Source organism: Hyalangium gracile (genome assembly GCF_020103725.1).
GTDB classification, from domain to species: Bacteria; Myxococcota; Myxococcia; order Myxococcales; family Myxococcaceae; genus Hyalangium; species Hyalangium gracile.
Map to the genome: position 1 here is coordinate 288,358 of NZ_JAHXBG010000012.1, position 51,306 is coordinate 339,663.

At 66.8% G+C, this 51,306-nt stretch carries 42 protein-coding genes and 2 pseudogenes (1 of these 44 only partly in view); 22 read left to right on the top strand and 22 right to left on the bottom strand.

Translation table 11 applies throughout. The features are described from left to right. The 3 genes from KY572_RS25220 to KY572_RS25230 form a co-directional block, all read left to right on the top strand. Positions 1-1,579, top strand: partial view of an AAA family ATPase gene (locus KY572_RS25220; RefSeq protein ID WP_224245512.1) — the 3' portion only. 236 nt of this gene lie to the left of the window's left edge; only the last 1,579 of its 1,815 coding nucleotides appear in the window; its start codon lies beyond the left edge, outside the window; its stop codon occupies positions 1,577-1,579. A gap of 183 nt (positions 1,580-1,762) precedes the next feature. Further along, the gene (locus tag KY572_RS25225) at positions 1,763-3,754 is read left to right on the top strand and encodes a glycoside hydrolase family 55 protein (protein ID WP_224245513.1); all 1,992 of its coding nucleotides are present in this window, start codon (positions 1,763-1,765) and stop codon (positions 3,752-3,754) included. Positions 3,755-3,927: 173 nt separating this feature from the next. Further along, positions 3,928-4,458 carry a macro domain-containing protein gene (locus KY572_RS25230; RefSeq protein WP_224245514.1) on the top strand — a complete coding sequence of 177 codons (531 nt, stop codon included), beginning with the start codon at positions 3,928-3,930 and terminating at the stop codon, positions 4,456-4,458. Positions 4,459-4,590: 132 nt separating this feature from the next. On the opposite strand, the gene lnt is transcribed toward KY572_RS25230, so the two are convergent. The 3 genes from lnt to KY572_RS25245 are packed head-to-tail and all read right to left on the bottom strand — an operon-like array spanning position 4,591 to position 8,234. After that, positions 4,591-6,054, bottom strand: a complete 1,464-nt coding sequence (lnt, locus tag KY572_RS25235; RefSeq protein ID WP_224245515.1) for an apolipoprotein N-acyltransferase — start codon at positions 6,052-6,054, stop codon at positions 4,591-4,593. Further along, positions 6,048-7,220, bottom strand: a complete 1,173-nt coding sequence (locus KY572_RS25240) for an exonuclease/endonuclease/phosphatase family protein (RefSeq protein WP_224245516.1) — start codon at positions 7,218-7,220, stop codon at positions 6,048-6,050. The genes lnt and KY572_RS25240 overlap by 7 nt, the downstream gene beginning before the upstream one ends. 15 nt (positions 7,221-7,235) lie before the next feature. After that, the gene (locus KY572_RS25245; RefSeq protein WP_224245517.1) at positions 7,236-8,234 is read right to left on the bottom strand and encodes a hypothetical protein; all 999 of its coding nucleotides are present in this window, start codon (positions 8,232-8,234) and stop codon (positions 7,236-7,238) included. 255 nt (positions 8,235-8,489) lie between these two features. Between KY572_RS25245 and pnuC the strand changes: the two genes are divergently transcribed. The 5 genes from pnuC (at position 8,490) to KY572_RS25270 (ending at position 14,398) form a co-directional block, all read left to right on the top strand. Continuing rightward, a complete protein-coding gene (pnuC, locus tag KY572_RS25250) occupies positions 8,490-9,143 on the top strand; it encodes a nicotinamide riboside transporter PnuC (RefSeq protein ID WP_224245518.1) in 654 nt (217 codons plus the stop codon). Beyond that, the gene (locus tag KY572_RS25255; protein ID WP_224245519.1) at positions 9,140-10,126 is read left to right on the top strand and encodes an AAA family ATPase; all 987 of its coding nucleotides are present in this window, start codon (positions 9,140-9,142) and stop codon (positions 10,124-10,126) included. The genes pnuC and KY572_RS25255 overlap by 4 nt, the downstream gene beginning before the upstream one ends. 54 nt (positions 10,127-10,180) lie before the next feature. Beyond that, the gene (locus tag KY572_RS25260; RefSeq protein WP_224245520.1) at positions 10,181-11,962 is read left to right on the top strand and encodes a hypothetical protein; all 1,782 of its coding nucleotides are present in this window, start codon (positions 10,181-10,183) and stop codon (positions 11,960-11,962) included. Positions 11,963-12,079: 117 nt separating this feature from the next. Beyond that, entirely contained in the window at positions 12,080-13,960 is a 1,881-nt protein-coding gene (locus tag KY572_RS25265) for a serine/threonine protein kinase (protein ID WP_224245553.1), read from the top strand. Between the two features lie 171 nt (positions 13,961-14,131). Continuing rightward, a complete protein-coding gene (locus KY572_RS25270; protein WP_224245521.1) occupies positions 14,132-14,398 on the top strand; it encodes a hypothetical protein in 267 nt (88 codons plus the stop codon). An 8-nt stretch (positions 14,399-14,406) separates the two neighbouring features. Here the strand turns inward: KY572_RS25270 and KY572_RS25275 are convergent, their stop codons facing one another. From KY572_RS25275 to KY572_RS25285, 3 genes are all read right to left on the bottom strand, one after another. Then, on the bottom strand, positions 14,407-16,149 hold the full coding sequence (locus KY572_RS25275) for a serine/threonine protein kinase (RefSeq protein WP_224245522.1): 1,743 nt from the start codon (positions 16,147-16,149) through the stop codon (positions 14,407-14,409). Between the two features lie 425 nt (positions 16,150-16,574). Further along, the gene (locus KY572_RS25280) at positions 16,575-16,961 is read right to left on the bottom strand and encodes a hypothetical protein (RefSeq protein ID WP_224245523.1); all 387 of its coding nucleotides are present in this window, start codon (positions 16,959-16,961) and stop codon (positions 16,575-16,577) included. A gap of 11 nt (positions 16,962-16,972) precedes the next feature. Beyond that, positions 16,973-17,152, bottom strand: coding sequence for a hypothetical protein (locus tag KY572_RS25285; protein WP_224245558.1), 180 nt, complete (start codon positions 17,150-17,152; stop codon positions 16,973-16,975). A 729-nt stretch (positions 17,153-17,881) separates the two neighbouring features. On the opposite strand from KY572_RS25285, the gene KY572_RS25290 reads away from it, so the two are divergent. The 3 genes and pseudogenes from KY572_RS25290 to tnpA all read left to right on the top strand — a co-directional run. Then, positions 17,882-18,295 carry a hypothetical protein gene (locus KY572_RS25290; protein ID WP_224245524.1) on the top strand — a complete coding sequence of 138 codons (414 nt, stop codon included), beginning with the start codon at positions 17,882-17,884 and terminating at the stop codon, positions 18,293-18,295. Then, positions 18,238-19,155 carry an AbiJ-related protein gene (locus KY572_RS25295; protein WP_263451967.1) on the top strand — a complete coding sequence of 306 codons (918 nt, stop codon included), beginning with the start codon at positions 18,238-18,240 and terminating at the stop codon, positions 19,153-19,155. Before KY572_RS25290 ends, KY572_RS25295 begins: the two co-directional genes overlap by 58 nt. Before the next feature lie 360 nt (positions 19,156-19,515). Continuing rightward, positions 19,516-19,761: pseudogene (tnpA, locus tag KY572_RS48185) on the top strand (IS66 family insertion sequence element accessory protein TnpA); the annotation flags it as partial. Between the two features lie 66 nt (positions 19,762-19,827). On the opposite strand, the gene KY572_RS25300 reads toward tnpA, so the two are convergent. Together KY572_RS25300 and KY572_RS25305 are read right to left on the bottom strand one after the other, a co-directional pair. After that, on the bottom strand, positions 19,828-20,268 hold the full coding sequence (locus KY572_RS25300) for a hypothetical protein (protein WP_224245525.1): 441 nt from the start codon (positions 20,266-20,268) through the stop codon (positions 19,828-19,830). 42 nt (positions 20,269-20,310) lie between these two features. Continuing rightward, entirely contained in the window at positions 20,311-21,396 is a 1,086-nt protein-coding gene (locus tag KY572_RS25305) for a PAAR domain-containing protein (protein WP_224245526.1), read from the bottom strand. Between the two features lie 946 nt (positions 21,397-22,342). Between KY572_RS25305 and KY572_RS25310 the strand changes: the two are divergent. The 4 genes and pseudogenes from KY572_RS25310 to KY572_RS25325 form a co-directional block, all read left to right on the top strand. Further along, a pseudogene (locus KY572_RS25310) lies at positions 22,343-23,230 on the top strand (tyrosine-type recombinase/integrase); the annotation flags it as partial. Positions 23,231-23,300: 70 nt separating this feature from the next. After that, positions 23,301-25,793 carry an NUDIX domain-containing protein gene (locus KY572_RS25315; protein WP_224245527.1) on the top strand — a complete coding sequence of 831 codons (2,493 nt, stop codon included), beginning with the start codon at positions 23,301-23,303 and terminating at the stop codon, positions 25,791-25,793. Between the two features lie 140 nt (positions 25,794-25,933). Then, positions 25,934-26,299 carry an Ig-like domain-containing protein gene (locus tag KY572_RS25320; RefSeq protein ID WP_224245528.1) on the top strand — a complete coding sequence of 122 codons (366 nt, stop codon included), beginning with the start codon at positions 25,934-25,936 and terminating at the stop codon, positions 26,297-26,299. Positions 26,300-26,415: 116 nt separating this feature from the next. After that, positions 26,416-26,748 carry a DHCW motif cupin fold protein gene (locus tag KY572_RS25325; RefSeq protein WP_224245529.1) on the top strand — a complete coding sequence of 111 codons (333 nt, stop codon included), beginning with the start codon at positions 26,416-26,418 and terminating at the stop codon, positions 26,746-26,748. 186 nt (positions 26,749-26,934) lie between these two features. On the opposite strand, the gene KY572_RS47860 is transcribed toward KY572_RS25325, so the two are convergent. Continuing rightward, entirely contained in the window at positions 26,935-27,822 is an 888-nt protein-coding gene (locus KY572_RS47860) for a hypothetical protein (RefSeq protein WP_224245530.1), read from the bottom strand. Between the two features lie 92 nt (positions 27,823-27,914). Here KY572_RS47860 and KY572_RS25335 point away from each other — a divergent pair, with 92 nt between their 5' ends. Both KY572_RS25335 and KY572_RS25340 read left to right on the top strand, forming a co-directional pair. Continuing rightward, entirely contained in the window at positions 27,915-28,274 is a 360-nt protein-coding gene (locus KY572_RS25335; protein ID WP_224245531.1) for a hypothetical protein, read from the top strand. A 186-nt stretch (positions 28,275-28,460) separates the two neighbouring features. After that, positions 28,461-29,564, top strand: a complete 1,104-nt coding sequence (locus tag KY572_RS25340) for a beta propeller repeat protein (RefSeq protein ID WP_224245532.1) — start codon at positions 28,461-28,463, stop codon at positions 29,562-29,564. A gap of 36 nt (positions 29,565-29,600) precedes the next feature. Here the strand turns inward: KY572_RS25340 and KY572_RS25345 are convergent, their stop codons facing one another. The 3 genes from KY572_RS25345 to KY572_RS25355 form a co-directional block, all read right to left on the bottom strand. Next, positions 29,601-31,343 (bottom strand): vWA domain-containing protein, encoded by a 1,743-nt coding sequence (locus tag KY572_RS25345; RefSeq protein ID WP_224245533.1) that lies wholly within the window; start codon positions 31,341-31,343, stop codon positions 29,601-29,603. 516 nt (positions 31,344-31,859) lie between these two features. Further along, a complete protein-coding gene (locus KY572_RS25350) occupies positions 31,860-32,231 on the bottom strand; it encodes a hypothetical protein (RefSeq protein WP_224245534.1) in 372 nt (123 codons plus the stop codon). Between the two features lie 387 nt (positions 32,232-32,618). Next, positions 32,619-33,857 (bottom strand): hypothetical protein, encoded by a 1,239-nt coding sequence (locus tag KY572_RS25355; protein ID WP_224245535.1) that lies wholly within the window; start codon positions 33,855-33,857, stop codon positions 32,619-32,621. Positions 33,858-34,053: 196 nt separating this feature from the next. On the opposite strand from KY572_RS25355, the gene KY572_RS25360 reads away from it, so the two are divergent. The 3 genes from KY572_RS25360 to KY572_RS25370 are packed head-to-tail and all read left to right on the top strand — an operon-like array spanning position 34,054 to position 38,819. Continuing rightward, positions 34,054-34,773 (top strand): hypothetical protein, encoded by a 720-nt coding sequence (locus KY572_RS25360; RefSeq protein ID WP_224245536.1) that lies wholly within the window; start codon positions 34,054-34,056, stop codon positions 34,771-34,773. Beyond that, positions 34,770-38,330, top strand: a complete 3,561-nt coding sequence (locus KY572_RS25365; protein ID WP_224245537.1) for an AAA family ATPase — start codon at positions 34,770-34,772, stop codon at positions 38,328-38,330. The genes KY572_RS25360 and KY572_RS25365 overlap by 4 nt, the downstream gene beginning before the upstream one ends. Positions 38,331-38,339: 9 nt before the next feature. Further along, the gene (locus KY572_RS25370; RefSeq protein WP_224245538.1) at positions 38,340-38,819 is read left to right on the top strand and encodes a hypothetical protein; all 480 of its coding nucleotides are present in this window, start codon (positions 38,340-38,342) and stop codon (positions 38,817-38,819) included. 14 nt (positions 38,820-38,833) lie between these two features. Here KY572_RS25370 and KY572_RS25375 read toward each other — a convergent pair whose 3' ends face one another. Beyond that, complete coding sequence (locus tag KY572_RS25375) at positions 38,834-38,926, bottom strand: hypothetical protein (protein WP_317987894.1); 93 nt, start codon at positions 38,924-38,926, stop codon at positions 38,834-38,836. Positions 38,927-40,274: 1,348 nt separating this feature from the next. On the opposite strand from KY572_RS25375, the gene KY572_RS25380 reads away from it, so the two are divergent. Next, the gene (locus KY572_RS25380; RefSeq protein ID WP_224245539.1) at positions 40,275-41,204 is read left to right on the top strand and encodes an alpha/beta hydrolase family protein; all 930 of its coding nucleotides are present in this window, start codon (positions 40,275-40,277) and stop codon (positions 41,202-41,204) included. On the opposite strand, the gene KY572_RS25385 is transcribed toward KY572_RS25380, so the two are convergent. Next, positions 41,198-41,626, bottom strand: a complete 429-nt coding sequence (locus KY572_RS25385) for a protein kinase domain-containing protein (RefSeq protein WP_224245540.1) — start codon at positions 41,624-41,626, stop codon at positions 41,198-41,200. The genes KY572_RS25380 and KY572_RS25385 overlap by 7 nt on opposite strands. Before the next feature lie 207 nt (positions 41,627-41,833). Beyond that, positions 41,834-42,829, bottom strand: coding sequence for an aldo/keto reductase (locus KY572_RS25390; protein WP_224245541.1), 996 nt, complete (start codon positions 42,827-42,829; stop codon positions 41,834-41,836). A gap of 107 nt (positions 42,830-42,936) precedes the next feature. Between KY572_RS25390 and KY572_RS25395 the strand changes: the two genes are divergently transcribed. Then, positions 42,937-43,728, top strand: coding sequence for a helix-turn-helix domain-containing protein (locus tag KY572_RS25395; protein WP_224245542.1), 792 nt, complete (start codon positions 42,937-42,939; stop codon positions 43,726-43,728). A 69-nt stretch (positions 43,729-43,797) separates the two neighbouring features. Here the strand turns inward: KY572_RS25395 and KY572_RS25400 are convergent, their stop codons facing one another. The 7 genes from KY572_RS25400 to KY572_RS25430 all read right to left on the bottom strand — a co-directional run bounded on the left by KY572_RS25400 (position 43,798) and on the right by KY572_RS25430 (position 51,303). Beyond that, a complete protein-coding gene (locus KY572_RS25400) occupies positions 43,798-43,962 on the bottom strand; it encodes a helix-turn-helix domain-containing protein (RefSeq protein ID WP_224245543.1) in 165 nt (54 codons plus the stop codon). 70 nt (positions 43,963-44,032) lie between these two features. After that, the gene (locus tag KY572_RS25405) at positions 44,033-44,791 is read right to left on the bottom strand and encodes a DUF5953 family protein (protein WP_224245544.1); all 759 of its coding nucleotides are present in this window, start codon (positions 44,789-44,791) and stop codon (positions 44,033-44,035) included. Next, positions 44,788-45,174 carry a DUF6310 domain-containing protein gene (locus KY572_RS25410; RefSeq protein WP_224245545.1) on the bottom strand — a complete coding sequence of 129 codons (387 nt, stop codon included), beginning with the start codon at positions 45,172-45,174 and terminating at the stop codon, positions 44,788-44,790. The genes KY572_RS25405 and KY572_RS25410 overlap by 4 nt, the downstream gene beginning before the upstream one ends. Positions 45,175-45,929: 755 nt before the next feature. Beyond that, on the bottom strand, positions 45,930-47,837 hold the full coding sequence (locus KY572_RS25415) for an ATP-binding protein (RefSeq protein WP_224245546.1): 1,908 nt from the start codon (positions 47,835-47,837) through the stop codon (positions 45,930-45,932). 322 nt (positions 47,838-48,159) lie between these two features. Beyond that, positions 48,160-48,732: a DNA starvation/stationary phase protection protein Dps gene (gene dps, locus KY572_RS25420; protein ID WP_317987895.1), complete on the bottom strand. Its 573-nt coding sequence runs from the start codon at positions 48,730-48,732 to the stop codon at positions 48,160-48,162. Continuing rightward, complete coding sequence (locus tag KY572_RS25425; RefSeq protein WP_224245547.1) at positions 48,732-50,675, bottom strand: ATP-binding protein; 1,944 nt, start codon at positions 50,673-50,675, stop codon at positions 48,732-48,734. The genes dps and KY572_RS25425 overlap by 1 nt, the downstream gene beginning before the upstream one ends. Positions 50,676-51,153: 478 nt before the next feature. After that, positions 51,154-51,303, bottom strand: a complete 150-nt coding sequence (locus KY572_RS25430) for a helix-turn-helix domain-containing protein (protein ID WP_317987896.1) — start codon at positions 51,301-51,303, stop codon at positions 51,154-51,156. Positions 51,304-51,306 lie beyond the last annotated feature (3 nt).

The following is a 51,306-nucleotide window of genomic DNA, read 5'->3' on the forward strand; positions in this document are numbered from 1 at the left end:
CGAGGGCCGCGACACCTTGCGGCTGTCCGACACCCTGCTCGTGGACCTGCGCTCGCTCCTGCGCGGAGAGCCGGCGTGGATGAAGAGCAAGGTCGGCCCGCTGCTCGCGGGGCTGAGCTACGACGGCTGCGAGGCGCTGGAGGACTGGCTGGCCACGGCTCGCTCGCGCGTGCTGGTCCTGCAGCAGCGCGCGCTGGGAGCGCGGGTGCTGAGGGAGGAGCGCGAAGGCCAGCTGTCCACGGCGCTGGAGCTGGCCCAGCAGCTGCTCCAGCTGGAGCCCACCTCCGAGGAGGCGTTCCGGCACCTCATGCGCCTGCACCACCGGCTGGGAGACCGGAGCACCGCGCTGCAGGTCTGGCGGCAGTGCGAGGAGGTGCTGCGGCGCGAGCTGGGGCTCAGCCCCTCGGAGGAGACGCGCCAGCTCGCCCGGGAACTCGAGAAGGCGCTCCCCCCGCCGCTCAGCCATCCCCCGTCACGACGGGCCCTGCCACTCTCGGTGGTGCACCCCCCCATCCTGGCGGGCCGCGAGCGGGAGTGGGCGCGGATGGAGCGGGCCTGGGAGGTGCGCCAGCCCATGTTCGTGATGGGACCGCCGGGCGTGGGCAAGTCCCGGCTGATGGCGGAGTTCGCCCGCTCCCGAGGCCGCTGGTTGCTGCTGACGGCCCGTCCGGGAGACTTCGACGTTCCCTACGCCACCCACGCCCGGAGCGCGCGCACGCTGCTGCGGCAGAAGCCGGGGCTGGTGCTGGAGGGCTGGGTGCGGCGCGAGCTGTCGCGGCTGCTGCCGGAGCTGGGAGAGGAGCCGCTGCCCCTGCCGCCCCCTCCGGAAGAGAAGACGCGCTTCTTCGCGGCCGTCATCCACCTGCTGCGCCAGACGGTGAGCGACATGGACGTCATCGCCTATGACGACGCCCAGTACAGCGACCCGGGGAGCAGCGAGCTCAGCTTCTACATCATGGCGGAGCTCCGGGAGGAGGTCGTCGCCCGGCGCTTCCCCCTGTTCGTCGGCAGCGAGCGCATCGACGAGACCCTCTGGAAGGGCGAGCGCATGCGGCAGGTCGCCGATGCCGGGCAGGCGGAGTGGATCCAGCTCGATCCGCTCGGTCCCGAGGCGGTGCAGCGGCTGCTGCGCGGCATGAACGTCCCCGCGCTGGAGGACATCTCCGAAGACATCACCCGCTACACCGGCGGCAACCCGCTGTTCATCGTGGAGACGGCCAAGCACCTCATCGAGTCCGGAGGCCTCGACGGAGGCGTGCCCGCGGTGCTCTCGGCCCCGGGAAGGGTCAAGGCCCTCATCCAGAAGCGCCTGGCGCGGCTGTCTCCCGAGGCGCTCCGGCTGGCGCAGGTGCTCGCCGTCGCCCAGGCCGACGTCAGTGTGGAGCAGGCCGCCGCGGCGATGGAGACGCCGCCGGAGCGGCTGATGGCCGTCTGGCAGGAGCTGGAAGAGGCCGCGCTCGTGCGAGGGGGCTGGTTCAGCCACGATCTCGTGGGCGAGAGCGTCCTGGCCGAGCTTCCCTCGGCGATCCGTGAGCTGCTGGCATCCAGGCTCGCCCGGTGCCGGGGAGTCCTGAATTAGCATGTATTGCGGCGAGACCTGCCTTCACAGTCATTCCCCAGTCATGCTCCCCTGCTACGAGGCAGTCCTCCGCGCAGGAATGGCCTGCCGGGAATGCAAGGACCCCCTCTCGTGAACTCTCGCCCTCTCCCGCCTCCCTTCCGCCAAGCTTCACGGTTCTTCCGCCAGGTGACCCTCGGCTCGATGCTCTCGCTGAGTTTCCTGGGGGCGTTCGCGGCGCCCGCGCCCGCGGCCGCCGTCACGGAAGTGAAGTTCCCGGACGACGCGCCCGTGTTCAACGTGCAGCGCTACGGCGCCAAGGGCGATGGCGTGACGGATGACACCCAGGCCTTCAAGAACGCGATCAACGCCGCCCTGAGCGCCAGCGGCCGGTACGGTGCCCAGAACATCATCTACGTGCCCAACGGCATCTATAAGATCACCGATACCCTCAAGAGCGCCGTCACCAACACGACGACGTGGCACGGCTTCCGCTCGGGGCTCTTCCTGCAGGGCGAGAGCCAGGCGGGGACCATCCTGCGCCTTCCCAGCGCGACGCCGGGCTACACGACCGCCGCGACTCCGAAGGCGGTGCTCCTGACGGGCTCGGAGCACGGGGGCTTCCCCGCCGACTTCCCCGCGGGCGAAGGCAACGAGGCCTTCCGCCACTACATCCGCAACCTCACCGTCGAGGTGGGCGCCGACAACCCGGGTGCCGTGGGGATCGACTTCCTGGTGAACAACCGGGGCGGCATCTTCAACGTCACCGTGAAGTCGCTGGACGCCAACCGAGTCGGGCATACGGGCATCAAGATGGATCGCCAGTGGCCCGGCCCTGGCCTCATCAAGAACGTGACCGTGGTGGGCTTCGAGCGGGGCATCTCCATGGACAACCACGCCCAGTTCGGCATGACGTTCGAGAAGATCACGCTCCAGAACCAGCGCGGCTACGGGCTCTACGTGGGCACCAACACGGCGGTCATCCGGGGGCTGACGAGCACCAACTCCGTGCCCGTGCTGCACCTGAACTCCAGCCGGGCGCACGCGGTGCTGCTCGACGGCGTCTTCACGGGCGGGGCCTCGAGCGTCAGCGCGATCACCAGCTCGGGCAAGCTCTACGCCCGCAACGTGAAGAGCACCGGCTACGGCATGGTCATCCAGGACAACGGCGCCAACAACCGGGATGTCGCCGGTGGTAGCGCGACGGTGACGGTGGCCGAGTACAAGTCGTTCGGTGAGCACAAGGAGTTCGCGGACTCCATCCCGGGCGCCATCCACCTGCAGGTGAGGGACACGCCGGAGTTCAACACCACGGACCTCACCCAGTGGATCAACGTGAAGAGCAAGGGCTCCACGGAGGAGGACGCTCTGGGCGCCATCCAGAGGGCCATCGACGAGAACCTGCCCATCGTCTACCTGCCACAGGGCAGCTACTACGTGTCCAACACCATCGTGCTGCGAGGGTCGATCCGGAAGCTCATCGGCCTGGGCGCCTACATCGGCAAGACGAGCGACTTCCCTGACGGTGCGCCCCTGTTCCGCTTCGACGGCGGAGGGCCGGACTTCACGGTCCTCCAGAACCTGCGGGTGAACGGGGATGTGCAGCACAACAGCATCAAGACGCTCGTCATCGCCAACAGCGACATCGAGGGGACCTACACCAACACCTCCAAGGGAACGGGCAATCTCTATCTCGAGGACGTCATCGGCCCCTCGCCGCTCAACATCACGACGCCCCAGAGGGTCTGGGCCCGCCAGCTGAACATCGAGTTCCACGGGGATGAGACGACCAACCACATCACCAACAACAAGGGCCAGCTATGGATCCTCGGCTACAAGACGGAGGGCGAGCATGGCTCCCTGCTGGTGAACAACGGAGGCTGGGTCGAGCTGCTCGGCGGCTTCTTCTATCCGAACAGTGGACAGGGGACCGCGCCCATGATCATCAACAACGATGGCTCCCTGAGCCTCACCTACAAGAAGGATGATCTGACCAGCAACAACTATCCCATCCACGTCCGCGACATTCGCGGGACGGTGACCAGTGACTTCACGGCCGCGGAGGCTCCCAGCGGCAACAACTGCGCGCTCTACAGCAGCGCGAAGACGAAGTACTCCGCCGCCGCCGCGTTCATCAGCACCGTGCTCTCCGCCGAGGACGAGCAGCCGCTCTCGAGCAGCGTCCAGGAGCAGTAGGCCCGGCTGCGCGCGGCAGGGCCCTTCTGGGGGGAGGGCCCTGCTGAGGCTCCTTGTGCTTCAGGGGGCAGGGGAGGACTGGGGGGGAGGTTCGTGCCGGGACAGTTACCCGGGCGATGGGCTGGCACGGGGTCTGCAATCCCAAGCCTCGTCATCTCACGACGGAGGCACATGTGATTCACGAGGTTACGGGCGACATCCTGCTGTCCAAGGCTCAGGCCATCGCACACGGCATCGCGCCGGGAGACCCCTTCGACCAGGGGCTGGCGCTGGCGCTGAGGGATCGCTGGCCGGCCATGCTGAAGGACTTCCGGCACTACTCGCACTCGCACCATCCCCAGCCCGGGCAGGCCTGGGTGTGGGGGGCCAGCACGGGCCAGCGCATCATCAACCTCATGACGCAGGACGCGGCGCCGGGAGAGAAGGGCCGGCCGGGCCGGGCGCGCCTGGAGTCCGTCAACCACGCCCTGCGCGAGCTGCGGCGCATCGCCCAGGAGGAGAAGCTCACCAGCATCGCCTTGCCGCGCCTGGCCACCGGCGTCGGCGGCCTGGACTGGAAGGACGTCCTCCCCCTCATCCACACCCACCTGGGGACGGCCGGCATCCCGGTCATCGTCTACAGCACCTACCGGGCGAATCAGCAGGCCGTGGAGCCCCTCTCCCCTCAGGGCTTCGCGCAAACCATGCGCCCCGAGGCGCGCTGACGAACACCTTGCGCGTCCGGGAGGCCACGGCGGGCTTCCCGGACGGCGGTCGACCAACCCAGGCGGGCCAGTGAGAACCGGGCAGGAGCCCCGGCCTCTCGCTGGCCCGTCGTCGTTCATGGCGGTGCCGGCTCAGGGAGGTGGGGACCACAGGCGGCGCCAGCGGCTGTACGGCGTGGTTGCGGGCCGAGGCGTCATCCGGGCGCGGTGCAGCATGGCCGGGCCCGCCGCCGTCGTCGTCTCGCTCCAGGCGGCCGTGTCCGGATCGAACGTGCCGCTGTGGCCCTCCGTCACCGCACGCACCAGCGGCAGGCCATACTCCCGCGATCGCGCCACCCCCATGGCCAGCGTCATCCGGTGGAGGAGCGCCCGGCGGAACCAGTGCTCGTTGCCGGCGTTGAGCAGCACCTGAGGGCGCTCGTCCGGGGTTACCAGCTCGGTGAAGGCGACCTCGTAGCAGAGCAGCGGGCGTACGGAGGCGCCGCTCGCCTCGAAGGCGCGCTGGGGGGGCCGCCACGCGCTCACGTTCGTCTTCAGCGTGTTGAGCTCGAGCGCGGCGAACAGGGAGCGCAGCAGCGAGCTGGGAACGTACTCGGAGAACGGGACGAGCTTCTGCTTGTAGTAGACGGGCTGGCCGCCGCGCAGCTCGACGAGGGCGTTGTAGCGACCCGCCGCTGGCGCCGGCAGCAACGCTCCCGCGAAGACAGGGCCGCCCTGGGGCCCGAGCACCTCGGCGAGAGGCTGGAGGTTCGCCCCACCGTCGCGGATGACGGACTCAGGCCAGACGACCCAGTCCGCTCGAGCCTCGCGAGTGGCCGCCACGTACTGGGAGAGCAGCGAGAGATCATCCCGCACGCTGTCTCCTGGCCCAGCGGAGGGAAGGGTGACGGTGGCGATCGTGACGGCGTGGACGTCGGCGGGAGTCGTCCATCGCGTGGGCAGCAAGAGGCCGAGGCCGAGCAGTGCCGCCGCCATCCCGGCGATGGGGACCGCCCTCGGTGTCTGGCTCCAGAGCCCGAGGCCCGCCGCCACCCACAGCGGGAGCAGCCCCGCCCCCTGGGCGCCGAGGACCGCCAGCCAGTGTCCGAGCGGCCCGAGCGCCATCCAGTAGCCGTAGTGCAGCCAGGGGAAGCCGAGCCACGCGTCGTGGATGAGCGCCTGGGTGAGCACCAGCCCTGGCGCGTGGAGCACGGGCAGCCAGGGTGCCAGGGCACTTCGGGACAGCCTGCTCGAGGCCCACCCCCACAGCCCGTACGGCAGCGCGATCAGCAGCAGGAAGCCGCCCACCACGCCGCCGCCGACGATGCGCTCGGTGGGAGTCAGCACATAGAGGACGTCGGTGATCCAGTACAGGGTGCTCGCCGCCAGCGTCACGCCGAACACCGCGCCTGCTCGAAGGCCCACGCGCGGCGCGGGGCACCTCGCCAGCGCGCGGAAGTAGCACGCGAAGCCGGCGACGAGCCCGAGCACGTTGGCGGGGAACACCCACAGCAGGTGCGCGGAGGCCCCCACCAGCAGGCCTCCCACGCCAGCGAGCACGTACGGCTTCCACGGCTCGGGCAGTGAGCTCCAGCGAGCGCTCAGCGCGGTCAGCAACCGGGCTTCACCTTGATCCAGCGGCCGTAGTGGTCCGAGTGCGTGTAGTAGGGCCAGAGCCGCTGGGCGCCATCCAGCGTCTTCCACGCGGGCGCCCACCCGCTGTACCCGAGCACCGTCGCCTGGCAGGTGCCGAACGCGGCGGGCTTGCCCAGCAGCACCGTGTCGAAGTCCGCCTTCAGGCCCGTGGCCATGCCATTGGGGCCGCTGTCCACCGAGGCGCCCACCCAGTTGGACTGGAAGGTCGCCGTCTCATAGGTGCCCATCACGGCCCCCGCCTGCCGGTAGGCATGGGGCTCCGAGAAGGAGCCGTCCGCCACCGCCTGCACCAGGAGCTGGTGGCCCTTGGTGCTCGCCAGGGCGCTGGTGAAGTCCGCGTTGAAGTCTCCGCCGAAGAGCACCGAGGCGGGCGGGTAGCTGGCCCGGTTCGCGCTCACCTGCGCGCGGATGTAGGCCAGCGACTGCTTCATGTTGGAGATGCGCGAGGTGTCCGACGCCGAGTCCCCATCCATGTGGCTGTTGCTGCCGTAGGTGAAGTGCGTGGTGAACACGTAGTAGTAGCGCCCTGCCTTGGCGAAGATGGCGCCCCAGACGCCCTTCTCCTTGTGCACGTCCACGCCGTTCACGTCCGTGAAGGCCTGGAAGGGCAGCTCCCTCACCAGCGTCGTCCCGCTCTTGTGGAAGAGCACCAGCCCGCTGCAGTCGTTCTCGATGGCGCCCTCCAGCGAGTCGTCGCAGTAGTAGCCGCTCGGCGTGAGCATGCTGTAGCCGCGCGCCGCCAGGTCCGCCTTGGGCCCGTCCTGGATGAGATCGTCATAGTCCCAGGCCTCCTGGAACATCAGCACGTCGGCGCACTTGCTCACCTTGCCGAGGCTCTGCTCCATCTCGTCCCCGAAGTCGACCACGAAGGGGACGTTGTGGAAGATGTTGTAGGTGGCCACCGAGAACGCGCCCGTGTCGTCGCACGTCTCGTTGACCTGCCAGGAGCGCGTGAGCGACGGGTTGAAGTAGTCCGACTCGCTCACGGCGTCGTACCAGGCCTTGGGGTGGCTCGCGTAGTTGGCATCGAACGCGGGGGGCGAGTCCGCCCGGGCGGCACTGGCCAGGGCCAGCACCAGCACGGTTGGAAGAGGGGAACAGCGCGGTACGAGCCGGCGGAGCTTCATCGCGGCCTCCTGTGATTACTGCAGGTGGTACTTCTCGAAGAGACTTCGATCGATCTCGGGCATGCGCTCGAGGAGCTGCTCCGGGGTGAGCCCCTCGCCGCGCAGCTTCGCCAGGAGCTGCTCCCGCTCCGCGTTGAAGGCGCTCAGGCGCTCGGCGCGCTCCCGTTGCTCGTGGCGGAACGCGAGCTCCCTCGAGGCCGCTTCCGCTCCAGCCTGACGCTCCAGCACGGCGCGACGTGCCGCCTCATCCAGCGGGCCGGAGGACTCGCGCAGCCGCAGCTCCTGCCGGGCCAGCTCCACCGGCTCCATCACCTCCGAGAGCCGCACGCCATGCTCGCGCTCGATGCGCCGCAGCTCGGCCTGCCAGGTGGCCACGTTCTGTTCGACGGAGGCTCCCGGGCTGCCCAGGAGCGTGTCCACCCTCGAGGGCAGCAGGAGCACGTCATCCGAGAGCCCGAAGAGGCGCGCGTCCAGCTCCGGGCCCAGGAGGCGCCGACGCTCCTCGCGGAAGCGCTCGAGGGCGGCGAAGTAGCCTCGCTCGCTCGATGAGGAGGCCTCCTGCACGACGAGCCGCTCGTACGCCGCATCCACCTGCTCCAGCCGGCTCCAGAGGAACTCGGGAGTGACGTCGTCCGGCAGGGCAAGGCGCTCTCGAAGCGAGGCAAACAGCAGGCCGCGGCACAGCTCGGCTCCACGAGTGCCCTCGAGCCCGAGCTGCTGGCTCCAGGCGCGTAGCTCCTCGGCGTGCCGCTCCACGAGTCCGCAGCGCCGGTCGAGCAGGCTCTGGAGGATGCGGCCTGGAGCCAGGGAGAAGTCCCCCTGGGCCGAGACGCGGCGCCAGGACCGCTCCAGGGAGTTTCGGACCCGTGCCGCCAGGAGCCGCGCCTGGATCTCTCTCGCCTCCGGCAGCGCCGCGGCGGTGGCGGGGCGGGGGCTCGAGGGCGCGGCCTCCGTCACCGGCTGGAGCGTCCGCGCCGTGGGTTCACCCTCGGTCACGCGGGCCGAGGCAGCCACGGATGCAGCTTCCACGGCAGGAGAGCGCGCGCGGTACGCCCAGAGCGCGCCGCCCGAGAGCACCGCACAGGCCACGAGCCCCCAGGCTCGACGTGGGACACGCCGCTTTTCCATGAAAAGCAAACCTAGAGGCTTTCACCAGGAGTGACAATGGTAGGGCCCCGCCCATCATCTGGATGTCCACGTTGGCCAGGAGGCGCTGTCGTAACCTCTCGCCCCATGGGGCTGCGCAGGGACTCATGGATTCTCCTGGGGTTGACGGTAGCCGCCACCGCACTGGCGCTCTTCATGCAGTCGCGGGGCAAGGCGTCGTGGCTCGAGGTTGGCGCCTTCATCACCGGAGCGCTGTGCGTCTGGCTGACGGTCAAGGAGAGCGTCTGGAGCTTCCCCATCAGCATGATCAACGTGGCGGTGTTCCTGTTCGTCTTCATCAACGCCCGGCTCTACGCGGACGCGGGGCTGCAGGTGGTGTACTTCGTCCTGAGCGCGATCGGCTGGTGGATGTGGCTCTTCGGCGGAGCGAACCGAACGGAGCTGCGGATCTCTCGCGTCCGAGCTCCCGAAGCGCTGCTCGTGGCGAGCCTGGGCCTGCTGTTCACGGTCGGCATGACGCTGTACCTGCGGCGCATCCCGGGCACGGTGCCGCTCGCTGACGCCGGGACGACGGCCCTCTCCCTGGCGGCGCAGTGGCTGCTCAACCGCAAGCGCCTGGAGACCTGGTGGTGCTGGATCGTCGTCGACGTGCTCTACATCCCGCTGTACGCGTACAAGGAGCTGTACCTCACGGCGATCCTCTACGTCGTGTTCCTCGGGATGGCGACGATGGGCTGGCTGGAGTGGCGGGCGCGGTTCGCGATGGGGCCTGTGGGAGCGGTGCAGGCGCCGCCTCTGCCAGGAGCACGGGCATGACCCTGGGCTTCGTCGTCGGCAAGTTCTATCCGCCGCACCGAGGGCACAAGCACCTCATCGACACCGCTCGGAGGCAGGTGGATCGGCTGGTCGTGCTGCTGCCGCACCATGTGACGCAGAAGATCCCGGGCGAGGTGCGCAAGCGATGGCTCGAGGAGATCCACCCGGACTGCGAGATCCACCTCGTGCCGGATGAGCTGGAGAACGACTCCGAGCAGTGGGCGAAGTTCACGCGCGAGTACCTCGGGCGGTCCCCGGACGTGGTGTTCACCAGCGAGGACTACGGCCCCGGGTTCGCCGAGCACCTGGGGTGCCGGCACGTGATGGTGGATCGCCTCCGGCAGACGGTTCCCGTGTCGGGCACCCTGGTCCGGCGGGAGCCGCTGAGCCACCTGGACTTCCTCGAGCCGTGCGTGAGGGCCTGGTTCGTGCGGCGGGTGGTGCTGAGCGGGGCCGAGTCGACCGGCAAGACGACGCTCGCGGCGTTGCTCGCGCGGGAGTTCGAGACCGCCTGGGTGCCGGAGTACGGCCGCGAGTACTGGGAGGCGAAGGTGGCGGGGCTCTCGATGGACGGCCCGCTGCCGGGATGGAGCAGCGAGGAGTTCGTGACGATCGCCTCGCGGCAGCAGCAGCGGGAGGAGCTCGCGGCGCGGAGCGCGAACAAGGTGCTCATCTGCGACACCAACGCGTTCGCGACGGGCCTGTGGCACGAGCGGTACCTGGGACATCGAGACGAGCGCGTGGACGCCATCGGCCGCGCGGACTCGGTCGCGCTGTACCTGCTGTGCGAGCCGGACTTTCCCTTCGTGCAGGATGGCTGGCGCGACGGGGAGCGCATCCGGGACTGGATGCACGGGCGCTTCGTGGAGGAGCTGGCGAAGACGGGGGTGGAGACGGTCCGCCTGAGAGGGCCGCTCGAGGCGCGCGTGCGAGAGGCGAAGCGGGCAATCGAGGCGGTTCTTCGCAAGCCCTTCGATCTATGAGTCCGTTCGGGTTAGCATCCGCGCATTCTTGCTTCGATTGCACTCACGGCGCTCGTGGCATACGGGCCCGGCCTGATCGGTGAGACTCCCGCGGCGGAGCTCCACAAGACCGGCAAGGCGGCCCAGGTGGCCCCGGTCTCGGGCTCCATCCCCGCGGGCCTGCCCGCGCGCCTGCTGGTGGGGCTCTTCGAGGACACCGGGCAGACGTGGATGAAGAGCAGCGGGGTGCCGTGGGACGTGCGCTACCGCTACTTCGTCAAGGGCTGGATCGACAACTGGGGCTATGGCCCCGGCAACGGCCAGTGGGGGCTGCAGTTCCTCCAGGAGTGCCAGTCCCAGGGTTTCCTGCCCGCCATCCAGTACTACCAGATCAACGGAGAGCCCGGCGGCGGCGAGGACCAGTTCCTCGCCAAGGTCCGAAACGTCTCCACCATGCGGAGCTACTTCTCCGACTTCAAGGCGCTCATGCAGCGGGCCCGCGAGTTCGGGAAGCCGGTGCTGGTGCTCGTGGAGGCGGATGGCTTCGGGCTGCTCCAGAAGCAGACGCAGGGCAACCCGGCCGCGGCCGCAGCGGTGGCCAGCACCGGACTGCCGGAGCTGAGCAAGCTGCCGAACACCGTGGCGGGCTGGGGGCTCGCGTTCCTCCAGCTGCGCAAGGCGGTGGGGGCCAGCAACGTCATCCTGGGCATCCACGTCTCCGCCTGGGCAGGAGAGGGGGATCTGGCGCACTTCTCCGTCACCCAGCCACTGCAGCCCGAGGTGACGAAGGTCCACACCTTCCTCAAGCCGCTCGGGCTGGCGCCCAACGTCACGGGCGCCACGTGGGACGTGCTGGTGGGAGATCCGCTGGACCGTGACGCGGAGTTCTACAAGCGCACCGCCAACCAGGACCGCTGGTGGGACGCGAGCGACTCGGCTCCGGTTGCGTCCAAGAGCTTCAACCGGTACGCGGAGTGGCTGCGCCTGTGGAACGTGACGTCGGGCAAGCGCTGGGTGCTGTGGCAGATCCCGCTGGGGAACTCGAACCACCTGGACGTGGACAACAAGCGCAACGCTCCGCGCGAGGGCTATCGCGACAACCGGACCGAGTACTTCTTCGGCCCCAACGGCGCCGCGCACCGGCAGAAGTTCGCCAACAGCGGAGTCATCGCCCTGCTCTTCGGCAAGGGCGAGGGGCGGCAGAGCTCGTACACGAATGACGTGTACAAGGACGGGCAGCTCTTCATGAAGAGCCGCGCGGGCGCCTTCCTGAAGGCGGGTGGACTGTCCATCCCCGCATCGGGTTCTGGTGCGACAGGCGGGACGGGACCTGCTCCTTCGCCGCCGCCTCCCTCCGCGCCAGCGCCTGCTCCTACGCCGGTGCCTGCTCCTGCTCCCACCCCGTCTCCTGGCGTGGCCGCGTACCAGTTCGAGAGAGGCAACCAGGGATGGACGCGCTGGGGGCCTCTCATCCAAGGCGTCGCCAGCTCCACTACCCGAGCCTTCCAGGGGAGCCGCTCCCTGGAGGTGAAGGTGGCCGGCGCGCCGAAGGGGATGTCCAAGGTCTACGTGTCGGGAGCCTCGGTGCCTGCGGGACGGACGGTGTCCTTCCGCGTCTGGTTCCCCAGCGGCAGCCGCATCAGCGCGCTCCAACCCTACGTGTTGCAGGGAGCCGCTGGTGGGTGGAAGTGGAGTGGGTCGTGGATCGCGACCACGTCCTTGAAGGCCGGCACCTGGAACACCGTCACCCTGCCCATTCCGGCGGGCGCGGTGTCTCCGTTCCACGAGCTGGGCCTGGAGATCTTCACCGATGCCGCGTGGACGGGGCCGCTCTACGTGGACTCGGTGAGCTGGTAGTGGCGCTCGGCGCGCGCGCCATACGCCTCCAGGAGCAGTGACCCCAGGGCGCATTGATCGTGGAGTGATCCCGCCCGCGGAGCTGAGTTCTCCGCGGAGGGAGGCCGTTTGGAGCAGATGGGCAAGTACCAGCTCGTGCGCAGGCTGGCGACCGGTGGGATGGCCGAGGTGTTCCTGGCCAAGGCCGCTGGACCCATGGGCTTCGAGAAGGAGCTGGTGGTCAAGCGCATCCTGCCCCACCTGGCCGAGGACCCTCAGTTCGTGGAGATGTTCCTGTCCGAGGCCAAGCTGGCGGCGCGCCTCAACCACGGCAACGTCGTCCAGATCTTCGACTTCGGAGAGCAGGAGGACTCGTACTTCATCGCCATGGAGTACGTGGAAGGGCTCGACCTGAGGACGCTCTCGAAGAGGGCGCTCCAGCGCGGCACTCCCATCTCCTATCCGCTCATCACCCGCATCGTCTCCCTGGCCTGCGAGGGGCTGGCCTACGCCCACGAATTGGTGGAGCCCCAGAGCGGACAGTCCATCGGCTTCATCCACCGCGACATCAGCACCGACAACATCCTCGTGTCGAAGACGGGGGGCGTGAAGGTGGTCGACTTTGGCATCGCCAAGGCGGCCAACGTGGGGCAGCAGACCCGCACCGGCGTGCTCAAGGGGAAGCTGGCGTACATGCCTCCGGAGTATCTGCTGGGGACGCCGATCGACCTGCGGGCGGACATCTATGCCCTCGGGGTGGTGCTCTATGAGCTGATCGCGGGCCGCAAGCCCTTCGTGGCCGAGTCAGAGGCCGTGCTCGCGCAGCTCATCGTCCAGGAGCCTCCGCCGGACATCCGGACGTTGCGCTCGGGCGTGCCTGCGCCCCTGGTGCATGTCCTGGGACGGGCGCTCCACAAGGATCGAGAGGCGCGCTACAGCAGCTGCCGCCAGATGCAGGTGGATCTCGAGCGCTTCCTCTTTCAGTGCAGCGAGCCCGTCGGAGCGCTCCAGATTGCCGAGCTGGTCAAGGCCCTGTTCGCGGTGGAGGCCTCACCCAAGCGCCGTCCGTCGAAGGATATCTCCGGGGTGGCGTTGAGCACGGGACGGCCGGTCTCCCATGGGCTCACCCGGCCTCAGAGGGCTGGTCCTCCCATCGCGGCGCTGCTTCCTTTAAGGGCCGAGCCGGAGGCGCTTCCCGCTCCGGAGACGGAAGGCCCGACGGAGCCGCTGGAGCGCTCTCGCATCACCCCCGCGTCTCGCGAGGACGCGGAGGTCGAGGAGGTGCTGCGGCTCGTCTCCCGGTCGCGCTGGCATTGGCCCGTGGCGCTGGCCGTGGGCCTGCTCGTGATCCTGGCAGGTGTGTCGTTCGCTTCTTTCTCGACGCCGGAGCGCTCCAGCGAGGACTCCGCTTCCGTGGCGGCGCGGGAGCCTCTTCCAGAGCCACCGGTCGCCCCGGCTGTTGAGCCCTCGCTGCCTGAGCCTCGAGCCCTTCCTGTGGCGCCGCCAGCCGAGCCTTCTGATGGCGCCGAAGGACGCTCGGAGACGCCGGTGACACAGCCGGCGCCCCCGGCCGATGTGTCCACCTCCGGGACTGCGAAGCTGGTTCTGCTGAGAGTGGATGCCAGTCTTCCCGCTCAGGTCTGGATCGACGGTACCCGGAAGGGCCCTACGCCCTGGGAAGGGAGCCTGAAGCCGGGGTTCCACAGGATTGAGATTGATGGAGAGGAAGAGGGGAAGCAGTTCAATCAGGTGAAGAGCGTACGCCTCGTGGCTGGTAGGTATCCCACGATCTTCTTCCCCATCCAGCGTGCGAAGGTCCTGGTTCGAGGCAAACCCAATGACATGAAGGTCCTGCTGCTGGATGGGCAACCGCTCGAGGGGAGCGGGGAGGTGGACGTCTATGAGGGGTGGCACCTCCTCAAGCTCCAGCACACCCCCACGGGCAAGATCTACTTCACGGAATGCGAGGCCAAGGCAGAGGAGCGGCTGTGCAAGTTCGACGTGAAGCTGAAGCGATAGCGCAGGGCGGTCCGATGTATCGAAGCCATTCCAGGCTGGCGCTCCTGGTGGCGCTGATGCTCGGGCTAAGCTGGGGCGAGGCCTGGGCTCAAGAGGTCAACGTTCCGGTTGCCGCCGGCTGCTCCCTCCATGCCAGAAGAGCCCACGAGCACTCTGGAGGACACGCGCTCGTTGCGTCCCATCTCCCGCGAGGTGATCGAGAAGCGGGTGCTCGACATGAAGGAGTGGCTGCTCGCGAACGTGCGGGACCCGAGAGAGCGCCAGGGCCCGCTCGAGCAGCTCGGCCAAGCGCTTCAGCTTCTCGAGCGCTCGGTGAACGCTCATGAGCGCATGTCGATTGCCATCGACCTGGACGGCATCGAGGAGCAGCTGGCGCGGCGCTTTGGCCGGAAGATCCAGGCGTCGGCCTTGCCGGCTCCTGTTCCCGCGGACCGGTAGCGCTCTCGCTACGGGCCCCCCGCCGGCACCCGCGTGTAGACCTTCACCGTCATGCCTCGGGTTTTCGGCTCCTCCTTCTTGTTGGGCTCGAAGCGCAAGGGGTTGTAGTGAAGCGGTTCGCCCGCGGACGCTTCGGACCACTGGCTGAACAGCCCTTGTGACGCCTGGATGTTCCTCTGGGGGGGGACAGTCGAACACTTCACGGGGTTGCGCGATCCGATCCGCACGAGCTCCCAGGGCCGGAACCTGCCATCTGGATCCCGGCTGGATTCAAACTCCACCACGAAGACATAGCAGCCCGCGGCCAGTGCCTCCTCGGAAGGCGCGGAAGCCGTGTCTCCGGTGCTCGATGGAGCCTCCCCGCCCGCTTCCGGCTCCTGTTCCTTCGCCGCGGCTTCGCTCTCGGGTTGCGCCTCGGAAGGGGAGGGCTCCACCGTGTCCGGAGCGGAGGAGCGAGGAGTCGGCTCGGGCGGTGGTGCGATGGGCGCCTCTGTGAGGCGGAGTGGCTGGGGATTGGAAGGATCCGACACCGCCCTGGGCTTCGCGCGATTCATCCAGAAGAAGCCCCCTGCCAACGCGCCCACGAGGAGCACGCCTCCAAGCACAAGCGCCACGCCAGCCCCGCCACCCTTGCGACGAGGCGCGCCAGGCCGCACCTGGGTCGCTCCGGCAGGAGGCATCGCGGGCTCGGGCTCGGGAGAGGCCTGTGCCTTGTCGCGCCTTGGGGCCATCATCACCGTGGGGGTCTGGCCACGCCACTGGGCGAGTTGTTCCTGGAAGGCGCCCGGCACCTGCACCTGCCGCCCCGTGCTGGCGATCTCCTCACGGAACAGCTCCTCGACGAAGTGCGAGAGCGACATCGCCGAGAAGCGAGGCGCGGTGGCCGCCAGGAACTCCGCCAGCGCGTCCCCGAAGGCGTGACAGGACGCGTAGCGGTCCTCTCGCTCCACCGCGAGCGCCTCCATCACGATGGCGTCCAGCTGCTCGGGGATGCTCGGGTTGAGCTCCCGAGGCCGCGGAAACTTCCCCTCCATGAGCCGAGGCATCGCCACTTCCGGTACGTCCTCGACGGGGAGCTTCCCGCACAACAGCTCGTAGAGGACGATGCCCGTGGCCCACACGTCGGTGCGCGCATCCACCTCCTCGCCCGCCGCCTGCTCCGGCGAGAAGAAGAGGTACTTGCCCTTGACGATGCCCGGCTCGGTGCTGAACCCGCGCAGCTCTCGCGCCTTGGCGATCCCGAAGTCGACGATCTTGACCTGGCCTCCGTAGCTGACGAGCACGTTCTCCGGAGAGATGTCGCGATGGACGATGCCCAGCGGCTGGCCCTTGTCATCCGTGCGCGTGTGCGCGTAGTGCAGTCCGCGGCATATCTCCAAGGCGATGAAAGCCGCGACGGGGGATGGAATGGTGGGCATCCCCGCCTTCTGCGCGCGCTTGAGGAGGCGGTGGAGCGGCTGCCCGTCCACGTACTCCATGGCCAGGAAGTAGTCCCCGCCGACCCGGCCAAAGTCGTAGACCTGAGCGATGTTGCCATGAGAGAGCGTGGCCGAGATGCGCGCCTCGCTGATGAACATGGCGATGAACGCCTCATCGTTGGCGTGCTCGGCGAGCACTTTCTTGATGAGCACCGGCTTGGTGACGCCCGCCTCGCCCAACAGCCGGGCGCGATAGGTCTCTGCCATGCCACCACGCCCCAGCCAGGACACCAACTCATACCGGCCGAACTGCTCTCCAGGTTCCAGAGACATTGGGTCCATCCTAAACGACCCGTCGTGCCTCGTGCACGGACCCAACAGTCCGGTGGAGTCAGGCTCCTCACGCGCCAGTTCCGCGCGGCAGATCGCCCTCGGCCAGAGGGCGGCGCCTTGAGAGCGGCGGGTGGCTCGGCTTGGGAGCGGCGGGAATCGAACCCACGGCGAGGCGAGAGCGAAACCCCAAGCAGGTCGCGCTGTTACCGGCTAACGCCTTGATCTCACTTCGGGTCGCTCCCCCTCTCCGTCCCGTCTCGTCCCGCCTCGTCCCGTTCAATTCCCCGCTGGAGGGTCACACTGGGGGCACATGCGGCCCAACTCGGTCCAGCACGCTTGTGACAGGTGGTGATGACGAGCCCTCAACCCATGCCTCCTCCGATCCACGCGAGCCTCCACTCAACTCCACTCAACTGCTCTCGGCGCTACTCGGGGTCAGGCGAATCTACTTCCTGCGGCGTGAAGGAGGGCACGAGTTTCAGCTTCATCTCCACCCGCTTCCCGACAGCGAACGTCTTCCCAGCCACTTTTACGAGAGTTCCCCAGGAAGACAGCGGTTGCTTCCGCAGCCACTCCTCAGCACGCGCCATGTCTGGGAAGACATGTGCAGGATCGACTGAGGAGGGGGCGACCCTGTCAGTGTCGTGGAGGTACTCACGGAACGCCGTGAACTGGTCGGTCACATAAAGATAGTGGAGTGCGTTCGCTGCGGCACTGATCGCATCGCGCGCAGCTTCCGGGACATGCTCCACCGCGCTCTCAAGAGCCTGGCACAGGGCTTCAAATTCGAAGTCTTCGGGTCGTGTCGTCAAGAGACCGCACCTCAGAGAGCCGCGAGAGGAACCAGCACCAGCACGCCCGCCCCTGCCGTGCCAATGACAAAGGCGGCCCCAGCCACCAGGACGATGCTACCCACCAACACCTCCGTCTTGTTCCGCTTGAGCCAGTCTTGGGCGGTCTTCATATCCGGGAACATCAGGGGCTGCGCCTCCATCTCCTTCACACATTGCATGTACTCTTCCCGGCACTTCTCCGTGCAGTAGTTGTGGTGTTGCGCGCCACCACGCTTGCGTGGCCAGGGAGGCTTTGAGTTCCAGCACCGTCTGAAGCAAGCGATCTGCTCTGCCGCACAGTCGCGCGAGCCAGTGCCCGTGAACACGAGTTCGAAGGCACGCGACTCGCGAGGGTCCTGCCTCGATTCATGCGGCGGCACCCCTCGCCCCTCAAGCCGTACCGCCTCAGAGCCGCCGCGCAACGTGGGCTGGGCGTTTTGGCATGCCACGAGCATGAGAAGCAGCGCGGCTGCGGAGCACCTGAATGCTGCGCACATGGGAAACCGATGCATAAGAGCTCCTCGAGCGCCTCCATACTGCCAGAGAGGGCTGAGGCCCGGTACTTGGTGCGACGGAGACCGAGCTTCCTCAAACGGGGCCAGAACCGAAGCTGGAGGAAGCGAGCCTGCCGCCTGGGGTAGCGACCAGCTGGAGCCGAAGAGGAAGCGACCGCCGCAATTGGATTGGGCCGGGCTGCTGCTCTCAGGCCGAGGCCTCTTGCCTCGCCCCTCAGAAGAGGGCTTGGGCAGGAGCGAGCGGACGGATCCTCGCGTTTCGCCGACTCCTGGTGTGCAGTACGCTCTGCAGCAGCGTGGAACAGGGGAAACGAGCACGACCTCCACACCGACGACGAAGGCGGCGAGGTGGGCGCGACGTCTTTTCCGAAGGGGAATCGAACGATGCCGAACCGCCGCGAACTGGTCGAAGCGATCGCGGAAGCTCTCCATCCGGTGAGCGCCAACCAGCTTCCTGCAGTTTGTACCCGCCTGGGGCTGCGCGAGGGCACGGTCGACGAGGCGATGTCGAGCAAGCGGACGTATGTGCGCACCCGGCTCGAGGGGCTCCCGGATGCTGACGTGGTAGCCTTCGGAGCTCGTGTGATGGTGGAGCGTCCCACCCTGACGCTGAAGAAGACGCTCGACCTCCTTACCTCCGACGCCCAGCATTCGATCACAGCGCTCACGCGAGACGCTTTGCTGGACGAATTGTTCTTGATGGGCGGTTCGGCAACGCATCGGGCGACATCTGGCAGCACATGGTCAACAACGATGACTGGGAATGGTCGTACCTTTACCGTGATTACCTCGGCGTGATGGGCTCGCCGGACGGCGAGTTTCTCCACTTCCTGGAACAAGTCGTGCATCCCATCGTGCGTAAGGGTGACGCCCAGGGGCGCTACGTCGACGTCATCAACCGGCACCTCGCGGCGGATGGGTACCGTCTCACCATCGCCAAGCACGTTTCGGGGTACCCTGAGTTTCGCGCGTCCAGGCTGCGTGGAGGCGTCGAGAAACCAGTAGAGAACATTATCTTTGCTGCAAACGGGCCGAAGCCGGAGATTGTCCTCGACGATGCGGTGAGCAACGACATTCGCATCGTCAAGAACGAGGAGTTCTGCCTCGTGTACGACCGTCCGATATCCCCCACAGGGCTCTACTGGGAGGACCTCGTGGCGTGGTGGGCCGAACGCACCGGGTGCTCCGACGAGGGGTCGACGCCGCGCGCCCTGTACGAGCGCCTCCGCGACTCTGTACCCGCCGGGCCCGAGCGAATGGTATTCTCGACCTACTATCTGGAGTTCAAGGAGCTGGGTGACGAACTTCCCGCGCTAATACCTCAGGTCTACCTCCACTACGACCCGTACACGTTGCGCGAACTCGGCGGGAACAAGCGGCTTCCGAGGCAGCGGATGGATTTCCTGCTCCTGATGCGCAATCTCCGCCGCGTGGTCCTCGAGATCGACGGCGTCCAGCACTACGCCGAAGGCGAGCGAGCCAGCCCTGCGCGGTACGCGGAGATGGTTGCGGAAGACCGCCGGTTGAAACTCGCGGGCTACGAGGTCTACCGGTTCGGCGGGGCCGAGTTCGCCCAACCGCCCGACGCAGTCAAGCGGATGATCCGAAGCTTCTTCGTCGCGCTGCTCGGTGCGACGCCTGCAAGCCGGATCAGCTGACCGCCACGACGACAGACCGCCTTGGAGAGCCGATAAGAAAAACCCAGCAACTCATTGAGATTGCTGGGCTTCTCGGGATGGAGGCGGCGGGAATCGAACCCGCGCCGGGCGGTGCGAAACCCCTAGCAGAATCGCGCCCTTACCTCGTAACCGCCCGGAATGCTTCGGAGTCGATATCCCGCCGCGTCCCGTTTCGTCCCGTCCTGTTCCATCCGGTTCCGCAGGCTTCTGCGACATACGTGCAACATGGCGAAGCCCTTGCCCCCTTCGCTTCGGGCCGTAGAGGAAGCCGTATCCGTCCGCTCAGCGATGTGCAGCAGGACCTTGTGGAGAGGAGCGAGATGGGACACCCCTGAGCCCATGTCTAAGCTAGCCGACAAGCCGCAGTGGGTCCTCATCGCCGAGCAATTCGAGCAGAGCGGGCTGACGCAGGGAGCATTCGCCCAGCAGCATGAACTGCGGCTGAGCACCTTGCAGTCGTGGATCTACCGCCGCTGGCGCCAGGGTGCTGCGCAGCCTGCACCGTCCGTGCGCCTGCTGCCTGTAGAGGTGGCGACGCCACGAGAGCCCCAGGTGGCAAGCGTGGAGGTGCTCACGCAAGGTGCGGTGCGAGTGCGTTTCGAGGTGGGCACCGACGTTTCCTACGGGGCACGGTCTACGCTGACGGATTCCCTACTTGTCAGCGTCGAGGACCACCGAGACGAGGCAGGCCTTGTCGTTGCGCGCGAAGCCCAGGCGGAGGCTGCCCCAGGGCTGGGAGTAGTTCAGATAGATCGGAGAGTCCGGGGGCTGGCGAGGCGTGGGAACGGAGAGCGCAGGGGAAGACCCAAAGTGGTGCTGTGCCTCCTCTTGGGTCACGCACGTGGATGGGTCAATTTCGAACAGAAGCAAGCCATCCTTGCGGCTGGACTGGGGGGTCGGCACGCGCAACTCGACGTTCTGGAGGGGAGCTTTCGCCGTGTCCCTCGCGCGGTAGACCGTGAAGTATTCATTGGAGACAGAGACCTCGGGCTTGAGAGAGGTCTCCATGAGCCGGTTCACCTCTTCGGGCTTGAAGGGGCGGCTTGCAGCCAGAGTGGAGATCAGCGCTAGGATCTTCGATGAGGTCATCATGACTAGGACAAGGTCTCCAGTGTACCACTGCCGTCCATGGAATCAGGGGCCTTTCTTGACCGCATGCTTGTCGTAGTGCTCCTGGTAGGGCTTGGCGTAGTAGTCATAATAGGTGCTGGTGGGGTCTGTGGAGGGAGACTCTCCCTTGGCGAACAGCTGTCCGATCTCTGCTCTCGCTTTGTCCCGATCCGCAGCGGCTGGGTACTTCGCCGCGACCTCCTCGTATTTCGCCGACTGGCTCCCGGCAATGCCAATATCCGGTCCGCCGTTCTTCAGGATTTCCTGTCGCACCTGCACGTTGATGAGCGTCGCCTCTCCTTCATCCTTGAGTGCACTCTGAACGTTCCGGTTGACATAGTCCTCACGCGACAGTCCCTCGTGGGATACGTAGGGCTCTGGCGTGTACAGCGCATGGCCTGACTCGTGGGCCAGGGTCTGGACTACCACCTGGGGGTTCTCCTTCTCATTGCTGTCGATGACGATCTTCTTCTGATCCCGATTCGCATAGCTGCCCTTACCGGCCTCACCATACTCGACAGTCCACCCTTGGTTCTTCATCTCCTTCAGGTTCGCCTGCAGCGTGGGAGATTGGGCCGCCAGCTGATCCACTTCGTCGCCCAGCCCTGTCTTCTCCCCTATGCTCGGGGCCGGAGAGGCCCTACTGGATGGGGTTGATGGAGTGGGCGCTGGAGAGCTCGGTGCCGGAGCTGCGGCTGACGCAGGCGCCGGGGCCGCCGAGGCGGCGGCCTCAGCGGCCTGTTTCTTCTTCTCGCACTCCTCGCAGAATGGAGTGCCGTTATGGGCGGCGAGCTGGATGGTGAACGCCTGGGTGGTAGAGCCGATGATCACGGTGGGACAGCCCGCCACGAGCACGCCGCCGTGGGAGGTGGGATCTCCCAGCCGCGCTGCGGGTTTTCCGCCGATGATCACAGTGGGCTCGCCTTGAGAGATGGAGTCCGAGACACCAGGGCCCACGCACAGCAAGGAATCTCCCACCCTAGCCGCTTTCTGGTAGCCGATGATGACCGTGGCTTCGCCTGAGGTTGTCGGCCCGCCCACGTGAGGAACGGGTCCCGGCTCCACCTTCGGGCAGACGTGCATGTCGGTGATGCGCGCAGCAGGAGGCATGGCTTACCTGCACTCTTGAGGCTTGAGCGATCCGTTGACGCTCAGTCTTGGACGTAACTCCACACGGAGCCGCAGGGTGCGGGAGCGCGAGGCAGAAGGCTATACCACTTCCGGGGTAGAGCTTCCGTCAATCACTCGCGGTGCACAGGACCGCCAGCGACTCGGCCCGGTCCGGAAAGCGGGAGGCCAGTTCGCGCTTCACCTGATTGCTGGGCTTCTCAGGGCTTCTCGGGATGGAGGCGGCAGCGATCAAACCAGCGCCGGGTGGTGCGAAACCTCTAGCAGAATCGCGCCCTTACCTCGTAACTGCCCGAAATGAGTCGGAGTTGTTATCCCACCGCATCCCGTGTCGTCCCGTCCTGTTCCATCCGGTTCCGCAGGCTCCTGCGACATTCGTGCAACATGGCGGGGCCGAACATGAGCCGGGGCAACTCAGTGTGCACCACGGCGGTCTACCGTCAAGCGGTCTACCGTCAAGCAGTGGCCGGACCGGCCCGAGGAGAGCGCCCTGTCGGCTCTGAGCGACAGCTACGGTACCTCCCGTCACGCTTCGGCAGTTCCGGCCCGAAGGAGAGGGGGGGGGCTCAACACCACGGTCGAGCACCTGAAAGTACGCCTGCACCCGTGTAGCGAAGCGCATCGCGCTACAGGTTCCGCGGCGTGCAAGGTCTGCAGAGACACAAGACCAGGAGCAACAAGGTCCAGCCAGCGGGGACAGTGGTGCAACCCCAGCCGTAATGGCGGCTCCTCTGGATAGAGAACCGGCGTTGGGCTGGAGCGCTAAAATTACCCGCAGCATCCATCGCGACAGTGGAGACGGTGTAGTTCCCGAAATTGACCTCGCGAAGAACGCTGGGGCTCGCGGTGAGCGTCCAGGCCGACACGGCGGACGAATCGGACGTAGGCCTCGCGGTAAGCGTTGAGGCCTCGTGGCGGGGGAGTACAAACCGCCCTTGATGCCATCGGTCCAGCGGAGATCGAAGACTTCAAGGCCGCCATGCGTAACAAGACCTCGGCGGCGCGCGCCCGGAAGGAGGCCCCCACTCAAGCCGCCATCCTCAAGCGTAAGGACGTGGCGCCCAAGCCCCTGAGCCTGAAGACGATCAACAACGTCCTGTCAGCGCTCAGCAAACTGCTGAACCTCGCGGAGGAACAGGAGGTCATCAAGCAGGCTCCGCGCGTGAAGCTCTTCGGCAAACTCCCAAAGCCCACCTTCGATTTCCTCAGCTTCGAGGAGGCCGAGCGGCTGATCGACGCTGCCGAGCCGGAATGGCGGGCGCTGCTGCTGGTGGCGCTGAAGACGGGGCTTCGCCAGGGAGAACTGATCGGGCTCCAGTGGAGCGATCTGGACTTGGCACAAGGACGGCTCAACGTGCGGCGCACCATCTGGCGCGGCGTGACGGACTTGCCCAAGGGTGGACGCGAGCGGACGGTGGACCTTCCTGCGTCGGCGGTGGATGCGCTCAAGGCGCACCGTCACCTGCGGGGCCGTTACGTGTTCTGCCAGGAGGACGGCCAGCCGCTTACTGAGGGCAAGATGAAGCAACCGCTTCGCCGCGTGCTCAACCGTGCGGGCATCAGCCGTGAGGAGGGGCGGATCGGCTGGCACGACCTCCGCCACACCTACGCGAGCCACCTCGCCATGCGGGGCGTTCCGCTCAAGGTGATCCAGGAGTTGATGGGACACGTCACGATCGAGATGACCGAGCGCTACGCCCACCTCAGCCCCGACACGCGGCGAGAGGCGGTCGGTGTTCTTGACCGGCCCCTGCCGCTTGCGCCCGCATGCGACATACGTGCAACACGGATGGAGGAAGCCGCTAACCATCCGTAAAGACGTACTAAAAAAGTGGAGGCGGCGGCAATCGAACCCGCCACCTCGGAGCGGAGGTAGTCTTCGGGGCATGGCGAAGAACCCGGGCGTGACGCTGGTTCCTGGCCACCGGGTGCGGTGGGAGGAGGGCCGTCTTCGCGTCGAGGCCGATGACGATCGCAGCCGTCTCCGCGCCGCGCTGGAGCGCCACCTCGTGATGGGGGAGGGCGGAGACACGCTCGTCTTCGGTGGCCAGGTTCGCGCCCGCTTCAGCGCTCCCTCGGAAGTGGAGGCGCTCACCGCATTCGAGGCGCGCTTTCTGGCCGACAACAATGTGCCGATGACGCTCCCTACCGGGGCGCCTCCGTTCTCTCCCCGTACGGATCTCCACACGCACTTCGCTGGGGCCCTTCCAGGGCGGATCCTGGTGGAGCTGGCGGCCGCGGAGGAGGGCGTCACCGTGCCGCGGAGCTTGCTGGTGGAGGCCGGTATCGACGCCCGCGAGGATGTCCCCGCGGCTTTGCTCGATGAACCCGCGCGCGTGCGGCTTGCTCGCAGCCTCGATGTTCAGCTCGATCGGCAGATCACGTTCCGGGACATGGAGCGCCTCTACGCGCGCCGAAGCCCGCTGGCCAAGCATCCTCGGCTCTTTTTGCCACAGCTGCGCGCCATCTGCCGGGAGCTTGCCGCCGCGGGCGTGGTCTATGCCGAACTCTCGCTCTCCTCGGCGGTGGAGCCCGAGGTGCTCTCCGCGCTACACGCCTCGCTCGATGCGCTGGAGGCGTCCAGTGGGGTCCGCCTCCGCTTCCTCGTAGCCCTGTCGCGGCATGACGATCTCGAGTGGGATCTCGATGTGCTCGATCGCGTGGAGCAGTGCCTGCCGAGCCGTGCCATCGCGGGTGTGGACATCATGGGCCACGAGACCTGCTCCACACGGGCCTTCCTCCCCGTGCTGGAGCGGGCCGCGGCGCTCGGCGGGGCGCGGCCCGGCTTCGTCGTCCGCGTGCATGCGGGCGAGAACCCTGCGTTCCCCGAGAACGTCCGCGAGACCGTGCGCGCCCTGTTGCCGTTCCCAGGTGTCGAGATCCGCATTGGCCACGGCCTCTATGGCGTCGATGACGACACGCTGAAGACCATGGCCCGCAACGCGGACCGGTTGGTGGTGGAGTTCAACCTCACCTCCAACCTCGCGTTGAACAACATCCAGACCACGCTCCAGGTCCCCCTGCGCCGCTACGTGGATGCGGGTGTGGCGGTCGTCCTCGGCAGTGATGGGGCGGGGCTCTATGGCACCTGCGCTCCAGACGAGGTGCGCGCCGCGATCGCCTGCGGGCTCGACGAGGAGCGGCTCGCGCGGCTCCGAGGAGCGGAAGAAGCGTTGCTGGCGGCGAAGCAGGAGCGCGAGCGCGCCCTGCCTCCGCTGCGAGACTGGAGCCCCCCACCGCCTGAACCGAGGCGGCACTTCACGCCTGTCCGAGCAGCGGAGATCGCGGCACGGCGCGGCGCGGTGCGCGCAGCCCAGGACCAGCGTCTGCGGGAGCTGGGGGCCACCGTGACGGATGCGGCGCCGGACCTGGCGGGCCGTCCGTTGCTGTGGCTCGCGGGGGCCTGGCGCCACGCGTTCTCCTCGTGGACCGTCGAAGAGATGGGTCGCGCCAGCGCCGTCCTCACCGAGGTCCTCCGAGGCCTCGAGAAGCGTGGAGGCGTGCTGCTGACCGGGGGAACGTGCCACGGCATGGAGGGCTTGAGCCACGGTCTCGCCGCGCAGGAGGGAGTCGAGGTGCTCGGCGCCATCGTGGAAGAGACGCTCGCGGAGGACCTCGACTGGCGCGTCCGCAGGTTCTGGCGCTGCGCGCGATCCTTGTACGAGAAGGCCGCGCCCGTGGTGCGCCTGGTGCGCGACGCCCAGGGGCTGGGGCTCTTCCTGGGAGGCGGCCTTATTGTCGCGGACGAGCAGCAGGCCGCCTACAACATCCGCGCCCGGCACGTGTACCTGTCCGGGCTGCGAGGCGCCGCCGTGGACGCCGCGCGTGCCAGCAAGCACGTCCGCTTCGTCGATGACGCAGCCGAGGTGCTGGCGGCGCTCGATGACAGGCGTCCCTGGGGCCAGCTGCGCCACCCAGGGCCCAACGACGCCGCCGACATCATCGTGTTCCGGCGCGGCGCTCAGGGCGATGACGAATTGCTGCTCATCCGGCGTCACGACGACAGTGGGGCCGCAGCGGGGCGCATGTCCCTGCCTGGGGGCTTCGTCCGCCCCGGTGAGGCACCGAAGGACGCCGCCGTCAGAGAGCTGCTCGAAGAGACGGGCCTGAGGGTGCCTGCCTCCGCGCTCGTGCCTGTCTGCATCGTGGAGGGTGGGGGACGAGACCCTCGCGACACCGAGGAGCGCTGGGTGCGCAGCCATGTCTTCGCCACCCGCATCGCTGGGGTGGCACCGGACGACACCACCGGAAGTCTCGTGCTCGGGGGCTCGGACGCGGCGGCCGCGCTCTTCGTCTCTGTCGAGCGGCGGCCTCCACTGGCCTTCGACCACGACATGCTCGTCGCCCGGGCTCTGGCCTGGCGCGATCAGTCATCGTGACATGCGAGGCGTGACGGAAAACTGAAGCCGAAGGGCGGGGCTGTCCGCGCTCAGGCGTCAGAAGCGCCTGGAATCAGGCGATTATCTCCCGGCATGGGCTCTGCAAAGAGGAGTGGTGGGTCTCGAGAAAGGACATTCCCATGCGCTTCATCCTCTCCGCCGTTCTCCTCTGTGCCGCCTCGCTCTTCACGGGCTGCAGTGAGCCGCTGGCCTGCACCGAAATCTTCATCCCCGCTGTCTCCGTGACCGTGAAGGATGCCCAGGGGAACGTCCTGAAGGACGCCCGCGTCACCTACTCTCTCGATGGGGCCGCCATGAAGGACGCCAGCTGCATCAACTCCGAGATGGGTGGTGGCTGCGCGCAGTGGAGCACCCCGGATCAGCCTGGTGACTACCTCGTGCGTGCCACCAGCTCCGATGGCTCCCGCACCGCCGAGCAGCGCCTCCAGGTGGACGGTGACGAATGCCACGCCATCGGGCAGAGCATGACTCTGACCCTTCGGTAGGGCACCCAGGCAAGGCTCCAGAGGCCGGCAGCTTTGCCCATCCCATCGCTCCCTGGGCTGGCCGTGGGTACACGGGGCGCGTAGTACTGAGGCAACCCCTCGCGTGGAGTTCGCCCATGCAGATGTCAGACATTCCCTTCGGCACCATCGACTGGTCGTCGGTCGAGCCCACCCAGCACCCGGGGGAGACCGGCAGCGCCACCTGGCGCACGCGCCATTTCGGAAGCATCCGCGTGCGCCGCGTTGATTACTCGCCGCATTACCTGGCCGATCACTGGTGCGTGAAGGGGCACATCCTGTTCGTGCTGGAGGGCGAGCTGGTCACCGAGCTGCAAGACGGCCGCGTCTTCACGCTGAAAGCTGGCCACTCCTACCAGGTGGCCGACAATGCCGAGCCGCATCGCTCGCGCACCGGGGCTATCGGCGCGAAGCTCTTCATCGTCGACTGATCCTTCCTGTTCGCCAAGAACGAGAGCCCTGTGCTCTTGCGGCTTGCGGCCAGACCTATGGTCCCCAGCCCACCCCGGGCCGCCGGTCGGTCCAGGCCAACTGGTATGACAAGTGGACCATTTCGGCCATTGCGCCCGCCGGTCGGCCCTCGTGCAACTCGCGTATGCCTCCTGTAGGCTGGTGGACTATCGCCGCGCCCAGGGCAGGCCATCCGTGTCCCGTAGCGCCTGCACCAACACGGGTGTGAGGACGGAAGCCAACCCACTGCGCAGCTCTGCTGTCTCGAAGAGCACCTGCTGAGGGTACCACTTGCCGAAGCGGCCAGCCGGCGCGTCCATGGCCACAACCAGGGTGAGGCCGGGTAGCAGCCGCTCTCCAGGCCAGGGCTTCTTGTGGCGCTTCACCTGGGCCACCGCCGCACCCAGGGCATTCAGCACACCTTGCACATGCCACCCTCCCTTGCGCGCACGCACGGTATTCACGAAGGACCACACCTGACAGTCCGGCTCCTCGGTCCACCGCAAGGCGCAGCGCACGCGAACACCCTCCCACCGCGCTTCAACCACGAGCGGAGTCTCCATCGAAGAGGGTGCGGTCAGGGGTGAGCTTGATCGGGTGCCTCGTGGCCCAGAAAGTCGAGCTCCCTGGAGTGGCTCAGGCGTGGGGTGCTCATGGATGACGCCCGCCTGGCCGCTGAGATGCCATCGCCGGGCCTCCTCCCAGGCCTCCAGCTCGTACTGCTCGGAGAGGGCAAAGGCACAGAAGGCCTCGAACCTCATGGAGCCGTAGGGCTGCACGGCCGTGTCGAGCTTGCCGCCCGGCAGCACCGTCAGGATGTCCGAGAGAGACTCGGGGGGAAGAGGCTGTCCATCCGCGAGAAGCTGCAGGCTGCCATCCTGGCCCAGGGAGAGGTGCAGCTGCTGGAGAGAGCCATCGCGCTCCTCCGCAATGGCGGCATGCAACAGGAAGTCGGCGAGACGGGAGCGCCCGCGTGCCCCCGTGTCGCCGAGATACATGCCGGGGCGCTTGCGTACCGCCGCCAGAGCATCCAGTACGACCACACGCACTGTCACGGGCAGGCGCCGCGGTGCTACTCTCCGCCCCGGCGCCGCCAGCGATGGAACGGTGCGCGGCGCCATCATTCCGCTCACGGAGAGAGCATCAGATGAAGAAGAGCCTGCGCCTGTTCGCGTGCCTTGTTGGCGGTGCCATGCTGTTTGGGACGGGGTGCGGAGGCGCTCCCGAGGAGACCTCCGCGGAGCCGCTGCAGGAGCCCACGGCCGCGCCCGAGGGCGGAGTTCATCAGCAGGCCATCTACACGGTCTGCTGGGGCACGCTCGGCGTCTACAGCGCGCCGTCCACGTCCTCCACCCAGGGGCTGTCCATGTCCTACGGCCACCGCTTCAACACGGACAGCTCGGTGTTCTGGTCGAATGGTGAGTACTGGGTTCGTGGCTACCAGTATTGCGAGGCTCCCTACTACTGCAACAACTACGGCTACGTTCGCTGGGCCGGGCTCTGCTAGCAGGCGTCTGTCCAACATGACGGGCATCGCCAGCGCGGCGATCGCCGTCGTCATCGGCCATGTCTCCGCGGGCACCTCCACCATTCGCGTGGGCTGGGGACCTTGCGTCCACAGAAGCTCCGTGGGTATGACGCGTGTTCACGGAAAGTCCGTGCATTGATACAGCGCCATATCGCCTGGGGACCCATGATGAAACGACTGCTGCTCACTGTCTTGATTTCACTGGCTGCGACGAGCCAGGCGAAGGAGCCCGCCAAGGCGAAGGCACCCGCCAAGGCGAAGGCGGCTGCCGAGCCCAAGCTGATCATCGTGGGCGTCGGCTATCCCGGGATCACCAACCTGAGAGGCGCCATCGGCCTCTCGCGAGACGGCGGCAAGACGTTCAAGGAGGTCTGGTACAAGGACAAGGAAGGCGCCAGCGTCGAGAACGTCATCTACGTGCCCGAGACGAAGCTGTTCGTGGGCGTCGGCCGGGCTGGCATCCTCACGTCGCCGGACGGCGAGAACTGGAAGCAGGTGGAGCTCCCCAAGGCCGCCCGGCTCCATGAGCTCCACTCCGTCGCGTACGGCAACGGCTGGTACGTCGCCGTGGGCGACAAGACCGACATCATCGTCTCCAAGGACGCGCAAACCTGGATCGCCTCCTGGGCCAATGACAAGGGCGAGCCCGACATCGCCAAGATGGACGAGATGAGCAAGTGGTTCGCGGAGCACTCCAAGGGGCCCGCCCCCGGGCGCATGAACTACACCGAGGTGGCCTTCGTGGGCGGGAAGTTCCTGGCCGTGGGGTACTGCCACCGCGTCCTGGAGATCATCCCGACCGAGCAGGGTGCCACGTTCGGCAAGGTCGAGGATCTCGACCCGGAGGACTGCACCAAGTCCGCCAAGCGCATCCGGCAGCACGGTGACGCCATCGTCATCACGGGGAACCGGGGCTTCCTGTCGAAGGATGGCGGGGAGACCTGGAAGGAGCTGCGCACGCTCAAGGCGGCCGGCGACAAGTGGGCGCTGGGCGTGGGGCCGCAGGGCTTCATGACCGCGTCGACCTACGGCAACTTCCTCTCCTCCCCGGACGGGGAGAAGTGGACCCCGCTGCCGAAGTACACCCGCGCCACCCCGCAGGACATTGCCTGGATTGGTGGCCAGTGGTGGATGGTGGGGCAGGGGTCCAATACGTACTGGACCTCGCCGGATGGACAGGAGTGGAAGGAGCTCAACTACACGGTCGAGTCCGAGGAAGCGAAGATGACCCAGAGCTACACGGGCATCGTCGGGGTCGAGCTGAAGTAGGGCGCGGTGCGCTCGTTCAGCACTGGAGCCCTGGCTCTACCTCCGCTTGTGTGAGGCCGTGGCGCTCATGAGAGTCTGGGCCTGCGTCACGAGCCTCACGAACTCGGCGCGCTCGGCCTGGCCCTCGGTGGTGCGCTCGGCCAGCTTGAGCGCGGTGGCCAGGCTCCAGTCCTGGGCAGAGGGGCCGTGGCGCAGGATGTCCGCGGTGGCGGCCACCGCCAGCGCGAAGCGGAAGTCCGGCGAGGCGCTCTCCAGGGAAGCTTGCACCCGCGAGCGCTCGAAGGGGAAGGACTGCTCGGCGGCCTCGGCCCCGTTGGGGGCCTTGGCGCGGATGCGCACCGTGGCCAGGGTCTGCTGCTCGCCCGTCAGCTCCACCTCATAGAGGGCGGTGACATTGTGGCCCGCGCCAATCTCCCCGGCGTCCACCTTGTCGTCGCGGAAGTCCCGGTCGGCCACGTCCCGGTTCTCGTAGCCCACCAGCCGGTAGCGCCGCACGGCCGCCGGGTCGAACTCCACCTGGAGCTTCACGTCCTTGGCGATCACCTCGAGCGTCCCGGTGAGCTGCGTCTCGAAGACCTTGCGTGCCTCCTGGTAGCTGCCCACGTAGAAGCAGTTGCCGTTGCCCTTGTCCGCCAGCTTCTCCATCAGGTCGTCACGGTAGTTGCCCATGCCGAAGCCCACCGTCGTCAGGGTGACGCCCTCGGACACGGAGCCGCGCACGCTCTCCAGCATGGACTCGGGCGAGAGGTGGGGCCCGATGTTGGTATCCCCATCCGTGAGGACGATGACGCGGGAGACGACGTTGCCGGAGGCCTTCTTCAACGCGTGACGGTAGGCCAGCTGCATGCCCGAGCCCATGGCCGTGCCACCTCCGGAGCTCAGCGAGTCGATGGCCGCGTAGATGCGCTCCTGCTCGGTGGCTGGGGTGGGCGGCAGCACGTCCTGCGTGGAGCCCGCGTAGGTGACGATGGCCACCGTGTCGTTCTCGTTGAGGTTCTTCACGGCAAGCTTCATGGCCTCCTTGGCCAGCGGCAGCTTGTCCGCGGACTGCATGGAGCCACTGGTGTCCACCAGGAAGACCAGGTGGGCGCGCTTGCGCTGCGAGCGGGAGACCTGCTTGCCCTGGATGCCCACGCGCAGGAAGTGGCGGCCCTTGCCGAAGGGAGACGGCGCACCCTCGAGGTTCACGCTGAAGGATTCCTTCTGGGGCGCGGAGTAGCGGTACTTGAAGTAGTTGACGAACTCCTCGACGCGCACGGACTCGGGCGGGGGCAGGCGGCCCTGCTGCAGGTAGCGCCGCGCCAGCGAGTAGGAGGCGGTGTCCACATCCACGGCGAAGGTGGACAGGGGATCGGCCCGGGTGTCGGTGAAGGCGTTGGGGGTATGGGCCTCGAAGGTGTTGCCCGAGGTGGCTTGGGGCTCGTGCTCAGGCCGGGAGGGGGGCGCGGCGCGAAAGGCCAGCGTCTCCTCTTCGCTGCTTCCGCCTACCGCACCGCCGAGCACTCCGCCGAGCACTCCGCCGACGACCCCGCCAACGACTCCACCCTCGACTCCACCCTCGACTTCCCCGGGCTCCTCCGCGGCGGGCAGGTCCTCGGCTACCTCTGCAAACTGGAACGCCTCGGGGGGCGGGCTCACCACGGCGGGCGGCGCGGCGGGGACCTTCAGCACAATCTCGGGCTCTGGCGGAGGAGTCCGGCTCGTGCATCCAGCGGCGATGCCCAGGGTCAGGACGGTGCGGGCACAGAGAGAGAGGCGGAGTGGCAGGGAAGGGGACATGGGGGCTCCGGGTTCGGGAGGAGAGCCTCGACGGACTGCTCTTCCTCACGCACTCAAGCTAGAGACTCCCGGAGGAGCGATGGCCGTCGCGCGTCCATGATTCCGTCATGGTTTCGTCAGGCCCCCTCCGCGGCGGGCTCGATTGCCGCCGCTTCCAGCAGAGCGCGCGCCAAGGCTGCGGTGCGGCTCACCCTGGCAACGCGCGTCGGACACTCCGGGTGACTGACCAGGCAGCCCGGCTCCGCTCGAACAGCACCATCTCATGCTGTCTCAAGAAGCACCCAGGCGAGTATGAGCGCTGCGGCGCCACACCTCCCGTCCAGCGGCCGAACCCTTACCTGCCCCCGGCCCGCACCTGAGGCGTATGAAGCGGCTCGGGCTTCCGGATGTCCGCACCCACGTCCTGGTCGCCTGCCTTTATATCCAGGCTCTCGCCCTGTTTCCGGAGCGTGCGCGGGACGCCTTCGCACTCCTACGTCGTCGAGGCACAGCATAGGTTGGAAGGCGGCACTGGGGTCATGCCGACATCACGACGGCCATGCGGTGGAGGAGCTGGAAGTAGCCCTGCGCTGTCCACACCGTCAAGAAGAGCGCCCCCCTCCAGGTGGGCCTTCGAAACCACCGCCAGACGGAAAAGAAATAGACCGGCCAGAACACCAGGCCCCCGATGAAGAATGCCCACCTGAGCCCGGGCACCGTGACACTGAAGCCTCCGACTGTGACCAGAAGCGGAGACAGCATGAGAGCCCCAAGTATCTTGCTCCCAGGGCTCTCGAGTCCCCCGACGAGGTCTCCAATCAAGCCGACCACGACCCCCAAGAGCGTGCAGAGGGTCGCAATGAGGACTCGCATGCTCTTGGTGGGATTCAGGCCAGGGGACGCGTTCATGGGATGCTCGGGTGCATGCGGCTCCGCCGATAACCCTGGCGGGAGGAGGGCTCACGCGCAAGCCCCTTTACCACCCTCGCCTGGCGCCGAGGGCAAGCTGCCGAAGAGGAGCTCGTAGGCAATCACGTGCTGGAACCCGACCTGGGCCATGAAGGAGTCGTAGTCATGGACGGGCATGAAGGGATTGAAGAAGCACGGCACCTCGGAGCAGCGCGAGCGTGCCGAGGCGCTCGCCCAGGTGGACCGGGTGCGCAGGGTGCTTGTCGCCGAGATCCAGCCTGGATGCCCGGACGCAGCTCGACATCAGCGACGAGGGCGTCCGCTGCACGATGGAGCTTCCGCCCGAAAAGGCCCCGAGCCCCTGAGCGCCACCACCCCGTAGTGGCCCTAAGTGGGGAAGAGCCAGCCGGTCAGGAGGCTGGAGGCCGTGGCGACCGCGCCGCCCACGAAGTTGGCCCCGGGGAGGGGAAGCGCCGCGATGATGGACCCCGCGGCGGTGATGGTGTCGCCCACCTTCTTCCCGGTGCTGGCATTGGGATTGGACCAGCTCTTGACGGCCTGCGCGGTATCGAGCGCGGCAATGGCCACGTTCGCTCCCGGCACGAAGCGTCCCGCTGCCTTGGCGACGCTGGGGGGCACCACCTTGGGCAGGTACTTGCCGGCGTCCTCGATGAGCTGACCTCCCGTTGCCACGAGGGTCGCCGCGTGCTTCGCGACCTGGCTGCCGCTGTTCACCGCGCCAGCGATGTCACCCCGCTTCAGACTGTCCACGGTGTCGCCCGCCTGGCGAGGCGCATTCGTGAGCGCGTTGGCCGCCGAGAAGAGGAACCCCGCGCCGTTCAACGCCGCCCCCCCACGCTCTACCCCCTCTCTGAGCCTGTCGGGAGGCGTCGGCATGTTGGGACCCGAGCCCGTCAGGGCCCTGAACTTCCGCTCGCCGTCGACGGTCTCGACGCCCGGGCCGCTGGGAATGGTGTTCCTGCCGCTGTCTACCTCCTTACCGGTACCGGTGCGTGAGCCGTCGGGTCCATTCAGGCGCACTCCCTCCTTCGGAACGAAGAGGTGAACGGTCCTGTTCTGGTAACGGGCCAGGTTTCCTTTCACGGTGTAGTTCCTGGGATTCACGTCGAGATCAGAGAAGGTCTTCCCGACCTTCTTCTCGAGATCTGCCCGCCAGGCATCGAACTGAGCCTTCAGAGGACCGCGGGCAACCTCCAGATTCGTGGACACGACGTGCTGAGGGAGCTTGCGGAGATTGGGCGTAAGTCCCGCCTTGCCCGTCAGGGTGCCCCAGGACTTCGTGCTCGCCGTGAAGGCATCCCCGATGCCCCTGCTGAGCGGGTAGAGGGTCGGGGTGTATTCTGGCGCTTTCGCGGTGGCCACTCGCCCTGGCGGGGGACGACGCAGCGGCGCGGGGGCGGCGGCGAAGGAATCAACGGCGTTCCTGAGCGGGGCGCGGGACGGGGCGGGTGTTCGCACCTTCGCGGAGGAGAGCTTCAGCCCGCTCGCCACCTTGGCCCGGGAGACGGCCGCGGTGACCACTGGCTGTGGCGGAGGAGGGGGCCGCAGCGGCGGGGGAGGAGGCGGCGGGGGAGGTAGCCTCTTCGAGATCGGCGCGGGTGCCATGTGGGGTCTCCGGTGAGGGGGAGGGGGCGGAGGTCATTACGCGCATGCCCGCAATTGGGTTACATGCCCTCGGCTACAGCGATGCGGTGGCGACCACGGGCTCCTGGAGCGGCGGTCCCCTTCCGATGCTTCCGATGCTCCCGAGGGATGGTGGTATCGTCCCGTCACCACATTCCTACTGGGCGCTTAGAGACGCATGACCAACAATGCTTCCGACGCACAGGAGCACCCGCAGCGCAGTGCCCCGGACCAGCCGAGCACCCGCAGCGCCGCGCAACACCCGTCCGTCGAGCCCCCGCGACAGGTGGAGCAGCCCGCGCAGGGCTGGCAGGAGCCCAACCCCTTCATGCTCCTGCTGAGCAAGGCGGTCCCCGTGCTCGTCGCGCTGGTCGCCCTGGGTCTGCTCGTCCGGGTCGACAAGAAGCACGAGGAGATCGCCAACAAGCAGAGCGCCTCCTCCTTCTCCCAGCCGAAGGGCAGCGCCTCGGCGGGCACTGGCTCCGCCGGAACCCAGGCCACCGGTCTCACCTCGGGGGTGAAGGCCATGACGGCGGGCACCATCATCGCCTCGTTCGATGCCATCGCCGAAGGCAGGGACTACACGCTCCAGGCCCCGACCGGGACTTCCGAGCTCGAGATCAAGGTCTGGGACTACGCCGCCGAGGACGGAGATGTCATCCAGCTCCGGGTGAACGGGCAGATCGCCAGCCAGCCCCTCTCGCTCATGCACGCGCCCATCTCGGTGAAGGTCCCCGTCGGAAAGCTGGAGGTGCTCGGCCTGCGCGACGGCGGCGGTGGCATCACCTACGCCATCAACTTCCCGGCCATCAGCACCAGCATCACCAACAGCACCCGGCCTGAGTCCTTGAACCAGTACCACTTCGAGGCTCCGGGGCAGACCGGGGCACGGCCATGAGCTCCCTCCCCTGGTCACGCCGCCTTTTCCCCGAGCTGCAGCTCCTCGACATCCTGACCGGGAAGACTCCCGTCCCGCAGGAGCTGCCCCAGCGCCAGGCGGCCTCGCTCCAGGCGGGAGCGACCCCGAACGGCCAGCTGATGGCGGCCGCTCCGGCGCGCTCCTCCATCGCGCCCACCCCCCAGAAGCTCGAGGCCCCGCCTCCCCCCGCGCTGGAAGGGGGAAAGCTCGACAAGAAGCTGGCCGCGGTGCGCGACGCGCTGGCACGGCGGCTCGAGCACCAGCCGGAGACGGTGGAGTCGATGCTGGCCGCCATCGGCCGGTGGCTCATGGGAGGCATCGCGCCCGACAAGCCCGCGGGCATCCTGCTCCTGGGGGGCGTCGCCGGGTGTGGCAAGAGCCACGCCGCCACCGCCTTCGTGCAGGCGCTCGCGGAGGCTGGACTCGCGGCGTCCCCTGAGTACGAGGAGATCGAGCTCTCCGACTACGCCTCCGCGGACGGACACACGCGGCTCTTCGAGGAGCGGCTGCTGCCCCTGGTCGTCCAGGGCAACCGGCGCGTCTACGTCTTCAACCGCGTCGAGACCGTCTCCGCCTCGGTGCTCGCCTTCCTGCAGCCGCTGGTCACCTCGGGAGAGGCCTGGCTCGGAGGCAACCGCCTCAGCCTCGACAACTGCTTCATCTTGTTCATGACCTCCGCGGGGTGCTCGCCCACGCCCGAGCCGGGCGTCATCCCCTCCGCGCTCAAGGACCGCATCGGCTCCCGCTTCTGGGAGACGGTCACCGATACGATCCTCCTCTCCGCGCCGACTCCGGAGCGCCTGCGGCACATTGCCCGGGCCAAGGCCACGGAGTTCACCCAGCAGTTCCAGGCGCGCACCCGCATCGGGCTCTCCTTCTCGGACGCGGCGCTCTCCGCCATCGCCTCCGAGGCCATGCTGCGCGGCGACTACGGACATGGCGTGGTCGCGACGCTGGAGGACATCCGCGCGCCGGTGGCGGCCCTTGCCGCCCGCGCCGAGCTCGGCAAGGCCCCCGCCACCGTGGAGCACGGGGAGGGGGGCTTCGTCCTGGTCCAGGGGGCCCAGCACCACAAGGTGGACACCGGGAGCCGCCGTCCGGCCGAGGAGTCTGGCGCGCTCGCCGAGCTGGACAAGGTGGTGGGGCTCGCGAACGTCAAGTCCTTCGTGCGCACCGTGCAGCGCACGGCGCGGCTCCAGCGCGAGCGGAGCGCGCAGGGGAGCCGGACGCAGGCCCAGTCCCTGCACATGGTCTTCACCGGCAACCCCGGCACGGGCAAGACGACGGTGGCCCGGCTGGTGGCGCGCGCCCTGCGCGAGGCGGGCGTGCTCGCCAGCGGGCACCTCGTCGAAGTCACCCGGCAGGACCTCGTGGCTGGCTATGTGGGGCAGACCGCGCCCCAGGTGAAGGCGCAGGTAGAGCGCGCGCTCGGCGGAGTCCTCTTCATCGACGAGGCCTACACGCTCTCCCGCAACGCGTCCGATCCGTTCGGCCGCGAGGCCATCGACGCCCTGGTGAAGGCCATGGAGGACCACCGCGACAACCTGCTCGTCGTGGTGGCCGGCTACACCGAGGAGATGCAGCAGTTCCTCGACGCCAACCCGGGCCTCAAGTCCCGCTTCCCGCACGTGGTCGAGTTCCCGGACTACACGCCCGAGGAGATGCGGCAGATCCTTCAGCGGCTCGCGGCCTCGCAGGGCTACGGCCTCGCCGAGGGCACCTCCCGCGTCATCGAGGAGGAGCTGACACGGCGGCAGATTCCCGGGCGCAAGGACGGCGGCAACGGCCGGCTCGCGCGCAACCTGCTGGAGGAGGCCATCCGTCACCAGGCGGAGCGTCTGGCCTCGGAGAAGGACGCGAGCCCTCCGCCGGAGGAGGTGAACCTGCTCCGGCCCGAGGACTTCAAGCCGACCCGGGCGGCGGTGTTCGAGCTCGAGGCGGAGCTGGCCAGGGTCGTCGGCCTGGAGCAGGTCAAGCAGATGCTCCGCACGCTGTACAAGCAGGTGATCGCCGACAAGCGACGCCGTGACGCGGGCATGTCCGCTTCGAGCCGGCAGAGCCTCAACATGCTCTTCCTCGGCAACCCAGGCACGGGGAAGACCACCGTGGCGCGCCTGGTGGGACGGATGCTCAAGGAGGTGGGCGTCCTCAAGTCGGGGCAGCTCGTCGAGACCGACCGGAGCGGGCTGGTCTCCGCCTACGCCGGGCAGACGCCGCAGCAGACGCGCAAGCTCATCGACCGCGCGCTCGGAGGCATCCTCTTCATCGACGAGGCCTATGCGCTCTCCCGCGGGGAGGATCCCCTCGGCAGGGAGGCCATCGACACCTTGGTGAAGGCCATGGAGGACCACCGGGAGAACCTCGTGGTCATCCTCGCCGGCTATCCGAACGAGATGCGGGAGTTCCTGAAGTCCAACTCCGGCCTGCGCTCGCGCTTCCCCCTCTCCATCCACTTCCCGGACTACTCGCCGGCCGAGCTCGCGGCCATCGCCGTCAAGGAGGTGAACGGCCGGGGCTTCCGGCTCGTGGAGGGGATGGAGCCCGAGCTGAGCGAGCTGATCAGCCAGAGCACGGTCCGCAGGGACCCGAACCAGGGCAACGGCCGCTTCGCCCGCAACCTCATCGAGGAGGCGGTGCGGCGGCAGTCGGCGCGGGTCGCGGACCTGCCCAACCCGAGCCCCGACGAGCTGATCACCCTCACGCGAGAGGACTTCGGGATGGACGCCAGGAGCCCCGCGTCCGCGCCCGCCATGCAGCGGCTGGAGGAGATCATCGGGCTGGACGAGGTGAAGGACTTCGTGCGCGGCCTGCGCGCCCAGCTCCTGGTGGATGCCCAGCGCCGCAAGGCCGGTCTGCCGAGCGCTGGAGCCCGGACCCTGCACATGGTGTTCCTCGGCAATCCTGGCACCGGCAAGACGACGGTGGCGCGCATCCTGGCGCAGCTCTTCCGGGAGCTCGGGGTGCTGCCCACCGGACAGCTCGTGGAGGTGGATCGCAGCGGGCTCGTCGCCGGCTACGTGGGGCAGACGGCGCTCAAGACGAGGGAGCGCATCGAAGCCGCCCTGGGCGGAGTCCTCTTCGTGGACGAGGCCTACGCGCTCGTCGCCGACGCGCAGGACAGCTTCGGGCGCGAGGCGCTCGACACGCTGGTCAAGGCGATGGAGGACCACCGGGATGACCTGCTCGTCATCCTCGCGGGCTACACCGGTGAGACCCAGCGGCTGCTGGCCAGCAATCCGGGGCTCAAGTCGCGCTTCCCCAACGTGCTGAGCTTCCGCGACTACACCCCGGACGAGCTGGTGCGCATCGCCCACCGGAACCTGGCGCAGCGCGGGATGAGGCTGACCCCGGACGCCGAGGCACGGCTGCTGTCGCTCTGCTCGGCGGTGGCCGGAAGCCGCGATGCCGGCAACGGGCGCTTCGTGCGCAACGTGCTGGAGAAGGCGGAGCGCCAGCAGGCGCTGAGGCTCGCCGCGCTGGCCAGCCCCACGCTGGAACAGCTCTCCACGCTGGTCGCGAGCGACTTCGACGCCTAGGACACCGCGATGAACAAGGCCTTCCGATACATCAATCAATTCCTGACGGTCCTCGGCATCGTCTGCTTCTTCGTGTTCCTGGCCTGGTCACTCCCCTACATGGCGGTGGCCATCTTCCTGCGGCTGAGGGATCTGGTCTCGATGATCAGGACGCATCAGCCCGTCCCCAACGTCATCGAGCTCGCGCTGCTCATCCCGCCGTCGCTGGCCGTGTGGTACGTGTTCTCGAGTCAGTGGCTCGGGCGGTTCTTCGGCCGCATTCCGGTGGTCCGGCCCGCGATCCTGATGGTGTACGTGCTGTTCGTCGGCACCACCTGGGCGGCGAACCAGATGCAGCGCGGCTTGCGGATGGACACCAGCGGTTATGCCTCGCTCCTCACCTTCGCGATCGTCATCCTGGTGGGCACTCGGATTGTCATGAGCGTGCTGTTCACGCTCATGCCCGCGACGACGATTGCCCGGCCAGGCAACAGGGGGACCGGGCGCTGACCCCGCGCGGTCTCTCAGGCCTGGCCCAGCCGGTCCACGAACCGCACCAGCTCCGCCACCGAGTCCACGCCCAGCTTCTGGATGACACGGGCGCGATGCACCTTGATGGTCTTCTCGGGGGTGGAGCTGGGTCCACGTGAGCGTCTCCAGGCTCAAGGACCACAGGTCGTTCTCATAATTCGTCGGACCGAACAGCTCCCCGGCCGGTGTCGAGGGCCCCTGATCCGCCCCGAGCCGGTAGCCGCCGAACACCAGCAACGCGTGGCTGTCGGGATCGTATCCACCGGCGACCCAGGCCCGAGGGGCTGGCTTTTCGCCGGAAGTGGGGACGAGCCTCCAGCCCGTGTCCTGGTCATAGACGGCGACATCATTGCGAAGGCCGGTGGACGTCGTGGCGAAGCGTGGGAGCGTGTTGCCCACCCCCCCCACCGCGTAGATGGACGTCCTCTTGGAAGAGCCCGCCTCCGGCACTTCCACCACCAGGGCGGAGGAGCGCCGGACGGCGAACGTGTCTCCCAGCGCTTCCGCTGGCACGCTGTGCCAGCGCTGTCCCAGGGTGTCGTAGGTCCACATCTCGGGGAACATCAGGTCCGAGCCCGTCCGGAACCGGCCCCGCCCGCCCACGATGCTCACGCATTCACCGCACGGGCCGGGCATCAGCAGGGACTCGGCACGCGCGGCGGGCGTTTCCGGCGTGGTCAGCTTCGTCCACGTGGCCGTGGAGACGTCCAAGGCATGGAAGTCGTTGACGGTGAAGTCGTTGGGGAAGTTCTCACGCTGGCCGCCGAAGCGATAGACGACCTGGCGGTCACCCTCTGTCCGGGCGAACGAGGCGCTCGCCTCCCAGAGGGCGGGAGGGAGTTCTCCGTGCTGCGGAACAGGCTCCCAGCGAGGGCTGGCGCAGCGCCGCAGGTCCGCTCCCTTGAAGGGAGCGGCTTCGCAGCCTGGGGATGAGGAGCCACACGCGCTTGCCACAAGCAGGAGCATGAGGTGGGCTCCCACGCGGAGCAGGATCTGGGGTTTCCATGGATTGGTCCGATGCTCGAGAGGTGTACTCCCCGGGAAACTGGGCACTGTCGCAAGCAATCCGACCACTGCTTGTGAAAACGGCTTTCCCAAATCACTCACACTGACTCCCTGTGTTGCATTGTGTTGGCTGTATTGGTAGGCACCCCCTCTACACGGCGCGTCAGGCAATGGATATTGGACCTTGTGCTTACACAGCGGCCGGTTCAGCCCGGGTATCCATAGGTCCAGCACCGCGCAGCCCGGCGTCATCACCTCGGAACACTTCTCCGGCCTCGGCGGATGTCTAGAATGGGGGCGATGCGCTTCCTTTTTGCTGCCTGCGCCGCGTCCCTCCTGCTCGTCATGGCCTGCGCGCGGCCCGCGAGGGCTCTCGCTGTCCCGCCCCGAGTGCCCTTTGCTCATGCCGACGCGGATGCCCCACGCGTGGTGGGTGAGGCACTCGTCAGTGGGCCAGCCTCGCGGGAGGCACTCTCTCAGCGCTATCCCCGTCGAGAGCCGGACGCACGGCTCGTCGCCACGCTGGCGGACGTGCTCGCGGACGGAGGGAAGAGGCTCCACTGGAGTTCCCGCACGCCGGAGCAGCTCGAGTGCGAGAACGGCACGGTGCGGTTCCTCATCCAGGTCCGTACCCCTCCCCAGTGCGAGGACCGCTCTTGCCCCGCGGTCGTCTACTTCTCGGGAGGCTGCCCGCAGCCGGGATATCACTGGCGTGCGGAGTTCTTCCTGCGCGCCGGCTTCGTCTTCGCGGAGCCGGCCGTGCGTGGCGCCTCCTGCGGCGCGGACTGGGCCATGGCTGACGACGGTCCGAGGCGGTTCGAAGCCGCGACGGACCTCGAAGCGGCCAGCCGATGTCTGCGAGCTCGGCTCTCGCGCCACGGCGACGCGCCGAAGCTGGGGGCGCTCGGCTGGAGCTATGGTGGCAACCAGACCCTGCTGGCGATGACGCGCTTCGCGGGCAGCTACGATGCGGGTTTCGCCCTGGCGGCGAAGCCGGATCTGCTGTCCTTCTTCTCCCAGGCACCGGCCGAGCTGCGCCGCCGTCGCACGGCCGAGTATGGAGATCCCGTCACCCAGCCCGAGCTGCTGCGGGCCAACTCACCCATGACGTATGTGGACCGGGTGCGCAGCCCGGTCGCCCTCATGTTGGGAGGACGCGATCCCAAGGTCTCGTTGTCGGACGCGGACGCCTTTGTGCGTGCGCTCGAAGCCCGCCAGCAGGATGTCTCACTGATGATCGTGCCCGAGCACGCTCACCTCACGGAACGCCCACAGGAGGTGGTGTTCGAGCACGCCCACGTGCTCGCCTTCTTCGCGGATCGGTTCGGCATTCCACTCTCTCCAGCAGTGGGCTATTGACGGCTCGTGTTCGCCCCCGTGAGGGGGAGGAAGCGCGCGTCATCCACGTAGAAGTCTTGCGTGCCCTCCTCGGTCTCCACGTACCAGCCCTCGGGCTCCACCGACAGGCCGCGTAGCACCACCCGGTGCGGCCACGCGGGCGCCCCAGCGCCCGAGGGTGGCTCGCGCGGTGTCCGCCGTGAGGCTCCCGCGAAAGGGCGCCTGCCGTACAGCGCCTCGTAGAGCGCCACGCTGAAGCTGAACTGATCGCTGAGGGTGCTCGCCGTTCGGCCCTCGAGCTGCTCGGGGGCCTTGTAGGCCGGTGTTCCGATGAGGGCCCCCATGCGCGTCAGCGAGGGGGCGGGCACCGGCTCTTCCGGAGCGGCTCGCGGCGTCGGTGGCTCGGCCGCCTCCCGGCTGCGCGCCAGCCCGAAGTCCGTCACCCGCCCCCCAGTGCAACGCCTCGGGCCGTTACAACATCTACTCGTCGGGCTCCTGCAGTGGGAGCTGTAACCGGTTGGGCACCGGCTGCTGGGCCAACGTCACGGTCTGCTGCAACTGAGCCGGTCCGCCTCGGTCAGTGGAACAAGCCCGGGGCGCACGTTCGGTGAGGGCCCTCCCGCCACGCTCGACCGTGGGAGACGCATGAGTCAGCGCTTCTCGCTATCGAGCGTGGTCATGTGCGCGGCTGGGTAGCGGGTGCCTGCGATCGCACCGCGCGGCGCGATCGCCTCGACCTCGGCGAGTTGCTCCGCGGTCAACGGCTTCGCAGCGAGCGCTTCGTCCAGCTGCTGGATCGTACGCATTCCGAGCGTCGGCACGAACCGCGGCTGCTTGCCGAGCACCCACCCGATCGCGAGCTGACTCGCTGTGATGCCCCAACGCTTCGCGAGGCCCTGGAGACCGGCGACGATCTGGGCGTTCGCTTCGCGATTCGCCCCAGCGAACCGCGGCATGTGGGCGCGCGAGTCGTCGGCGCCAATCGAGCTGGCCGAGAGCAGTCCGCGCGACAACACGCCGTACAGAGTCGCGCCGATGCCGAGCTCCGCGAGCACGGGAAAGATCGCGTCCTCCGGATCACGACTTGCGATCGAGTACTCGATCTGGAGATCGGCGATTGGATGGACCTTCGCCGCGCGACGGATCGTCTCGGGGCCGACCTCGGACAGCCCGATCGATCGCACGTAGCCGGACTTCACCAGGTCGGCAATCGCGCCGATCGTGTCTTCGATGGGCACCGCCGGGTCCAAGCGCGCCGGGCGATACACGTCAACGTATTCCGTGCCGAGCCGAACCAGCGAGTACGAGAGGAAGGCCTTCACCGCCGCGGGTCGCGCGTCGATGCCTCCCAGGCTTTTGTCGGCGCCGCGGAGCATGCCGAACTTGACCGAGAGCTGGACCTGGTCTCGGCGGCCGGCGATGGCCTTGCCGATGAGGAGCTCGTTATGGCCCGAGCCGTAGAAGTCGGCGGTATCGAGAAAACTCACGCCGCGTTCGATCGCGGCGTGAATGACGGCGGTGCTCTGCGCGTCGTCCGTCTTGCCGTAGGCGCCGGACAGCCCCATGCAGCCGAGTGCGATTCTCCTGGGAGCGGTCCTCGCTGCGGTTGCTGACGTCGAGTGGGAGTCGGTTCGTTGATCGTGCATGGACCTGTTCTATGGATGGGCGACCGCATGCACTTGTCGATCCTTGGCGCAATCCTTCCGCCAAGGATCGACAAGCGCCAACGCGCACGAGGCACTATCCTGAGGGGATGGATCGCTTCACCGAGCTTCCCGTCTCACTGCCGGGTCTGCACGTGGTGCGTGGGACGACCACGTCGCTGCATACAGGGGTGAAGGAATATTACGGCGTTGGGCGCATCGAGCACGGCGAGACCGAGTGGTGGGGCAGCGGCCGGGTCTGGCGCTCCATGCCCGGCTGCATCCTGGTCAAGCAGCCCGGCGACGTGGTTCGCCATCTCGCCCACCACGGACCGACGATGTTCACGGCCGTCACGCTGCCCACGCACGAAGTCGCTCAGGTTCAGGGCGAAGGCAGGGTGGTGGCGATCGCTCAGCTCGAAGCGAACGACCCACGCGCCGCGCCGTTTCACCGCCTCCTCAATGCCGCGTGCGCAGGGGTTGATCGCCTCTCGCTCGAAGTCGCGGTCGCGGAAGCGGTGGGTGCGCTTGCGGTCATCAGCAACGCGCATCCTGGCCATTCGCGCCCCGTCCGGCGCGCGATGGACTACATCCGCGAGCGACTCGTCGACTCGATCACGCTTGATGAGCTCGCGGACTTCGCAGGCCTCGACAAGTTCCACCTGTGCCGCGCCTTCCGTGCGCAGATTGGAATGCCGCCGCATACCTATCTGACGCACCTGCGCGTCGCGCGCGCGAAGCAGTTGCTCCATCGCGGCGTGCGAGCGTCCGACGTGGCGCCCCAAGTGGGCTTCTACGATCAAGCGCAGCTGACGCACCATTTCAGGCGGCTCGTCGGGACGACGCCAGCGCGTTACGGGAAGTCTCGAAGGATTCGCCACCCGTCCGGCACATCCCCCTGAATCCCGAGAAGCCAAGGGGTCTGGGTTCCCCATGAAGCCGCCGGGGTTGAAGTCGTTGCTTCAGGCGGCTCAGTCCTCCTCTGGGGTGAGGCCCCACTGCTCGAGCCGCTTGAAGAGGGAGGAGCGGGCCAGCCCCAGTTTCTTGGCGGCGCGGTCCTTGTGGAAGTGGCAGCGCTGCAAGGTGCTCTCGATGAGCTGGCGCTCCAGGCGCTGCATCATCTGCTCCAGTGTCACGCCCTCCAGTAGCTCGAGCGGCGGGGGGCCCGTGTCCTCGGCGGCGTGGTGGAACTCCTGCTCGAATCCCTCAGGCAGGAGTCACGCGCCCGCCAATCTCCGGGAAACGTTCGTACGCGCGCACGAGCGCCTCCAGGTGTTCGGGGATGTCGAGATCGAGCGGCGTCTCTGTGAGCCGAACGACCCAGCCACCCGTCTTGGTGCGCCGCGCCTGAGAGAGCACGTCTGCATCTCGGGCAGGGTCTGGGAACCCGATGCCTTGTGCGGCGGCGGCCGACCAGTAGTTCAGCCACCCCAGGCAATGCGGAATCGCAGGCGAGCGGAACTTATCTGGGAACTTGAGCGCTGGTAGCCCCCGTGGCGGAACCCCCGGCTTGCGCACCGGATCTCTCGTCTGCCTCGCAATCTCCACGGCCGCGCCGCGCGGCGTCGCATGCCCCCAGAAGGCGCGTGCGCCCTCCGCCACGCCTTCCAGCACATCCGCCGCCGCCGCGATGCTGGCCGCATCCAGCGGCAGCTCTGCGTGGACTTCAAATTGGGGCTGGCCGCCTGCGTTCTGGCGCGCAGGACTTCCCCACCCCGTAACCGTCACGGGATGACTCTCGTCGCCGTTGCACAGCAGCGGGAACTTCCCGCGCGCGCTCGCCTCTGCGAGCCACCTATCGCGTTGCGGCAACGCGATGGGCTGCCCTGCCTGTGAGAGCTCCCACTCCAAGCGCACACTGGGGAGCGCCCGTTCGATTCCGTGGACGACAGCGAGCGGGCGGCTGTCGTCACCCGCGAACGCTGGCGCATGGACGATGAGGATGAGGGAATTTTGAGTGGTCATCGTTTGCATCCCGTGACGACGATATTGAGGAGGCGATCCTCCGCCTCTAGCGCGGCTTTGTGCTCTTCGGTGCTCACCCCAATGACGAAGCCATAGCCACATGCCTCCGCCTTGTCTCGCTCTTCCTGCAACAACGGCACTTGCTCCAGGATCGTCTGCCGCCGGATGAAGGCGCTGTACGTGTCAAATTGATGGGTCTTGATCTCCCACAGCACACTCATGCCGACTTGCAGCGCATCAAAGCGCTTGCCGTCAACGAGTACGTCATTGCCGGGGTAGCGGTTCGGCGGGAACCTATCGGCGCACTCGTTATGCTGGGGATCTTCGCCCGCATGTGGCACCGGGATGGGATTGCACTCTGGGCGGCGGCGCTCCGCCGTCACCGGGGCAGGCGGGTCCCTCCTGTTCGCTCTGGCGCTCTCCGGTGTGGGGCTCGCCTCCGGCTCCTGCGAGGCCCGAGGAGCGTCTCCGGCCCAAAGGCCCGGTTCCCAGGTGGGCGGCAACTCGCGCGTGTGCGGGCTCCTCGGCAGGGGCTGGGGGCGAACCTGCCCTGGCTGCCCGCGGGTGGGGAGGCCCGTGCCGGGCACAGCGGGTGGGCGCACAGGCGCCCAGGCGTACGTCTCAGGCGCTTCTCGAGAGGTGGCGCACCCAGCAACGGCAACGGCGACGGCAATGGCAACGGCCTGGCGGAGGGCGCAGGCTGAGGAGGGCATGGTGCTCACCGCTACTCCAGGTGGAGGGGGCCGCGAAAGGGCAGAGGAGGCCGGGTTGGACGACAAGTCTATCTCGCCGGGGCTCGTGGATACGGAGGTTCCGAAAGATCTTCGCCAAAGCGGGAATACGGAAACGCGCTCGACCGATTTGGATCGCTCTTGCCAGAAACTCAGAGCGGCGGTTCGACTCCCGCCGCCTGCAAGCAGAGTTCATCGAGACGGCCAAACTGCGCGGCGAGGCTCCAGGGGAGGAGATTGCTGCTCAGCCTCGTCTGGTCGGTGAGGCCAACTCTCGACTCTGTCCTGCACTGGAGTCGCTGGCGACGCCGCCATCGTGCCATCGCCAAGCTCTGCACCGACGCAGGAACTCGCGTCTCAAAGTACAACTGTAGATTTTAGAGCCCATGCACGTAGGTTTGCCATCATCAGGTCTCGGAGCCCACAGTCTTCACCTTACCCAGATATGCTAACTGCTGACGGAGTATTTCGTCTTCACGAAAGTAGCCCAGCAAGGCGATGGTCAGCGCATCAGCTGAGCGGAAGCGATTGTCACGATCATACTTGCCCAGACTCAGCGCCTCTGTGGCGAGAAAGACGCTGAGCACTGCTGCTTGGTAGACCTCTCGTACCTTGCGAGCGACCTCCTCCGCAATGTGGTCCGGATAGCGTGACTGCCAACGCTCGGTCTGCTCGACGATGACGCGATGGTTCTCATTGAGTTGAATGGTGTTTGAGACCTCAACCCATTGCGCGAGGTGATTCTCTGGGTCATCGAAGTCCGTCTTGTCGCGCCAGATGACTCGAGGTGGCTCTCGAGGGTGCGTGACGCTCCGAGCGTTTTTCTGGTCAGTTCCCTCAGCGCGCAGTTCAGTGGGGGTTCGTGCCTCATGGGTGTGACGCAGTCGCCCGGTGTCGAACTCAAACTGTGCTTTGTCGTCCTGGATGTTACCAACTACACCCGGTCCATTGGGCTCGGGTGTGGTGATATCCACAGATTCTTCCTTCAATCCCTCCACGACCAGCAGCTTCTTTTGCTTGAACTTCTTGCCCCAGAGATTCATGTACTGAGACAGACGCTCCATCAATCTCGATGTAAGCTGAGGATTGTCGTGGGTATCTCCGAACGCCTCTGTCAGGGCTTGCTGAACCTCATTCGGCATGTGCTTGGCGAATTCAATCAACCAGTCATTCAGTGGCAATGAGCGGTCAGGCGTTTTCGAGTACTTGAGCGTGCTTCGAACGCTTTCCGGATACACGCCGAGAGTCTTCGGAGGGTCATTCACCGGGGGCTCGAGGATGACCCAAAGCCTGGTTCGGACTGTCTTGGGCGTCACCCCCATCGTCCGGTAGGCCGAGTGATGAGTCGTGACCTGATACAACTCATCCTTGTAGAGTACGCCGATGAAGCTCGTGCTCGGCCCTTGAGCTGCGTCTGGCATCTCTCCCTTTTTGAGCAGGAACCAGTGCGCTCGCGTGCCGTCGGACAGCGACACCTCGCCGGAAACAACCTCCGGTTTCTTTTGTTTGCGCTCCTGAGTGATATGAGCCTGGCTTCCGTACAGATTGATGAACGAGCCTTTCCGAGAGCCATCATCGAGCACGAGGCGCCCTTCTCGCGCGTTCTTGGGCCAACTGTCCTTGTCGTTGTCGTTCAGGAACCGATTGACTGTGATTTCAGTCCCTTCTGGGAGCGTCCAGAACCTTTGATTCAGGTAGTGGATGAGCCCCTTCGAGGCATTGTTCTCCGTGGGGCGTTCGGGGTCCCCCAAGATGGTGTCTTGCTTGGCCGAATTGCCGAGCAAGACGATGACAGTTCCATGATCCGTGATGATCTCGGGTTTGATCTTGCGCCAGTCGCAGCCGTGCTCGACATCATTGAAGGGTTCGACGACGTTCTCGTCATCGTAGTCTTCGAAACTGCGAAGGCCATACTCTCCGCTTCTTGGATTCTTTTGAATCCAGATCATGGAGGCCCGGTTATCAACCCAAGACAGGATGACGATGCCATACGTATTCCAGGGCATCAGCGAAATCTTGGCGCCAATACCGAAGTTGTCGTGCTCTCCGCCGATACGTTTCTCGCCGCTGCCTGCGTATGAGAAATATTCGTAGAGTTGCTTGTCCGTCATTCCCTTGCCGTTGTCGGCGATCAGCCGCCGGTAGACTCCTTGATTCTCGACGGCTTGGTATTCGACGCCAAAGAGTACCTTCTTGGCTCCAGCCTCAAGTGAGTTCTTCAGCGTCTCGCGTGCCCATTGGAATGCTTGGCATTCGTTGTAGGCCCGATTGATGAAGTTCTGCACTTCTTTGTACTCCACAGGCTTGAAAGCCATTCTTTTCCCTCCTTGGCGTACCTTACTTTTCGGCTGATGGGTGGGCAATGCCCGGAGCGGAGTCGGAGCCCCGCACGCTCTGAAGTAGAGCCCTCTGCACAGACCCGGTAGGTGGACCGCCGCGTCGTTGAGCGTCAGCGACTTGCCCCAGCGGAACACTCAGATCGTCGGATTGCTCTCGCTGGGATCGCGGAACTGGGTGACTCGTGCCGCCCATGCTGGGCCAGATCCGCAGGAGCCGCGAACGTTACGACGCGCGTCCGGAGCAAGAGCTTCGTTACGAAGGAGGAGGGCTTAGGCGCTCCAAGGCTTCCTTCCGTGCTCAGGCCCGAGCGTTGCTCCCCACTAGTGGGGAGCGGAAACACGCCTTGGCCAGGGATGACTCACACGGGGAGAGTCCTTCTGGAATCTCGAAGGACGTGCTCGCCGTGCGAGACGCCTGGGGCGAGCCGTACAGGTGGCTCTCGAGGAACCACAGGTCCTGTTCGAGCTCTCCCAGGAGCCGGGTGAACAGGTCCACGGTGGCCGGGTCGTCCAGCTTCTCGCTGCGGTGGATGCCCTGCCGGATGGAGGCCTCATACGTGGAGATGCGGTCTACCAGCGCCCGGGCGTGCTCCTCTCCGCTGATGGCCGTGTAGGCATACTCGTCCAGCGCGCTGTTCCGGACGGCTTGGCGGATGGTTTCCTCGGCATAGCCTCCCAGAGCACCGGCCCGCTCGGCGAACTCGTCGACGTGCTTGCGCACGTGGTGGGCTACGTCGTCGAACAGTTCGTGCCGGCTGATGAACTGCCTGCCTCGCACGTTCCAGTGCGCCTGCTTCAGGACGGCAAGACAGGCGGGGTTATGGCGTGAGCGTCTGGGCCGATGGGTGGTGTCGACGTGGGCCTCGTGGATTACTTTTCTTTTTTCGGGGCTTTCTTCGGTTTAGCAAAGAGCCGGTCGAGAACAATCACGGGCAAGGTGCGTGATGCCCCCTTAGGATCGATATATTCCAGTTCGTACGCGTCAAGCCCAGAGGCCAGCAGGGGCTTGGTTCGCTTGCGCAGGGTGCCCGAGCGCGGCGCGTCTCCGGCCTCTGGAAGTTCCCCAGTGCTTAACACACTCCAGCAGATGAAGGCATCAATCGCGTCAAAGAAGTGATTCACGGCCCGATTGCCCTGGAGCGTGAACTTGAACTCCACGCGCGCACAAGCTTTCTGTGGTTCAAACAACTTATGCTCCACTACTTGGGCAATCGCGTCGACACCCAGCCGGGTGTCATACTCAATGACACGCAACGGGACACGGTAGCGCCCTGACAACACCATGTAGAGGAGGAAAACCTCCTGCTCGTTCGTAGGCTTCGGGAGGCGCAGTGAGGCCTCGTCATCAAGCAATTCCAACACTTTGACTTCGGTCGGCTGAACATCGCCACCGTTCTTCTGGAACCACTGGGTGACGGCCTCCGCCCGCGTATTCATAGCTTCGATTTCCTTCGAGCGACGCCCATGAACGACAGCGGACTGAAGATTCACAATCCACTCACGGAACGCGTCTTCTTTAAGCGCTTCCGCAATTCTGTCGGAGACCAGCGACACGATTTTCTCCTCGTGCTCGCGGACGTTCGCCATGCCGTTGCGGTTCGCCGTGAGCACCAGAGCCTGATGGTTCACGAACACCTGCCAGAAGCGCGTACGGCTCAGGTCGAATCGCAGTCGCTTCTTAACCTTCTCGGTTGCACGAGTTAGCGCGGCTTGGAGTAGATCGTTGCGCTGAACGACGGGCACAAAATCCTTGCACAACCAGAGCCCGAAGCGCTCATCAAAGTCGTACTCGCCGCCCACAGGCTGGCGTGAGCCCTCCAAGTAGGAGTTGAGTTGCCGCCGCTGGCCTTCGACACGCATCACCAGCGCGTACGGAGATGCGTCCATGAAGCCGTCGACGGGGGTAAGACACAAGGCCGTCAGGTCGTCCCGGACACGAACCGCGCCTCGCTCTGCCTCATGGTGATCCGCGAAGCGGTGGCCGAAGGCTGCCATGCCGGGATGATCCTTGGCCCACCGGTCCTTGTCTTCCTTCCAAGCCAGGAGGAAGTCGGCTGCAGGCTTGGTGGGCCCAAACCCCAGCGGTCGGTAGGCATCTTCACCGTTCACCCGTAGGTGAATCGTCATGGGAACAAGGGGCGACTCATGGATGCGAAGACGAGCAAGATCCTTCTTGTGATGAACAGTATCGTGGAACTCGCTCCTGGAGTCGAACACGCCCGAGCGGATATCTCCAATCACCGTGAACCAATCGCAGTAGGTCTCGATCGCACGGCGCGACATGAAGCGCTCGGCCGCATCTCGGAAGTGGCAGCCCTCCACGAGAATAGCAACACCCTTGCGAGAGAGGAGACCTAGGTGCTCAAGTTCCTTGCCGAGCACATGCTCTGCAGGCAGAGGCACCTGATCCACAACCCTCGAATCCGATTCCAGGGGGTTGTCGAGCGTGGTTAGGGTCCACTCGGCTGCTCCCTCGGCCCTGGAGGCTACGCTGAGGCGCCGAGCGGCAAAGTAGAGTTTGGTGCCGTGCCCTTTGTAACCGATCGAACCTCCTCCAGGAGGTTTCACGGAGGCAGAGATGCCCCAGAAGGCCTCAAGTTGAGCCTCGGTCATTCCTTCGCCGTCGTTGATGATCAAGACGTCGATGGGGAGCGCGGGGGGCGCACCTCGGGCCGTCCGAATCCAGACGGAGGATGCGCCGTGGTCGCGGGCATTCGCCAAGGCCTCGCGAATGAGTTCAAGTGCGTCCACCTTGTTGTTCGCGAGTTCGCGGACAAGGTTACGCTGGTCGATTCTGCGCTGGATGAGAGTCATCTGTGTGCCGCAGCATACCGCCTAGGCCTTGAGAATGCGTGCAGATGTCGCGTAAGAATGCTGGGGCTTTGGCCCCATCGCATACCACGAGTCGCGCGTCGACGTGGCCCGTGTCCGGCTTGTCTGGGCGCCCACACGCCTCCAGCGCGCACCACAAGGCGCACGTCCGATGAGCCCCACGTCCGCCCTGGATGCATCACGAGGCCGCAGCGCCCACCACGAGCTGCGTGCTGATTCTCCCGCCAGGTCCTGAGGTAATCTGAGGACCAAAAAAGGACCAAATTGGCCGGATGCGTGCGGACGCGTGTGGACGCTTCGAGGGGCCGATTTTTAGAGGGAAACCGAGGGGGCGCTGTTTTTCAGAGCAGGCCGCTTTACCCCCTACACGGCTTCGATTCCCGCCGCCTCCATCCCGAGAATCCAAGCGGTCTGGGGTCCTCATGAAGCCGCCGGGGTTGAAGTCGTTGCTTCAGGCGGCTCAGTCCTCCTCTGGGGTGAGACCCCACTGCTTGAGCCGCTTGAAGAGGGAGGAGCGGGCCAGCCCCAGCTCCTTCGCGGCGCGGTCCTTGTGGAAGTGGCAGCGGCGCAAGGTGCTCTCGATGAGCTGGCGCTCCAGGCGCTGCATCATCTG

Excerpts from the sequence above, each read along its gene's own strand:
- KY572_RS25225 (WP_224245513.1), top strand. The coding sequence starts at position 1,763 with ATGCTCTCGCTGAGTTTCCTGGGGGCGTTCGCGGCGCCCGCGCCCGCG.
- KY572_RS25240 (WP_224245516.1), bottom strand. The coding sequence starts at position 7,220 with ATGAAGCTCCGCCGGCTCGTACCGCGCTGTTCCCCTCTTCCAACCGTG.
- KY572_RS25255 (WP_224245519.1), top strand. The coding sequence starts at position 9,140 with ATGACCCTGGGCTTCGTCGTCGGCAAGTTCTATCCGCCGCACCGAGGG.
- KY572_RS25265 (WP_224245553.1), top strand. The coding sequence starts at position 12,080 with ATGGGCAAGTACCAGCTCGTGCGCAGGCTGGCGACCGGTGGGATGGCC.
- KY572_RS25275 (WP_224245522.1), bottom strand. The coding sequence starts at position 16,149 with ATGTCTCTGGAACCTGGAGAGCAGTTCGGCCGGTATGAGTTGGTGTCC.
- KY572_RS25290 (WP_224245524.1), top strand. The coding sequence starts at position 17,882 with ATGCCGAACCGCCGCGAACTGGTCGAAGCGATCGCGGAAGCTCTCCAT.
- KY572_RS25295 (WP_263451967.1), top strand. The coding sequence starts at position 18,238 with ATGGTCAACAACGATGACTGGGAATGGTCGTACCTTTACCGTGATTAC.
- KY572_RS25300 (WP_224245525.1), bottom strand. The coding sequence starts at position 20,268 with ATGATGACCTCATCGAAGATCCTAGCGCTGATCTCCACTCTGGCTGCA.
- KY572_RS25305 (WP_224245526.1), bottom strand. The coding sequence starts at position 21,396 with ATGCCTCCTGCTGCGCGCATCACCGACATGCACGTCTGCCCGAAGGTG.
- KY572_RS25315 (WP_224245527.1), top strand. The coding sequence starts at position 23,301 with ATGGCGAAGAACCCGGGCGTGACGCTGGTTCCTGGCCACCGGGTGCGG.
- KY572_RS25320 (WP_224245528.1), top strand. The coding sequence starts at position 25,934 with ATGCGCTTCATCCTCTCCGCCGTTCTCCTCTGTGCCGCCTCGCTCTTC.
- KY572_RS25325 (WP_224245529.1), top strand. The coding sequence starts at position 26,416 with ATGCAGATGTCAGACATTCCCTTCGGCACCATCGACTGGTCGTCGGTC.
- KY572_RS25335 (WP_224245531.1), top strand. The coding sequence starts at position 27,915 with ATGAAGAAGAGCCTGCGCCTGTTCGCGTGCCTTGTTGGCGGTGCCATG.
- KY572_RS25340 (WP_224245532.1), top strand. The coding sequence starts at position 28,461 with ATGATGAAACGACTGCTGCTCACTGTCTTGATTTCACTGGCTGCGACG.
- KY572_RS25345 (WP_224245533.1), bottom strand. The coding sequence starts at position 31,343 with ATGTCCCCTTCCCTGCCACTCCGCCTCTCTCTCTGTGCCCGCACCGTC.
- KY572_RS25350 (WP_224245534.1), bottom strand. The coding sequence starts at position 32,231 with ATGAACGCGTCCCCTGGCCTGAATCCCACCAAGAGCATGCGAGTCCTC.
- KY572_RS25355 (WP_224245535.1), bottom strand. The coding sequence starts at position 33,857 with ATGGCACCCGCGCCGATCTCGAAGAGGCTACCTCCCCCGCCGCCTCCT.
- KY572_RS25360 (WP_224245536.1), top strand. The coding sequence starts at position 34,054 with ATGACCAACAATGCTTCCGACGCACAGGAGCACCCGCAGCGCAGTGCC.
- KY572_RS25365 (WP_224245537.1), top strand. The coding sequence starts at position 34,770 with ATGAGCTCCCTCCCCTGGTCACGCCGCCTTTTCCCCGAGCTGCAGCTC.
- KY572_RS25370 (WP_224245538.1), top strand. The coding sequence starts at position 38,340 with ATGAACAAGGCCTTCCGATACATCAATCAATTCCTGACGGTCCTCGGC.
- KY572_RS25390 (WP_224245541.1), bottom strand. The coding sequence starts at position 42,829 with ATGCACGATCAACGAACCGACTCCCACTCGACGTCAGCAACCGCAGCG.
- KY572_RS25395 (WP_224245542.1), top strand. The coding sequence starts at position 42,937 with ATGGATCGCTTCACCGAGCTTCCCGTCTCACTGCCGGGTCTGCACGTG.
- KY572_RS25405 (WP_224245544.1), bottom strand. The coding sequence starts at position 44,791 with ATGACCACTCAAAATTCCCTCATCCTCATCGTCCATGCGCCAGCGTTC.
- KY572_RS25415 (WP_224245546.1), bottom strand. The coding sequence starts at position 47,837 with ATGGCTTTCAAGCCTGTGGAGTACAAAGAAGTGCAGAACTTCATCAAT.
- KY572_RS25425 (WP_224245547.1), bottom strand. The coding sequence starts at position 50,675 with ATGACTCTCATCCAGCGCAGAATCGACCAGCGTAACCTTGTCCGCGAA.
- KY572_RS25430 (WP_317987896.1), bottom strand. The coding sequence starts at position 51,303 with ATGATGCAGCGCCTGGAGCGCCAGCTCATCGAGAGCACCTTGCGCCGC.